General features: G+C 62.8%; 41 protein-coding genes and 1 tRNA gene (1 of these 42 running past the window's edge). 18 read left to right on the top strand and 24 right to left on the bottom strand.

Features of this window, described 5'->3' with window-relative positions; genetic code table 11:
* The 4 genes from AADW18_RS14195 to AADW18_RS14180 all read left to right on the top strand — a co-directional run.
* A protein-coding gene (locus AADW18_RS14195; RefSeq protein WP_337344046.1) for a translocation/assembly module TamB domain-containing protein crosses the window boundary here: on the top strand, window positions 1–3,564 show its 3' portion. Its footprint begins 255 nt before the window's first position; only the last 3,564 of its 3,819 coding nucleotides appear in the window; the start codon falls outside the window, past its left edge; the stop codon is at window positions 3,562–3,564.
* A gap of 36 nt (window positions 3,565–3,600) precedes the next feature.
* Entirely contained in the window at window positions 3,601–4,308 is a 708-nt protein-coding gene (locus AADW18_RS14190; protein ID WP_337344045.1) for an SIMPL domain-containing protein, read from the top strand.
* 106 nt (window positions 4,309–4,414) lie between these two features.
* Window positions 4,415–5,521: a winged helix DNA-binding domain-containing protein gene (locus AADW18_RS14185; protein WP_337344044.1), complete on the top strand. Its 1,107-nt coding sequence runs from the start codon at window positions 4,415–4,417 to the stop codon at window positions 5,519–5,521.
* A gap of 72 nt (window positions 5,522–5,593) precedes the next feature.
* Window positions 5,594–7,738, top strand: a complete 2,145-nt coding sequence (locus AADW18_RS14180) for a S46 family peptidase (RefSeq protein WP_337344043.1) — start codon at window positions 5,594–5,596, stop codon at window positions 7,736–7,738.
* A 791-nt stretch (window positions 7,739–8,529) separates the two neighbouring features.
* Here the strand turns inward: AADW18_RS14180 and mnmG are convergent.
* Both mnmG and AADW18_RS14170 read right to left on the bottom strand, forming a co-directional pair.
* Window positions 8,530–10,419, bottom strand: a complete 1,890-nt coding sequence (gene mnmG, locus AADW18_RS14175) for a tRNA uridine-5-carboxymethylaminomethyl(34) synthesis enzyme MnmG (protein ID WP_337344042.1) — start codon at window positions 10,417–10,419, stop codon at window positions 8,530–8,532.
* A gap of 496 nt (window positions 10,420–10,915) precedes the next feature.
* The gene (locus tag AADW18_RS14170; RefSeq protein WP_337344041.1) at window positions 10,916–11,509 is read right to left on the bottom strand and encodes a hypothetical protein; all 594 of its coding nucleotides are present in this window, start codon (window positions 11,507–11,509) and stop codon (window positions 10,916–10,918) included.
* A 158-nt stretch (window positions 11,510–11,667) separates the two neighbouring features.
* Here AADW18_RS14170 and AADW18_RS14165 point away from each other — a divergent pair, with 158 nt between their 5' ends.
* The 3 genes from AADW18_RS14165 to AADW18_RS14155 all read left to right on the top strand — a co-directional run bounded on the left by AADW18_RS14165 (window position 11,668) and on the right by AADW18_RS14155 (window position 13,897).
* The gene (locus AADW18_RS14165) at window positions 11,668–12,627 is read left to right on the top strand and encodes a pyridoxal-phosphate dependent enzyme (protein WP_337344040.1); all 960 of its coding nucleotides are present in this window, start codon (window positions 11,668–11,670) and stop codon (window positions 12,625–12,627) included.
* Window positions 12,624–13,244 carry a YdcF family protein gene (locus tag AADW18_RS14160; RefSeq protein ID WP_337344039.1) on the top strand — a complete coding sequence of 207 codons (621 nt, stop codon included), beginning with the start codon at window positions 12,624–12,626 and terminating at the stop codon, window positions 13,242–13,244. The genes AADW18_RS14165 and AADW18_RS14160 overlap by 4 nt, the downstream gene beginning before the upstream one ends.
* Window positions 13,245–13,468: 224 nt before the next feature.
* Window positions 13,469–13,897, top strand: coding sequence for a ketosteroid isomerase-related protein (locus tag AADW18_RS14155; protein WP_337344281.1), 429 nt, complete (start codon window positions 13,469–13,471; stop codon window positions 13,895–13,897).
* Window positions 13,898–13,983: 86 nt separating this feature from the next.
* Here AADW18_RS14155 and bioC read toward each other — a convergent pair whose 3' ends face one another.
* The 4 genes from bioC to bioB form a co-directional block, all read right to left on the bottom strand.
* A complete protein-coding gene (gene bioC, locus AADW18_RS14150) occupies window positions 13,984–14,886 on the bottom strand; it encodes a malonyl-ACP O-methyltransferase BioC (protein ID WP_337344038.1) in 903 nt (300 codons plus the stop codon).
* A 166-nt stretch (window positions 14,887–15,052) separates the two neighbouring features.
* Window positions 15,053–15,817: a pimeloyl-ACP methyl ester esterase BioH gene (gene bioH, locus AADW18_RS14145; protein ID WP_337344037.1), complete on the bottom strand. Its 765-nt coding sequence runs from the start codon at window positions 15,815–15,817 to the stop codon at window positions 15,053–15,055.
* 51 nt (window positions 15,818–15,868) lie between these two features.
* The gene (bioF, locus tag AADW18_RS14140; RefSeq protein WP_337344036.1) at window positions 15,869–17,074 is read right to left on the bottom strand and encodes an 8-amino-7-oxononanoate synthase; all 1,206 of its coding nucleotides are present in this window, start codon (window positions 17,072–17,074) and stop codon (window positions 15,869–15,871) included.
* A 189-nt stretch (window positions 17,075–17,263) separates the two neighbouring features.
* Window positions 17,264–18,352 (bottom strand): biotin synthase BioB, encoded by a 1,089-nt coding sequence (gene bioB / locus AADW18_RS14135; RefSeq protein ID WP_337344035.1) that lies wholly within the window; start codon window positions 18,350–18,352, stop codon window positions 17,264–17,266.
* Window positions 18,353–18,461: 109 nt separating this feature from the next.
* Between bioB and AADW18_RS14130 the strand changes: the two genes are divergently transcribed.
* Together AADW18_RS14130 and AADW18_RS14125 are read left to right on the top strand one after the other, a co-directional pair.
* A complete protein-coding gene (locus AADW18_RS14130) occupies window positions 18,462–19,118 on the top strand; it encodes a ComF family protein (protein ID WP_337344280.1) in 657 nt (218 codons plus the stop codon).
* Window positions 19,119–19,152: 34 nt separating this feature from the next.
* Window positions 19,153–19,674: a hypothetical protein gene (locus AADW18_RS14125; protein ID WP_337344034.1), complete on the top strand. Its 522-nt coding sequence runs from the start codon at window positions 19,153–19,155 to the stop codon at window positions 19,672–19,674.
* Between the two features lie 136 nt (window positions 19,675–19,810).
* On the opposite strand, the gene ubiA is transcribed toward AADW18_RS14125, so the two are convergent.
* Window positions 19,811–20,710, bottom strand: a complete 900-nt coding sequence (gene ubiA, locus AADW18_RS14120) for a 4-hydroxybenzoate octaprenyltransferase (RefSeq protein WP_337344033.1) — start codon at window positions 20,708–20,710, stop codon at window positions 19,811–19,813.
* 158 nt (window positions 20,711–20,868) lie between these two features.
* Window positions 20,869–21,495: a class I SAM-dependent methyltransferase gene (locus tag AADW18_RS14115; RefSeq protein WP_337344032.1), complete on the bottom strand. Its 627-nt coding sequence runs from the start codon at window positions 21,493–21,495 to the stop codon at window positions 20,869–20,871.
* A 199-nt stretch (window positions 21,496–21,694) separates the two neighbouring features.
* Between AADW18_RS14115 and AADW18_RS14110 the strand changes: the two genes are divergently transcribed.
* Window positions 21,695–21,771: transfer RNA gene (locus AADW18_RS14110), tRNA-Arg, on the top strand.
* Window positions 21,772–21,866: 95 nt separating this feature from the next.
* On the opposite strand, the gene AADW18_RS14105 is transcribed toward AADW18_RS14110, so the two are convergent.
* Both AADW18_RS14105 and AADW18_RS14100 read right to left on the bottom strand, forming a co-directional pair.
* On the bottom strand, window positions 21,867–22,805 hold the full coding sequence (locus AADW18_RS14105) for an NAD(P)-binding domain-containing protein (protein ID WP_337344031.1): 939 nt from the start codon (window positions 22,803–22,805) through the stop codon (window positions 21,867–21,869).
* Entirely contained in the window at window positions 22,802–23,566 is a 765-nt protein-coding gene (locus AADW18_RS14100) for an SDR family oxidoreductase (protein WP_337344030.1), read from the bottom strand. Before AADW18_RS14100 ends, AADW18_RS14105 begins: the two co-directional genes overlap by 4 nt.
* A gap of 223 nt (window positions 23,567–23,789) precedes the next feature.
* On the opposite strand from AADW18_RS14100, the gene AADW18_RS14095 reads away from it, so the two are divergent.
* On the top strand, window positions 23,790–24,164 hold the full coding sequence (locus AADW18_RS14095) for a helix-turn-helix domain-containing protein (RefSeq protein ID WP_337344029.1): 375 nt from the start codon (window positions 23,790–23,792) through the stop codon (window positions 24,162–24,164).
* A gap of 70 nt (window positions 24,165–24,234) precedes the next feature.
* On the opposite strand, the gene AADW18_RS14090 is transcribed toward AADW18_RS14095, so the two are convergent.
* The 6 genes from AADW18_RS14090 to AADW18_RS14065 form a co-directional block, all read right to left on the bottom strand.
* Complete coding sequence (locus tag AADW18_RS14090; protein ID WP_337344028.1) at window positions 24,235–24,627, bottom strand: GFA family protein; 393 nt, start codon at window positions 24,625–24,627, stop codon at window positions 24,235–24,237.
* A 74-nt stretch (window positions 24,628–24,701) separates the two neighbouring features.
* On the bottom strand, window positions 24,702–25,541 hold the full coding sequence (locus tag AADW18_RS14085) for an alpha/beta hydrolase (protein WP_337344027.1): 840 nt from the start codon (window positions 25,539–25,541) through the stop codon (window positions 24,702–24,704).
* 402 nt (window positions 25,542–25,943) lie between these two features.
* Window positions 25,944–26,816, bottom strand: a complete 873-nt coding sequence (locus tag AADW18_RS14080; protein WP_337344026.1) for an aldose epimerase — start codon at window positions 26,814–26,816, stop codon at window positions 25,944–25,946.
* Window positions 26,773–27,804, bottom strand: a complete 1,032-nt coding sequence (locus AADW18_RS14075; RefSeq protein ID WP_337344025.1) for a glycoside hydrolase family 43 protein — start codon at window positions 27,802–27,804, stop codon at window positions 26,773–26,775. Before AADW18_RS14075 ends, AADW18_RS14080 begins: the two co-directional genes overlap by 44 nt.
* A 36-nt stretch (window positions 27,805–27,840) precedes the next feature.
* The gene (locus AADW18_RS14070; RefSeq protein WP_337344024.1) at window positions 27,841–29,325 is read right to left on the bottom strand and encodes an MFS transporter; all 1,485 of its coding nucleotides are present in this window, start codon (window positions 29,323–29,325) and stop codon (window positions 27,841–27,843) included.
* A gap of 217 nt (window positions 29,326–29,542) precedes the next feature.
* Window positions 29,543–32,557: a TonB-dependent receptor gene (locus AADW18_RS14065; RefSeq protein ID WP_337344023.1), complete on the bottom strand. Its 3,015-nt coding sequence runs from the start codon at window positions 32,555–32,557 to the stop codon at window positions 29,543–29,545.
* A 523-nt stretch (window positions 32,558–33,080) separates the two neighbouring features.
* Between AADW18_RS14065 and AADW18_RS14060 the strand changes: the two genes are divergently transcribed.
* The 5 genes from AADW18_RS14060 (at window position 33,081) to AADW18_RS14040 (ending at window position 41,268) form a co-directional block, all read left to right on the top strand.
* Window positions 33,081–34,379: an MFS transporter gene (locus tag AADW18_RS14060; protein ID WP_337344022.1), complete on the top strand. Its 1,299-nt coding sequence runs from the start codon at window positions 33,081–33,083 to the stop codon at window positions 34,377–34,379.
* 150 nt (window positions 34,380–34,529) lie between these two features.
* The gene (locus AADW18_RS14055; protein ID WP_337344279.1) at window positions 34,530–35,492 is read left to right on the top strand and encodes an endo-1,4-beta-xylanase; all 963 of its coding nucleotides are present in this window, start codon (window positions 34,530–34,532) and stop codon (window positions 35,490–35,492) included.
* Window positions 35,493–35,628: 136 nt separating this feature from the next.
* Window positions 35,629–37,053: a glucuronate isomerase gene (gene uxaC / locus AADW18_RS14050; RefSeq protein ID WP_337344021.1), complete on the top strand. Its 1,425-nt coding sequence runs from the start codon at window positions 35,629–35,631 to the stop codon at window positions 37,051–37,053.
* A gap of 139 nt (window positions 37,054–37,192) precedes the next feature.
* On the top strand, window positions 37,193–39,913 hold the full coding sequence (gene galB, locus AADW18_RS14045; protein ID WP_337344020.1) for a beta-galactosidase GalB: 2,721 nt from the start codon (window positions 37,193–37,195) through the stop codon (window positions 39,911–39,913).
* 242 nt (window positions 39,914–40,155) lie between these two features.
* A complete protein-coding gene (locus AADW18_RS14040; RefSeq protein ID WP_337344278.1) occupies window positions 40,156–41,268 on the top strand; it encodes an endo-1,4-beta-xylanase in 1,113 nt (370 codons plus the stop codon).
* A gap of 162 nt (window positions 41,269–41,430) precedes the next feature.
* On the opposite strand, the gene AADW18_RS14035 is transcribed toward AADW18_RS14040, so the two are convergent.
* The gene (locus AADW18_RS14035; protein ID WP_337344019.1) at window positions 41,431–42,456 is read right to left on the bottom strand and encodes an alpha/beta fold hydrolase; all 1,026 of its coding nucleotides are present in this window, start codon (window positions 42,454–42,456) and stop codon (window positions 41,431–41,433) included.
* 72 nt (window positions 42,457–42,528) lie between these two features.
* Here AADW18_RS14035 and AADW18_RS14030 point away from each other — a divergent pair, with 72 nt between their 5' ends.
* Window positions 42,529–43,209 carry a helix-turn-helix transcriptional regulator gene (locus AADW18_RS14030; RefSeq protein ID WP_337344018.1) on the top strand — a complete coding sequence of 227 codons (681 nt, stop codon included), beginning with the start codon at window positions 42,529–42,531 and terminating at the stop codon, window positions 43,207–43,209.
* Window positions 43,210–43,232: 23 nt separating this feature from the next.
* Here AADW18_RS14030 and AADW18_RS14025 read toward each other — a convergent pair whose 3' ends face one another.
* The 7 genes from AADW18_RS14025 to AADW18_RS13995 form a co-directional block, all read right to left on the bottom strand.
* Window positions 43,233–44,201 (bottom strand): glycoside hydrolase family 43 protein, encoded by a 969-nt coding sequence (locus AADW18_RS14025; RefSeq protein WP_337344017.1) that lies wholly within the window; start codon window positions 44,199–44,201, stop codon window positions 43,233–43,235.
* A 35-nt stretch (window positions 44,202–44,236) separates the two neighbouring features.
* The gene (locus AADW18_RS14020; protein ID WP_337344016.1) at window positions 44,237–45,730 is read right to left on the bottom strand and encodes a mannitol dehydrogenase family protein; all 1,494 of its coding nucleotides are present in this window, start codon (window positions 45,728–45,730) and stop codon (window positions 44,237–44,239) included.
* Window positions 45,731–46,017: 287 nt separating this feature from the next.
* Window positions 46,018–48,738, bottom strand: a complete 2,721-nt coding sequence (locus AADW18_RS14015) for a glycoside hydrolase family 3 C-terminal domain-containing protein (RefSeq protein ID WP_337344015.1) — start codon at window positions 48,736–48,738, stop codon at window positions 46,018–46,020.
* Window positions 48,739–48,830: 92 nt separating this feature from the next.
* Window positions 48,831–50,474, bottom strand: a complete 1,644-nt coding sequence (locus AADW18_RS14010) for a glycoside hydrolase family 43 protein (RefSeq protein ID WP_337344277.1) — start codon at window positions 50,472–50,474, stop codon at window positions 48,831–48,833.
* Between the two features lie 107 nt (window positions 50,475–50,581).
* Complete coding sequence (gene manD, locus AADW18_RS14005) at window positions 50,582–51,841, bottom strand: D-mannonate dehydratase ManD (RefSeq protein ID WP_337344014.1); 1,260 nt, start codon at window positions 51,839–51,841, stop codon at window positions 50,582–50,584.
* 22 nt (window positions 51,842–51,863) lie between these two features.
* Window positions 51,864–53,855, bottom strand: coding sequence for a sialate O-acetylesterase (locus tag AADW18_RS14000; protein WP_337344013.1), 1,992 nt, complete (start codon window positions 53,853–53,855; stop codon window positions 51,864–51,866).
* Window positions 53,855–56,059, bottom strand: a complete 2,205-nt coding sequence (locus AADW18_RS13995) for an alpha-glucuronidase family glycosyl hydrolase (protein ID WP_337344012.1) — start codon at window positions 56,057–56,059, stop codon at window positions 53,855–53,857. The genes AADW18_RS14000 and AADW18_RS13995 overlap by 1 nt, the downstream gene beginning before the upstream one ends.
* Window positions 56,060–56,177: 118 nt before the next feature.
* Between AADW18_RS13995 and AADW18_RS13990 the strand changes: the two genes are divergently transcribed.
* The gene (locus tag AADW18_RS13990; RefSeq protein WP_337344011.1) at window positions 56,178–57,239 is read left to right on the top strand and encodes a LacI family DNA-binding transcriptional regulator; all 1,062 of its coding nucleotides are present in this window, start codon (window positions 56,178–56,180) and stop codon (window positions 57,237–57,239) included.
* The last annotated feature ends 432 nt before the right edge of the window (window positions 57,240–57,671 follow it).

Below are 57,671 nucleotides of genomic sequence, written 5' to 3'. Positions count from 1 at the left end.
TTGGCCGGACCGTTGACCTTGCACGGCGTTGACTTGCGCTGGGACAAAATCCATTTCAGCGCCGAACGTGTCCACCTCGACCCGGACCTGCGTCCACTGCTGGGCAAGCGCCTGCGCTTGGACTCGCTGGAAATCCATAACGCACGTCTGGACGTACCGGAGACCGATGAGCCTTTCGAGCTGCCGAGCTGGCCCGAATCGCTGCCGCAAATAGAAATGCCGCTGGCCATCCAAGCGGATCGTCTGATCATCGACGGTTTCGCGATCAACCAGTCCGGCAAACCGACCATCAATATCGCGCGCGCACGCGGCGGCATCGATATCGGCAATGGCTATTTTCATGCCGAAAAAATATCCATTGCGAGTGATCGCGGCGCTTTTGGTGTGCACGGCAGCTACGCGCCGCGAAACGACTATCGGACCGACCTGACAGCGACTGCCGTTTTCCCCACCAACCTGTCCCCAACTACACTCGGGCGCGCGCCGGCACGGCTGGGATTGGTGGCACGCGGTGACATAGATGCGATGGATGCCGCGATAGTAGGGAATGCCCCGGCTCCCGTCCGTGTGACGGTGACGGTGCGCGGGCAAGAACGTCCCACCTGGCACCTCAAGGGCAATACCGAATCGCTGGATTTGGCGACGCTCGGATTGGCTGAAGAAAGCTCGCCGCTGGCGTTCGATGTAAAGGCCGATGGCGCGGGCGGCAAGGCGAGCCTGCAAGGCCGCATCGAACAGGGCGATATGGTTGTGGTCATCGATCCTTCGCAGATCGCCATTGCCGACGAAGTGCTGACGGTGGAACCGCTGCGGGTACGCGTCTTCGATGGCGTGGCCATCCTGCGTGGTCGCGCGGACTTCAAGGTTCCGGAAAACCCGGACTTCAAGTTCTCGATCAATGCCAACGGCCTGCGTTGGGGTGCCGAAGCCGAAACCGCCGTTGGTGCCAACGCCGATTTTGGATTCGCCGGCAAACTCGAGAATTGGGCCGCCATCGGAAAAGCCGAACTAACCCGCGCCGGTGAAAAAGCCGTGGTCGACTTTGAGGGCCATGGCAACGCCGACCGCGTCTTGTTGAAAAAGCTGCAAGCTCGCATGCCCACCGGCACGCTGCAGGCAACAGGACAGGTCGGCTGGGCGCCGGTCCTGAACTGGAAAGTGGACGCGCAGCTGGCCGGATTCGATCCAGGTTATTTCTTCGCTGGATGGAAAGGCAACGTGTCCGGTCAGCTGGCGACGCAGGGACAGGAGCGCGAAGCCGGCGGCTACCAGGCGACCTTGGACGTGCCCAAGCTGACAGGCCGCCTGCGTGATCGGCCGTTGGATGCTCGCGGGCGCTTCGCGTTGCAGGGCGACAATGGCGAGGGGGAATTGAAACTGTCGCTAGGCGGTAGCCACGTCGATGCGCGTGGCCGCGTCGGCGACACATTGGACCTCGCCGCACAACTGCAGCCGCTGCACTTGAACGATCTTCTGCCGGACAGCAGCGGCAGCCTGGCGGGCACAGTGAAGCTCACCGGCGCGCGCAATGCGCCCAATGTGGAAGCGGATTTGTCCGGTAGCGGATTGCGCTGGAACGACTGGAGCGCCGACAGCATCGGCGTGCGCGGCCGCCTGCCCTGGCGCAACGGCGAAGGTGCCCTGACCGTGCAAGCCTCGGCCATCCAGGCTGGCGTGCTGCTGGACAGCGTGCGTCTGGAAGCGCGCGGTGCGGTGGAAAACCTGCATGTGAATGGCGAGGCTCGCAGCGCGATGGGCGCGGTCGCCTTGGCCGGCAGTGCGCGGCGCGGCGGAACCAACTGGCAAGGCAGCCTGGACACACTGCGACTGACACCTGCCAAGGGCAGCGACTGGCAGTTGCGGGAGCCCGCGCGATTCGCCCAAAAGGGAAATACCTGGACCTTGTCCAACACGTGCCTGGCAGCCAACGTCGGCGGTGCGCTTTGCGCCAGTGCCGACTGGCCGCGCCAGGGCATCACGATACGCGGCGACGCGTTGCCGCTGGCGCTGGTGCAGCCGTGGGTACCTCCCAGCAACGGCCGGCCTTTGATTCTGCGTGGCGACTTCGAACTCGATGCCACGCTGCGACCGGCAGGCCGCGCCTGGCAAGGACAGGCTCGCTTGGCTTCGCTGGATGGCGGCTTGAAGCTAGGCAACAACGCGCGCGGCGAGATCATTCGCTACGACAATTTCACCCTGGACGCGGATTTCAATCCACAACGCATCCAGGCGCGCCTGGGCACCGGCTTCAAGGGCGACGGTTACATCGATGCGCGGGTAACCACCGGCTGGGACGATTTTTCGCCGCTACAAGGCGATCTTTATTTCCACAATTCACGACTGTTCTGGATGGAACTGCTGTCGCCGGATCTGGTGCGTCCTCGTGGTCAGATTGCCGGCCACATCGGCCTGAGAGGCACTCGCGGTCAACCGGCGATGACCGGCGAAGCGCAGCTGGCCAACTTCACCGGCGAGCTACCCTCGCTGGGCATTTCGCTGACCGAAGGCCGCGCCAACCTGGTCGCTCTGGCGGACGGCAGCGCGCGCATCGACGGCAGTGTCACGTCCGGCGAAGGCGTTCTGAACATCGACGGCTCGCTGGGCTGGAACAACGACACCACGCCGCTGTCGTTCACCGTGCGCGGCGACAATGTGCTGGTGTCGGACACCGCCGACCTGCGCGCGGTCGCTTCGCCCAACATCCAGGTGGGTTTTGCCGACAACACCATCCAGGTGCGCGGAGAAGTCAGCGTACCGTCGGCGAACATCGATGTGGAGCGGCTTGACCAAGGCGTATCCGCATCGGAAGACGTCGTGGTGCTGGATCCGGCGGATCCGGAGCGCGAACCCAGTTCGCGCCTCGACCTGGATCTGGGTATCACGCTGACGGATCAAGTGAAGCTGAAAGGCTACGGCCTGGACGGCTCGCTGGCAGGCACATTGCGGGTGCGCTCGCGACCGGGGCGCGAGATGGTGGCCACCGGCCGTCTGGACGTGGACGGCCGGTACGAGGCGTACGGACAGAAGCTGCTGATCACACGCGGCGAGCTGACCTGGAGCAACAACGCGGTTTCCGATCCGCGCATCAATATTCGCGCCGAACGTGAAATCGCCAGCGCGAATGTCACCGCCGGTATCGACGTGACCGGCCGCGCCGGCGCACCGCGTGCCAACGTGTGGTCCGATCCCGCCATGGCTGAATCCGAAGCGCTGGCTTATCTGGTATTGGGCCGTTCCCTCAATACGGCCAGTAGCGATGAAAGCCAGCGGATCAGCGCGGCCTCGTCGGCATTGTCCGCGGGCGCCGGACTGGTGGCCTCCCAGCTGGGTGCCAAGATCGGCCTGGACGACGCCGGCGTGCTGGAATCGCGCACGCTGGGCGGCTCGGTGCTGGGCGTGGGCAAGTACCTGTCGCCGCGCCTGTACGTCAGTTATGGCGTATCGGTGGTCGGCTCGGGTTCCGCGGTCACCCTGAAATATCTCCTGCGCAAAGGCTTCAACGTCGAAGTCGAATCCAGCACGATTGAAAACCGGGCGTCCATCAACTGGCGTAAAGAGAAATAGTTACACTTCGGCGCAACCACCACTGCGAGGATCGCTATGCGTCTTGTTGCCGGAGTTCTGGTTCTGTTATTCCCATGGGCTGTCGTCGCCGGCACTCCGTTGCCGGATGGCCCGCATATCGTGGTTTCGGGCGAAGGGAAGGTTTCGGTCAAGCCGGATAGCGCCAGGATCGTCTTCCATTTCGAGCAGCGCGCGGAGCAGGCATTGCCTGCCAAACAAACGGTCGACAAACACGTCAATGACCTGCTGGACGGTACCTCCCGGTTCGGCATTGCCAGCGATGACGTTCGCGCTTCGGACCTGACCACGAGTGAGGACATCCTGCACGACAAGAATGATCGCCGCATATCCAATGGTTTTGTGGCCACACGCAACGTCACCGTGGTTCTTCAAGACATGGAACGACTGAACGAGTTCCTCGATTTCGGCTTGGCGACAGGCGCTTCGATATTCCAGGTGACGCTTGAGTCCACGCAGGCCGCCAAACTACGCACCGACGCGAAAAAGAAGGCGGTGAACAATCTGCGTGAGAAAGGCAATGAAATGGCCGTCGCCTTCGGTGCGAAGCTCGGCGCCATCTACAGCATCGACAGCATCGGCTCGCGCCAAGGCAATGGCTGGTTTTCTGGACCGCTGGACAGCGTCCTGGTGACCGGCAGCCACCGCCAACAAGGCGGGCGCTACCTGCAACCCACCGTGGAATACAGCGAAACCGTCAGCGCGGTTTTCGAACTAACGCGCTGATTGCGCACAGCGCGGGTCACCGACGGCTGCGATAGTTGTCGCAAGCCCGTCGGTGGCCGCACTTCACTCATGCTCTTTTTGGGCAAGATATCAATCCGGTATTCCCATGGCGCCGAAACCGAAATCTCCCTTCGCCAACGGACTCGCGTCCCAGCGCCTGCTCAATCAACGCATAGCGCTGCCGATACCCGCCGGTGCCAGCGAAGTAGTCAAGCATCTCGGCGCGGTGCAGGCTCAGGACTATCAGTCCGCGTTGTGGGCGATCGGGTTGCGCACCACGGAGGCGACGCAGGCGGACGTCGAACAGGCGATCGCCAATCGCGAGATCATCCGCACTTGGCCCATGCGCGGCACGCTGCATCTGGTCGCGGCAGCGGACGTGCGCTGGATGCTGTCGCTGATGGCGACGCGCGTCATCTCGCTCAACGCGGCGCGGCTCGAACGCGAATTCGGACTCGACACGAAATCACTGACGCAATGCCGCAAGATCATTACTCGCGCGCTGGCGGACGGTCAGCCGCAAACACGTAGCGCGTTGTACGCCATCCTCGAGCAAGCTGGCCAGGGCACATCCGCGCAGCGCAGCCTGCACATCCTGGGGCGACTGGCGCAGGAAGGCACCATCTGCCAAGGTCCGCGCATCGGCAAACAGCCTTCGTTCGTTCTGCTGGATGCGTGGGTGCCGAAATCCGCCGATCTGTCGCGCGAGCAGGCGTTGGGCGAACTCGGACTGCGTTACTTTCGCGGCCATGGCCCGGCGACGGTGCAAGACCTTGCCTGGTGGTCCGGACTGACGTTGAAAGACGTGCAGGCCGCACTGGCACTGGCGAAACCGTTCTTGCAGCAGGAATCCATCGGCGATGCGATCTATTGGTTCGATCCCGGCACTACCACTGCGGCGGGTGTAGATGTGGAAGCCGCGGCCATTCACCTCTTGCCTGCGTTCGACGAATACTTGGTGGGCTACAAGGACCGTAGCGCCGCGCTCGATCCAGCACATACGAAGCAAGTGATCGGCGTCAACGGCATATTCGCTTCCAACATCGTCATCGAGGGACGCGTGAGCGGGCTTTGGAAGCGCAGCATGGACAAGCAAGGCGTCGCAATGAGCGTCACGCCGCTGCGCCCACTGAAGAAGCAGGAGCGCGCGGGGATAGCCGCCGCTTCACAACGCATTGGCCGGTTCCTGGATTCACCGGTACGTATGCTTTAGCGGCCGCGTACTCATTGCCTCACTTCGGGACCGAACGGTATCGTCGCCACTGCCTCAGATCGGAACCAAAGCATGATCAGCAAGCCTTCGCTGTCGCTACTCGCTCTAAGCGTCGCCTTTGCCCTGCCGGCCCACGCCGACGAAGGCATGTGGATGCCTTCGCAACTGCCGGAACTGGCCAAGCCGCTGCGCAGTGCAGGGTTCGAAGGCGATCCTGCATCACTGGCCGATGTCACCCAGCCGCCATTGAGCGCGGTGGTGAGAGCCGGTGGCGGCACAGGTTCATTCGTGTCGGAAGACGGACTGGTGCTAACCAATCATCATGTCGCCTATGGGGTCATCCAGTACAACAGCAAGCCCGACCGCAATCTGATCGATGACGGTTTCATTGCCGCCGACCGCGCCACGGAGCTGCCGGCCAATCCGGATTACCGCGTGCTGGTGACCGTAGGCTTCGACAAAGTCACCGATACGGTGCTGAAGGACGCCGCCGGCAAGCGGGGGCGGGAATATTTCGATGCAGTGGACCGGGCCAGCAAGAACATCGTGGCTGAGTGCGAGCGGGAAGCAGGCATGCGCTGCAGCGTTGCCAACATGTACTACGGCACCGACTTCTACCGCATCAAACAGCTCGAGCTGCGCGATATCCGCCTGGTCTACGCGCCGCCTCGCGCCATAGGCAACTATGGCGATGAGATCGACAACTTCATGTGGCCGCGCCACACCGGCGACTTCACTTTGCTGCGCGCGTATGTGGACAAAGACGGAAAACCTGCCGCATACAGCGCCGACAATGTGCCGTATCGTGCGCCGGCGCATCTGCGCATCGCGAAGGACGGTCCGCAGGCCGGCGACTTCGCGATGCTGGCGGGCTATCCCGGCACCACCTACCGCCATCGCACCGCTGCCGAGTTCGACGAACAAGTCAATTGGAAACTGCCGGCGCAGGTTGAAGTGCTGAATCAACTGATCGATATCGTGGAAGCCGCGGGCAAGAAAAACCCCGCGGACAAGACGCTTTATGCGGCGCAGCTGCAATCCCTCAAGAACGGCGCCAAGCGCTATGCGGGCGAGCTGGAGGGCCTGCGTCGCAGTGACGCGGTCCACGTGCGTGCCGACGACGAGCGCGGGATGTTGGCCGCCACCAAGGACAGCGAACGGCGGGACATCGGTTCGCTTCAGGCATCGCTGGCGGAAGCCTCCGCGGTACGTGAGCGAGAGTTGTTACTCGGCCTTTTCGGTAGCCAGACCCAATTGATGCGTTCGGCGTTGACGTTGGCCCGCTTGCGCATTGAGTCCGCCAAACCGGATGCGCAACGCGAAAGCAACTACCAGGCACGCGATCACGCCATGCTGGAGGGCATGCTGAAACAGGTGCAGCGTCGCTACTCGCCCGCCGTCGAGAAGACGCTGCTCACCGCGCTGTTGACGCGCTATCAGCAGCTCCCGGAGACGCAACGCATACCGGAATTCGACGTTGCTTTCGGCCGCACCCCGGCTGAATTGGCCAAGGTCCTGGAGTCGCTTTACGCGGGGACTTCGTTGGGCGAAGAAAGCCAGCGCCTGTCCCGCTTCCAGGCCGCACGCGAAGGCAAGGCATTTGCCGCCGATCCATTGACCGACCTGGCCGCCAGGTTGATTCCAGCGCAACTGCGCATCGAGCACGAGCGCAAGACGCGCGAAGGCGAACAGCTGCGCCTGCGCCCGGCCTACATGCGTGCGCTGTTCGCCTGGCGCAAGCAGCAGGGCCGTGCACTTTATCCAGACGCCAACGGCACGCTACGAATCAGCTACGGCAAAGTGGATGGCTTCTCGCCACGCGACGGCGTGGTCTACACGCCTGTCACGACCGTCGCGGGCATCGTCGAGAAGAACACCGGCCAAGTGCCCTTCGATGCACCCAAGCCGCTGCTGGATGCGATCGCCAAAGGCGATTTCACCGGAACCGCCGATCCCGCACTGAAAACGCAGACGGTGAACTTCCTGACCAACCTGGATACCACCGGCGGCAACTCCGGCTCACCAGTACTCAATGCGCGCGCGGAACTGATCGGACTCAACTTCGACAGCAACTGGGAATCAGTGAGCGCCAGCTGGATGTTCGACTCGCGCTACAAACGCGCGGTACATGTGGATACCCGCTACATCCGCTGGCTGATGGATAAGGTGTACCCGGCGCCGCACTTGCTGAAGGAAATGGGTGTTGATGCGGAATAGACACCGTAGCTTTCCGTTTCTTGTAGGAGCGGCGTCCCGCCGCGAGCTTTCCCGCCAGGTCGCGGTAGAAGCGAAGAGCTCGCGCCGAGACGGCGCTCCTACAAGAGCAACGGCCCCGCAATCATCCTCACTTTCGTAGGAGCGGCGTCCCGCCGCGAGCTTTCCTGTCCGGTCGCGATAGAAGCGAAGGGCTCGCGCCGAGACGGCGCTCCTACAAGAGCAACCACCACGGCAAACATCCTCGCTTTCGTAGGAGCGGCGTCCCGCCGCGAGCTTTCCGTCAGATCGCGGTAGAAGCGAAGAGCTCGCGCCGGGACGGCGCTCCTACAAGAGCAACCGCCGCCGCAAACATCCTCGCTTTCGTAGGAGCGGCGTCCCGCCGCGAGCTTTCCGTCAGATCGCGGTAGAAGCGAAGAGCTCGCGCCGAGACGGCGCTCCTACAAGAGCAACCGCCGCGGCAAACACCCTCGCTTTTGTAGGAGCGGCGTCCCGCCGCGAGCTTTCCCGCCAGGTCGCGGTAGAAGCGAAGAGCTCGCACCGAGACGGCGCTCCTACAAGAGCAACGGCCCCCGCAAACATCCTCGCTTTTGTAGGAGCGGCGTCCCGCCGCGAGCTTTCCGTCAGATCGCGGTAGAAGCGAAGAGCTCGCGCCGGGACGGCGCTCCTACAAGAGCAACCGCCGCGGCAAAAATCCTCGCTTTTGTAGGAGCGACGTGAGTCGCGATGGGGCGCTACCGGTAAAGCTTCATCGCGAGTCGCGTCGCGACTGCAAAGATTCAACCACTCGGACTCTAAGCCACCTTGCTGCGCCGTGCCCGGGTCAGATGCACCAGCAGCAACGACATAGCGGCTGGTGTCATGCCGGGAATGCGCTGGGCCTGGCCGACGGTTTGCGGGCGCACGCGTTCCAGTTTCTGCTGCACTTCGGCGGACAGGCCGCGCACGGCGGTGTAGTCGAAGTCCTGCGGTATCGCGGTGCTTTCGTGGCGCTGCTGGCGTTCGATTTCATCGCGCTGGCGATCCAGGTACCCGGCGTACTTGACGCCGATCTCGACTTGCTCGGCGACCTTGGCATCCTCGGCACCGGGCCCCAACGTGGGTACCTGCATCAGTTTCTTGTAGTCCAGCTCGGGCCGCTTGATCAGGTCCAGCACGTTGGTTTCGCGGCTGACCGCGATGCCCAACGTGGTTTCCACCTCGCGCCCCAACGCGTTGCCAGGCGTCGCCCACAGGCCACGCAGCCGTTCGGTCTCGCGAGTGATCGCCTCACGCTTGCGTTCGAACTTGCCCCAGCGGTCGTCGTTCACCAGCCCTAGTTCGCGCCCGGTTTCTGTCAAACGAAGATCTGCATTGTCCTCGCGCAACTGCAGCCGGTATTCGGCGCGGCTGGTGAACATGCGGTAAGGCTCGTTGGTGCCGTGGGTGATCAGGTCGTCGATCAGAACACCGATATAGGCTTCATCGCGACGCGGGGACCACGCTTCCTTCTGCTGTGTATAGCGCGCAGCATTGAGCCCTGCGACAAGACCTTGCGCGGCAGCTTCCTCGTAGCCGGTGGTGCCGTTGATCTGCCCTGCGAAGAACAGACCAGCCACGGCCTTGGTTTCCAACGAAGCCTTCAACCCTCGCGGATCGAAGAAGTCGTATTCGATAGCGTAGCCGGGACGGGTGATATGCGCGTTCTCGAAACCGCGAATGCTGCGCACCAGCTCCAACTGCACGTCGAATGGCAGCGAAGTGGAAATGCCGTTGGGATAGATCTCCACCACGTCCAGTCCTTCCGGCTCGACGAAGATCTGATGGCTGGCTTTCTCCGCGAAACGCACCACCTTGTCTTCGATGGAAGGGCAATAGCGCGGGCCGATGCCTTCGATCTGCCCGGTGTACAGCGGCGAGCGGTGCAACGCGCTGCGGATGACTTCGTGCGTGCGCTCGCTGGTGTGAGTGATCCAGCACGACACTTGGCGCGGATGATCCGCCCTATCGCCGATGAACGACATCACAGGCAGCGGGTCGTCGCCCGGCTGCTCTTCCATCACCGAGTAATCCAGCGAACGCCCGTCGATGCGCGGTGGCGTGCCTGTCTTCAAACGATCCACCACGAACAGGCCCTCGCGCAGCTTCTGCGCTAACGCCGTGGCCGGCGGATCGCCCGCGCGGCCGGCGGCGTACTGGGTTTCACCGACGTGTATCTTGCCGGCCAGGAAGGTACCCGCAGTCAGCACGATGGCCGGAGCATCAAAGCGCAAACCCGTCTGGGTAACAACGCCGCATGCCGTGTTGTTTTCGATGATCAGGTCATCCACCGCGGCCTGGAAGATCGTCAGGTTTTCCTGCGATTCCACCGCTCGGCGAATGGCGCTGCGATACAGCGCGCGATCGGCCTGGCAACGCGTGGCGCGTACTGCCGGCCCTTTGGAGGCATTGAGCGTGCGCCACTGAATGCCGGCACGGTCTGCTGCCCAGGCCATGACGCCGCCCAGCGCATCGATTTCCTTGACCAGGTGGCCTTTGCCAATGCCGCCGATGGCGGGATTGCAGCTCATAGCGCCGACGGTTTCCACGTTGTGGGTCAGCAGCAGCGTGCGGGCACCCGCGCGGGCGGAAGCCAGCGCCGCCTCGGTGCCGGCGTGGCCGCCACCGATGATGATCACATCGTGGTGATGGAAGCGGTCTTTCATGATGTTCATAAGAATAGTGAGAACCGGCCTGACGCGCGGTAGTCGTTCAGAGATTCAGAGGGCGATGGTCGTTCACGGCAGCTGCCAAGCCGCTAATCGAGTGGGCAAGGTTGGCACACTTCCTGCGTAATCTTCCGTGCACCCAACGTGGCAAGCGACACCAGGGGCGCCAGGCTGGAATTGGAACAGGGGCCAGCCATTGCGCACGTCGGGGATGCCGGGGCCGGTAGTCGGGGGACTGCCGGCCCCTTTTTTATGCGCGTCAGGATAACCCAGAACAAGAAAAGCCCGGCATGCCGGGCTTTTTATTTGGCGCCGACGTCCGGCAGGGCCGGAACAGGGGGGATCCAGATTTCCCCACCGGACGTCGACATGGAACCTTTATATTGCCTGTTACGTCAGAAAGCGACGCAACCGGTCAATTCGGTTCGCTAGCTTGCGACGATGTCCCGCGCAACGCAATAGCAGGACATGGCGGGACATGCTGGATCCTGTATTACGGTTCCTGTGTCCTTACCCTTGGGGCGCTTCGTACCGCCGGCTGGGAAGGGCGTTCCATCGACCGCGGGCGGCTGCTCTCATTGCGCGGCTCCGGCCGGGGTGTGATCCGTGGCGGGTTGTTGTCGCCACGGATCTGGGAGGAACTCGGGGCCGGCCGCTGGTACTGAGGCTGCGACCGAGGCGGAATCTGGACCTGCCCGGTTTCCCGATACGCGCCGTTGGTCGGGTCGCGCCAAGGCGGCGGACGATTGCCGGGACGAGAGGTCGGTGGTGGCTTGGGCGGACGGGGATTGTGGCCGTGGTACGGAGGACGCGGGTAGTAATGCGGCCGGTAGTACGGATAGCTGGGGCCGTAATGACCGTAGTACGGATAGCCGCCGTAATAACCGCCGCTACCGTAACCGCCGTAGATGCTTACTCCACCCGAATATGGGTAGCCGCCATAGCCGTAAGGACCGTAGTACTCCGTGGTGGGGCGACCATGGTAATAGCCGCCCGGCCCGGCGCCGCGGCCGACGTGGTCGTAAGTGACGCAACCGCTCAGTGTGGCGGCAGCAAAAAGCGCGGCGATGACTAGACGTTTGTTCATGGCGGGTCCCCCCGTAGGGCTATGGCGCAGCATCGGGCTCGAGCATTGAATCCGTGCTTAACCCTGCCAGTAGACGAAATTCGCGCTCAGCTGCGCGCAGGTTGGCGGCACAACCCAGGCCGAGCCGCCACGAGCGGAGGATGCGTTAATCTTTCGCCATGCCGACCCCGCTGCCTACCTTCGACGACGTACTCGCCGCCGCCGCCCGCATCGCCCCATACGCCCATGTCACTCCCGTTTTACGTTCCCGCACGCTGGATGAACTCGCTGGCTGTTCGTTGTTGTTCAAGGCTGAGCCGCTGCAGCGCGCCGGGGCTTTCAAATTCCGGGGCGCCTGCAATGCGGTCTGGTCGCTGGAGGCGGCAGAGGCGGCCAAAGGCGTCGTCACCCACTCTTCCGGCAACCATGGGGCCGCATTGGCGCTGGCCGCGCAAACACGCGGCATCCCTTGCCATGTGGTGGTGCCGGAGGGCGCCATAGCGGCGAAGCGGGAATCGATTGCCCGCTATGGCGCCACCCTGCACGCCTGCGCTCCGACCATTGCCGCGCGCGAAGCCACTTGCGCCCAGGTTCAACGCGATACCGGCGCCACCCTGGTGCACCCTTATACCGACAGGCAAGTGATCGCCGGCCAGGGCACCGCCGCGTTGGAGCTGCTGAACGCCGAAGCTGGCATCGAAGCCGTAGTGACGCCGGTCGGCGGCGGCGGACTGGTATCGGGCACGGCGATCGTGGTCGCGGCCATGGCCCAGGACTGCCGCGTCTATGCCGGCGAGCCGGAAGGCGCCGCCGACACAGCGCGCTCCCTGGCAGCAGGCAAGCACTTGATCGATTTCGTTCCGGAGACTTTTTGCGACGGTTTGCGTGGCACGCTGGGCGAAGCGAATTTCCAGCTGCTGCGGCACTACGGCGTGGAAGTCTTCACCGTCAGCGATGAAGACACGCTCAAGGCCATGCGGCTGTTGTGGCAGTGCTTGAAACTGCTGGTTGAACCTTCATCGGCGATCGCCTTCGCCGCGTTGCTGCAGCAACGCCAGCGCTTCGCCGGTAAGCGCGTGGGCATCGTCCTCTCCGGGGGCAACGTGGATATCGATGCATTGCCTTGGAGCCTGGCATGAGTCCACGTACTGGCCAGCGCAAACGAAAACGCGGCCTGCTGGGCTGGATCGGCCGGCTGTTGTTGCTGGTAGTGATATGGCTGATCGGCGTTGCCGCCTACATTATCTGGACGGGACAACGTGACGATGCCGGGCCGGCCGACGCGATCATCGTGCTGGGAGCGGCGGCCTACGACGCCAAACCCTCGCCGGTCTTCGAAGAACGTATTCGCCATGGCATCGATCTGTTCCACCGCGGATTGGCCCCCAAGCTGATCTTTACCGGCGGCTACGGCGGTGCCGGCGCGCGCTTCTCCGAATCGCAGGTCGCACGACGTTATGCACTGCGCCAGGGCGTTCCGGAGAAAGCGATCCTGATCGAATCGATATCGCGGAATACGCATGAGAACCTGCGCCAGGCGTCGACGCTGATGCAGAACCACAATCTGCATAGCGCCATTATCGTCAGTGATCCGTTGCATATGGCACGCGCGCTTCGTTTGAGCGGCGAACTGGGCATCCGGGCTGTGGGGTCGCCCACGCCAACCACGCGCTTCCGCAGTTTCGCCACGCGCTGGCGCTTCCTGCTGGCGGAGGTTTACTTCTTCCATCGCGATCGTCTGTCGAAGGTTTATTGACCGCTCACTGCCACAGGCGCGGCGTATGATGTCGCGTCATCTCCATCTCTCGCTAGGGCCTGTTAACGCTATTGGGATAGGTCACGCCGCAATCCAGTGCGTGCGGGGCAAGGAAGAATGAGGAAATGTATGCCGATACATGCCCGAATGATGACGCCGCCCCGTGCGCACTGGGTTGCGGCCCCTCGGGTTGCTTCCAATAGCGTTAACAGGCCCTAATGACCATGAAGATCGACGGCAACCGGAAGCAGGATCGCGCCACCGAGTTGGTGCTGACCTACTACGCCGCTTTCAATCGCGGCGATTGGAACGGCATGTTGGCGCTGCTCGCCGACGATGTCGTCCACGACCTGAATCAGGGCGCGCGCGAAACGGGAAAAGAAGCCTTCGCCGCCTTCCTGGCGCGGATGAACGGCAGCTACCGCGAACAGTTGCGCGACGTCGTGGTGCTTGCCACGCTGGACGGCCAACGCGCCGCCGCCGAATACGTGGTGCACGGCGAATACCTGCGTACCGACGAGGGCCTACCGGCCGCCAAAGGGCAACGCTATGTGCTGCCGGGCGGGGCTTTTTTCGACATCCGCGACGACCGCATCGCCCGCGTCACCAACTACTACAACCTGCAGGATTGGATTGCGCAGGTGAGTGTGTAGTGGTGTTTCCTTGTAGGAGCGACGTGAGTCGCGACCGGGAACATCAACGTCGCGACTTATGTCGCTCCCACAAGGAACATACCGATTTACTCGCGCCTACGAATCGGAATCGACGACACCGGCACGGCGGCAATTTCCTCACCCTGTCCGCGGATCGGTGCGCCTGCTGGCGGCGCCCACGAATGCGCGTAGATCACTTCCCAGGTGCTGGGTAGTTTGCCGTCTGGCAGACGCGAGCTTTCGTAGGCGGCGGATGCGGCGGCGAAGCGATGGCGTCCGGTCAGGGTGTGCCGACGCGTGCGTAGCGCATTGGTTGCGCCCATCGCACGCAGTTCACGCATCAGTGCCGGCAAGTCGTTGTAGGTCAGCGTGAAGCGATCACGATCCAGCACCGGATCGCGGAACCCCGCCATCATCAATGCATCGCCGAATTGCGCAATGGAAGCGAACGGGCTGACGTGAGGGACGGCGTCCGCCTGCGAGAACGCATCACGAAGTTCGTGCAGCGTCTCCGGCCCGAACGTGGAGCACAGCAACAACCCGCCTGGCTTGAGCACGCGGCGAAATCCGGCAAACACCGCGGGCAGGTCTTCCACCCATTGCAGACACAGATTGGTGAAAAGTACATCGGCACTGCCATCGGCCAAGGGCAGCGCGCGCGCGTCTGCACAGACGCGCGCGAACGGTTTCCACCAACCCGCTTGCTTCTTGGCCTGGCGCAGCATCGGCAGCGCCAAATCCAATGCCACCACCTGTGCACTCGGCCAGCGTTTGTGCATGGCGGCGGCGGCATGGGCGGGGCCGCTACCTACATCCAGTACCACCTTCGGCGATTGGCGTTCGCCTTTGTTCTGCCGGATCTCCCAATATTCCAGAGACTCCAGCAATCGCTTTTCCACTTCATGCTGCAACGCAGCCGCGGCATCGTAGCTGCCGGCCGAGCGGGAAAACGCACGCCGGATGTGGCGGTGGTCGAAGGTTTGATCCATTGGCAAGTCTAGATTTTCATTGTGGGAGCGACGTAAGTCGCGACCGTGAGTCTAAAGAGTGATTGAAGCCCGCCTGTTCGCCACCCGGGCGCGCTGCGGCGCGTTCTTCATCGCGCGTGCTGGGTGGCTACTGGGGCGCAGTCGCGACTTACGTCGCTCCCACAAATCACTCATCGCTACCTTCCATAAACCCGCGGATTTCCAACGCCACTTCATCCGCCTGGCCCAGGAACGGCGCATGCCCACCGCCGGCAATATCGACGTAGCGACTGTTCGGCGCCCGCGCGGCGGCATCGCGCATGCCGTTCGGCGGCACCAGGCGATCGCGGCGGCCGGAGATCCACAGGTTCGGCACCGACAATGCCGGCAGATCGGCGCGCAGATCGCTGTCTTCCAGCAGCTTCAATCCTTGCTGCAACGCCGTCGATGATGGCTCTCCGCGCGCGTACAGGGTTTCTTTCAAGGTCCTGAGTTCAGCGCGTGCGTGCTCCGAACCGATCGTATCCAGCGCCAGGAAGCGCTCCAATGTGCCGCGATAGTCCTGCTGCAATTCGTTGCCGAACTGCAGGAAGACCGAAGGCTCCACCGCATGCGGCCAGTCCGCGCCACGGACAAAGCGCGGTGTGGCAGCGATCATCACCAGTCCGCGCACGCGGGGCGAACGCGCGGCGGCATGCAAGGCGACCAGGCCGCCCAGCGACCATCCCAGCCACACCGCGGGTGGCGTCTGCGCCAGGATTTCCTGCGCGCAGTCACCCAAAGTCAGTGGCGTTGTGCTCTCACGGCTGTGGCCATGACCAGGCAGGTCGACCAGATGCAACTGAAAAGTGTCGGACAACCGCTCCACGAGCGGTGCGAATACACCGCCATGCAGTGCCCAGCCATGGATCAATACGAGCGGCGCGCCGCTGCCTAGGACTTCGATATGCATACCGATATTGTCGCCGATAACCGGCGATGCCGGCGTCGACGATGCCGAGCGTTACGCCACCGCCGTCGCGCCGTGAACCCGCTGCACCGCGTCCCAGGAACGCGCCATTGCTTCGACCAAGGCGTCGACATCCTGCGGGGAGTGCAACGCCGAGAGCGTCACCCGCAGGCGCGCCTTGCCGTCCGGCACGGTCGGCGGCCGAATCGCGGGTATCAGATAACCGGCGCTTTCCAACGCGGTGGACAACGCCATCGCCGTACTGTCGCTACCGCATAGCACCGGCTGGATAGGCGATTCCGAGGCCATCAGTTGCAGGCCCTTGCGTTGGGCGGCGGTACGGAAGCGATCGATCAGACCTTGCAGCTTCTCCCGGCGCCAATGATCGCGACGCGCCTGCTTGACCGCCACGCGCGTGGCCGCGGCCTGTGCGGCGGGCAACGCAGTAGTGAAGATGTAGGGACGCGCCGTTTCGGCCAGATGCTGGATCAGCGCTTCGTCGCCAAGTACCACCGCGCCGTAGCCGCCTAATGCCTTGCCCAGTGTGACCAGTTGCAGCGGAACATCGCTCACGCCCATGCGTGCTTCGGCCACGCTGCCGCGCCCCTCCGGTCCACGCAAACCGACGCCGTGCGCGTCATCCACATAGAACAGGGCTTGCTGCATGCGCGCCACCAGGCTCAACGCCCGCAGCGGCGCCACGTCGCCATCCATGCTGAAGACGCCGTCGGTCGCCAGCATCGCCGCGCCTTCGGACGCTTGCTTGAGCTGGCGCAACGCGCCTTCCGGATCCAGATGCGGATAGCGGCGCAGCTTGCAGCCCGCCAAGCGCGTGGCATCCAGCAGGCTGGCGTGATTGAGCCGGTCCTGCACGCAGACGTCGCCGTCTTCCAACAGCGCCTGCTGTACAGCGAGATTGGCCATGTAGCCGCTGCCGAACAACAGGCCGCGCGGATAGCCCAGCCACTCAGCGACATCACGCTCCAGCCCCTCATGCACCGCATGATGGCCGGTGATCAGATGGGAGCCGCCAGAACCGACGCCTTCGCGCGCCGCGCTGTCCTGCAAAGCACTGACTACTTCGAATTGCTGGGCCAGGCCGAGATAGTCGTTGCTCGCGAATTCGATCAACCAGCGGCCCGCCACTTCCACCCGCACGCCATCGCGGCGAGTGACCACGCGACGCACGCGCTGGCGACCTTGGGCGATGCGCTGCTGGCGCTGGGCCTGGACACGTTCAAGCAGATCGGGACGGGTCATGATGAATAAGCATCTAGCGAAGTGGGAAGGGTCGGCGCGCACGGTGACGGCAGTGCGACAGGCGACCGGACCGACGACAGCGACCCGCCCTCCGTGAGGGCACGGCGGCGGCTACGTCTTCCAGTCTTTCCCCCTGTGCACAACCCGACTTCGAACCTGTTCACGACCCGTCGGATCGTGGACCGGTCCTTACGCCGCCCGCCCGCATTGCGGGGTAGGTTCGGTGATGTCCGCATGCACCGTACCGCTGCCGGGCACATCGGTTCTGTGATCGGCGTGCACATTTTGAGCCTGCAACGGCATCGGCCGCAGGCCCAGGCGCGCGAACAGCGCCTGATCGCGTTCCGTATCCGGGTTGCCGGTGGTCAGCAGCTTCTCGCCATAGAAAATGGAATTGGCACCGGCGGCGAAACACAGCGCCTGCAGTTCGTCGCTCATGCTTTCGCGGCCAGCGGACAGCCGAACCATCGATTGGGGCATGGTGATACGGGCCACCGCGATCGTGCGGACGAACTCGAACGGATCCAGCTCCGTCGTGCCGTGCAACGGCGTACCGGCCACCTGGACCAGGCGGTTGATCGGTACCGAATCCGGATGCGCCGGCAAGTTGGCCAACGCCTGCAGCAGGCCCGCGCGCTGCTCGCGCGATTCGCCCATGCCGACGATGCCGCCGCAACAGGTCTTCATGCCGGCGTCGCGAACGTTTTCCAGCGTGTCCAGGCGATCCTGGTACTCGCGGGTGTGGATGATCTCGCCGTAGAAATCCGGCGCGGTGTCCAGGTTGTGGTTGTAGTAATCCAGCCCGGCGCTCTTCAGCGCGTGCGCGTGATCGGCGTTCAACATCCCCAGCGTGGCGCAGGTTTCCAGCCCTAGCGCTTTCACTTCGCGGATCATCTCGGCGACCTTGGGAATGTCGCGGTCCTTGGGCGAGCGCCATGCCGCGCCCATGCAGAAGCGGGAGGCGCCGGCCGCCTTGGCCTGCTTCGCTTTCTCCAGCACCTGCTCGGTGTCCATCAGCTTTTGCGCCTGCACGCCGGTGTCGTAGCGCTGCGCCTGCGGACAATAGGCGCAGTCCTCGGGGCAGCCGCCGGTCTTCACCGACAGCAACGTGGAGACTTGCACTTCGGCCGGATCGAAATGCTGGCGGTGGACGCTGGCGGCGCGGTGCAGCAGCTCGGTGAAGGGCAGATCGAACAGCGCCAGCAGTTCGGCGCGCTGCCAGTCGTGGCGCAACGCCGGCGACGGACCGGGTGGAAGAAGTGCGGCTGGGGCGGACATCGCGGCCTCGCGAAGGTAAAGTCGGGCAAGTCTGGAAACCGGAAGCAAGACTGTCAACCGCATGGAAGCTTTTAAAGTTGACAAGTGGCTGCGCGCCGCCAGCCTCGCCATGCTGGTGCCGCGATGTCTCTTGTGTGGCGAACGCGGCGCTAACGGCCGCGATCTGTGCGCCAACTGTCGCGATTCGCTGCCTTGGAACGCCACCGCATGCATCCAATGCGCGATTCCATTGCCGCATCCAGGCACCTGCGGTGCCTGCCTGCAATCGCCTCCTCCGCTGGCTGCGACCCGCGCGGCCTTCGTCTACGGCTTTCCGCTGGACCGGCTGGTGCCACGCTTCAAGTTCCACCACGATCTGGCCGCCGGCCGGTTGCTGGCGGAGCTGATGGCCGAGGGCCTCGCGAATGCTGATCGCCCGGAGGCGCTGGTGCCTGTTCCGCTGCACGCCGCGCGACTACGCCGGCGCGGCTATGACCAGGCGGTGGAGTTGTCGAAAGGGTTGGCGCGGGCGTTGGACATTCCGCTGCTGACCGACGCTTTGAGTCGGACCCGCGACACCGCGCCGCAATCGGAGCTGGACGCGACCGCCCGCCAGCGCAATCTGAAGAACGCCTTCGCCGTACCCGATCCCACTGCCCTGCCCGGCCACGTCGTGTTGATCGACGATGTCATGACCACCGGCGCTACCCTGCACACGGCAGCCAAGACACTGCGCAAGGCGGGCGTGTCCCGCGTCGATGCGTGGGTGTGCGCACGGGTGCAGTGATCCGCCACCTGACCTCCCTGCTACAGGAAAATCCATGCCCGATTCAAATCTTTTTCGCGGATGGGCCGCCGGTTTGCGCATTGCTGGATTGGCAAGCATCGTCTTGCTGGCCAGTTGCGCACCGCAAACCCTGATCGAGCCGCCGGTGCCGCCAAAGCCGGGACTGGAATTCCGCATCGCGTCCGCCGAGCCCTGCCTGGGCTGCGAGGAATTCATGCGCACACCGCCGCAAACGACGCTGTACCTGCAACGTCGTCCGCTGATGACTTCTGCCGACATCGCCGGCATCACCCGGGCGTACGATCCAATTTCCGGCTCCCCCGCGCTCCAGTTCGCGTTTCGCCCCGATGCGCAGGAACGGATCCAGACCATCACCGCGCAACACGTCGGCAAGATCGGCACCTGGGTCAAGGACGGCCAGATCATCTTCGAGGCACATATCGCCGGTGCATTTTCCGAATCGATGCAACTGACAAGCGTCGGGCGCGCCGAACGCGACCGCCTCTACGGCCAGCTGACCGGCATCAAGGAACCCAAGGCGTTGAAGCGGCCGTAGGTCAGTTGCGGGGCTTGGGCGGCGGAATATCCCTGCGCACCTTCGCAGAGCCCGGGAGAGATGTTGGATTCGTCATCCCGGCGCCAGGTCACGACCTGCGCCGGGGCGACGAATCTGGCACCTCGCGTGGAAACGCTTAGGTCCCCAGCGAGAACTCCAGCGCGATCCCCGCAAACACCGCCGCGCCGATCCAATTGTTGTGCAGGAACGCGCGGAAGCATGCCTCTCGCCCGCGATCGCGCGCGATGACGAATTCATAGGCAGCCAGCAGCGCCGCTATTCCGATTCCCGCCCAGTAATACATGCCTAGTCCCGCCTGGCGACCGACCAGATACAACGCCAGGAACACCAGCGCGTACAGCACTCCCTGGATGGGTAAATCCATATCGCCGAACAGGATCGCGGTGGATTTGGAGCCAGCGCGAATGTCGTCTTCGCGGTCCACCATGGCGTACCAGGTGTCGTAAGCCGTGGCCCATAGAATGTTGGCGCAATACAGCACCCACGCCACCGGCGGAACTTCGCCCTGCACCGCGGCGAAAGCCATCGGTATGCCCCAACCAAACGCCAGGCCCAGGTAGACCTGCGGCAGATAGGTGTAGCGCTTCAGGTAGGGATAACTGGCAGCCAGAAACAAGCCAACGACGCTCAGGTAAACCGTCAGCCTGTTCAGCGTCAGCACCAGCGCGAACGCCGCGATCATCAGCACGGCGAACACCAGCAGCGCTTCGCGGCCAGACACCGCGCCGGTCGCCAATGGCCGTCCCTTGGTGCGCTCGACCTGCGGATCAAGCCAGCGGTCGGCGTAGTCGTTGATCACGCAGCCAGCCGAGCGGGTCAGCCACACGCCCGCGGTGAACACGAACAGCGTCCACATCGGCGGCACACCGCTCGAGGCCAGCCACAACGCCCACCAGGTCGGCCATAGCAGCAACAGCACGCCAATCGGCCGGTCGCCGCGCACCAGCTTCCAATAAAGACCCAACCGCTCCCGCCAGCGCGGCACCTGCGGCGTTTCGTAACGTTCGTAGCTCATCCAGAAAGCCTAGCAGGCCGTCACTGGCGCGTGCACGTTCGTAGGTCCGGAAACCGATTCGGAAAATCGAGAAACTGTAGTGCCTCAGTTTCGGCGCTCGAACAGAACCGGAAGTTCGATCGTCTTCCGCTTGCCGCCACTTACGGCTCTGTCGCGCGTCATGCCCGGCCAGCCCGAACGCTCAGCCACCGATCACCGGGCCTTCCCACGCACCGACGTATCTCGCTGACGACCCAGCCGGCCTCCGTGAGTGCGGACCGCAGGGCAGGCTCGCGCCAGTACGTCTCGACGTAGCGCCGAGACGCGGCACCGCCGCCGTGTGTGGATACATCCTCGCCATCGCCCTCTCTGACTGAGGCGTGCAGTCGCCCACCGGTCCGGGTTGCCTCGGCAAGCCGTCCAAGCACCGTGCCGAGATCCTCGCGCGCGACGTGAATAAGACAGGCACAGGCCCATATCCCGTCGTACCGCGTGCCGGGACGCTGCGGGTCATCCAGGTCATCGGTCAGCGGGTCCAACAGGTCGGCCTCGAAACCACTGTCGCGAAGCAATTCGACGAAACCCTGGGCAATATCGGTGCGCCGGACGCTAATCCCCCGCTTCTCAAGCTCAAGTGCATCTCGCCCGCCGCCGCTTCCGATCTCCAGCACCCTGCCAGAGCGACCCAGCTCGGTCACGAACGCATCGATCTCTGTCGCGACCCATTCGGGCATTGCCGCGGCCTCGGCAGCGTATTCCGCCGCGATCGCATCATACGAACGCACGGTATCCCGGTCGGTGCTCATCCTGGCGCTCCTCCTTCGAAGACACGAGAACCGCCCGATGAGCGAGCGGCCCAGCAGTCCGTTGCGCCGTTCACTGGTTCGGCCGGTAACAGCACGGGCGATTCGCTTCCCAACTACAGCAGAAATTTGATCTGAGACACTACCAGCGGAACAGTAAACGAGCCAAGCGACGCAATTCCCGCTAGAATGCGCCTCCCGTGCGCCCGTAGCTCAGCCGGATAGAGTAGTGGCTTCCGAAGCCATTGGTCGGGGGTTCGAATCCCTCCGGGCGCGCCATCTTTCGCTTTTTAGCGACCGCTTTTTGACCTTGGTCGGAAACGACAGCAGTCATGCCTCGCGACGAACGGTTCAGAATTCGCAGCCGGCCACAGCTACGCACGGATCCTGATCATCTCCACCAGGCTCGCCTGGTCGGCATCGCCATAGCCAGATGCGACAGCTTTTTTCAGGAGCTGGAACATCGGCGCGATCAGTTCGGGGCTGACGCCCTGGCCTTCGCTAGCCGTGATGAAATTGTCGAAAGCCGCCGCCTGCATCTCAAGGTTGGAGACGACATCTTTGCGGTAGTCGCCGCTGTCGATGCGCCGTGCCATGTCGGGCAGCCATGTCATGACCGCGCCGAGCCAGTTGGTCAGCATCGGCAAGAATTTCTCCGCCCGCACCTTTTCCGATCCGGTCAGTGCGAAGGCATGCGTGACGCCTGAAAACAAACCGTACATGGCGGTGAGCAGAGCGATGTCGTGCAACGGTGCCAGCCCAGCGTCGCCGCCGAGATATTGAGCCGCCCCTAGCGCGTTGAGCGTTTTCTCGTGCGCCTCGAACGCCGACTGCGCGCCGCTGTAGAGGATCAGCGCCTCGGCTTGGCCGATCATCGGCGGAACCGCCATGATGCCGCCGTCGAGGTATTCGGCGTTCTGGGTGGTGGCCCATTGCGCCATCTCACGCGCCTGCGCCGGCGTGCCGTTGGTCAGGTTGACCAGCACGCGGCCGGCAAGTGCATCCTTTGCCGGCTCGAACGCCTCATACACGGTGTCGTAGACCACCAGACAGGCGATCACCAGCTTGCTGGCCTCAACGGCCTCCTTGACGCTCGCGGCGGCGACCGCGCCTTTGGCTACCAGAGCCTCGGCCTTGGCCGGCGAGCGGTTCCACACGGTGACGCCAAGACCACTTTTCAACAGTGCCTCGGCCAGGGCCGAGCCCATGGCGCCAAGACCAATGACGGATACGTCGGACATTTTGCTTTCCTTTCTTTTTTGATTCGATGGTGATGTTGCGCGGCCAACTGTGTGTGTGGTGTTCCTGCTCATCCCATGGCCGGCGACAGGTCCTGGCCCAGGCCGCCGTCGACCTTGATCCGCTCGCCGGTGGTGAAGGTGGCATCGAAGCCTAGGAACAGCACGGCGCGCGCCACTTCTTCCGGCGTGCCGTGGCGCTTCATCGGCGTCACCTCGTCACCGACCTTCATGAAGGCGGCTCGCTCTTCCGCCGAGGCGCCGGCCACGCCCATGGTCGGCGTGTCGATGAAGCCGGGGCTCACCACGTTGACGCGGATTTTTAGCGGAAGAAGTTCCGATGCCAGCACCCTGCCGAAGGCGCGCAGCGCCGCCTTGCTGGCGGAATACACCGCCATGCCGGCGATGCCGGAATCCTCCGCGATCGACGAGGTGAAGACGATCGCGCCACCTTCCTTGATCAGCGGAACAAGACGCTGGGTGGTGAAAAAAGCGCCCCGGGTGTTGATGTTGAACTGGCGGTCGTAGGACGCTTCAGTGACTTGGTCGAACGGCTCCAGCTCCGACACGCCAGCGTTCACGTGCAGAAAATCGATCTTGCCGAGCTTCTGCTCCACTTCCGCATTGAGCGCGGCGATATCGCCCGTGCTGGCGATATCCGAGCGGACCGCGTGGACGCTGCCGCCAAGCGTCTGACGGGCACCCGCGATGTTCTTTTCATTGCGCCCGGTGATCAGGACTTCGGCGCCACCTTCGACGAGCGCTTGCGCTACCGCCAATCCCATTCCATGCGTGCCGCCGATGACGACCGCCTTCTTGCCTTGATATCTGCTCATGATTTTTCCTGTGCGCCGGCGCGGTGCGCCGTGGTCTGTCTGTTTGAAGTCGCCGAAAGCGATCGCTTTTTTCTGTGCGAAGAACGGTGCCATTGGAAGCTTCACTGTCCTTCGGCTCACTTGCTCCGGCGTCCTGGGCCGCACCTTAGGCAGGCACTTTCGATTGCGCAAGTACAGACAAAAAAGTAAGGTACCCACCAAATCCTCAGAATTGGAGCGTTCCGTGGCCAAGAAACAAAAAGAACTGCCGGACAGCTGCGGATTGGGCCCCGCACTCGCGGTGATCGGCGGCAAATGGAAGGCGCTTTTGCTCTGGCAGATCCATCAGGCGCAACCCTGCCGCTTCGGCGAACTGAAAAGACTGCAGCCGGAGATCAGCGAGAAGATGTTGATCCAGCACCTACGCGAGATGGAGGCCGACGGCATCATCCATCGCGAGGTGTTTCACCAGGTGCCACCGCGCGTGGAATATTCGGTCACACCTGAAGGCGCCGAGCTCGACTTGGCGCTCGCCCCGTTGGGCGAATGGGGCAAGAAGCACCAGGAGCGGAAAGAAAAGGCGATGGTCGGAGCGGTGGAAGAAGCGCCGCTAGGCTAGCTCTGGATGTGGATGGAGTTTCCGCTTCACGCATGAAGCGAAGCGGATTCTCGCGATCGATCCCTACGACCTACTCCTCGAAGCGACCGGGAGCCTCACGATCACGCTCGTATCGCCTCGCGAGCGGAAACGGCGGCAACCAGGACTCGCGACGAAGGGTCCAGAGTTCGTACGTTGGCCTCAGTTGATCAGGCGCATCCAGCGTCCCCAGGTTTATTTCGACTTCGTCCACGCTGATTCCGAAAACGGAAGAGCCACAGCGAGGACAGAAATGCCGCCCAGCGTAGTCGCGTGTTTCGCCCTCGATCGTCACCGCATCCTGCGGGAATATCGCGGAAGCGTGAAACAGCGCCCCGTGATGCTTGCGACAGTCGAGACAGTGGCAGATGCCGACCCGGTACGGGAGCCCCGACGCCACGATTCGAACATCACCGCACAGGCAACCGCCGGTGAATCGTTCCATGCTGCGTCTCCTGTAGATCAAACGGAAAAGTTTCAGCGAACAGCATTGACGATCTCGCCCGCCCCCGGAGGACGCTAGCCGCGCTCATTCAAATCCTGCCAGAAGCCCAGCACCGTCGATACGATGGCCTCTGGTGCGTCCTCCTGCACGAGGTGTTTCGCATTGGGTATCGCATGGAAGGCGGCGTTCGGAATACGGCGCGCGAGCTCACGGCCGTCTTTCAGTGGGATCCACTCGTCGTTCTCTCCCCAAAGAATGGCTACCGGGCAACGAATCTCGTTATAGCGCCACTCGACTTCTTGCGAGTATTTGTCATCCATCTGAGCAACCTGACGCCAGAAGGCTTTCTGGCCATCAGCGCCCAGCCACGGCGCAAGGTAGAGCGCCATCTCGTCCTCGCGTAACGGGTTAATCACGGCGCCGCCAATATAGGCGCGCAGGATCGCTTGGTGGATGTAGGCAGGAAGACTGGCGAAAACACTCTCGTGTTGTTTGGCCGCCTGAACAAGCGGCGATCCTTGCGGGCTGATGGCGACAGGATCGATCAGCACCAACGACCGATAATCGAGTCCGTTGAGAATGTGGCCGCGCAAAGCCGTGGAGCCACCGAAATCATGCGCGACGATATCGGGCTCGCGCAGGTCCCAGAAATCATAGAGCGCGGCAAAAAGCTCATTTTGAATGCCGCGAGACACATCGCCGTCGGGTTTGTCGGACCGCCCATAGCCGAGCATGTCAAAACAATAGACGCGCCGTCGTTGAGCCAGCAACGGCGCGATCCTCCGCCATTCCGATGATGAAAATGGCGTGCCGTGAAGCAACACGGCCGGCGGACCATCGCCCATTGCTCCCCAGGCAATCTCGTTGTCGTGAAACGTGAAGCGCTCGGGAAGAGCCCAGTCTGTTACGGCCATCAGTCTGCCTCAGGTCTTTCGCACAGCCCGGACTGTACTTTGACGCAGGTTTCAAAGAGGTGGTGATGAGCGAAAAAATCCGGCGCGTTATCTTCACGCTTCGGTGTCCTCATTCCGCAGTTTCTGGAACCACTGAAGAAGATCCACCTCCGATACGACACTGGGAAACCCACCATTGTCTGTATCGATCGGCAGCTTACGCCGCTGTAGATTTCCCGCGCTGCCAACAGTTCGCCTGGACAGTTGTCGTCATCCCTGCGAAGGCGGACGCGCTTTTAAACCGCCGTATGGTGGGTCATCCAGTGACTTGAACGCCTTTAAGAACAATGGCGCTGGATTGACCGGCATCCGCCGTTGAAAAGCGCGTCCGCCTTCGCGGAATGACGAGCAAGAATAAGTTGTTCAAATCCACTCCAACAAGAACCAAGCCTCCAGCGTCTCCCCAGGCAGCAGCACCTTGGGCTCAAGATTGAACGCATCCGGTGGGCCGGTCTGGGGTTCTATGCAAGTGGCGTGTTGGGTTTCGTCGTACACGACCCAGTGGTTGCAGTTGGAGGTCAGGCGCAGCTTCTGGCCGGCGCGGTGCGTGATGACTTCGGTTTCGTTGATGAAGCAGTCGTCCCACGGTGCTGGCGGTGGCGGCGCGAGCGGGAGGGTCGAGATACCTTCGTGGTCGCGTGGGTAGTAGGCGCTGGGAGTGAACTCGATGCGGTCCGGTTTGCGGAACCAGGGATGCCAGCCGATGACAGCAGGCATGGCATCTGCTTCCGCCTGAAGAGACAGCTTCATCTCCACGCGCTGCTGGTTCACCTCGATGGCTTGCCTTGCTATGCCACCGAATGGCCAGCGTGCATCTTGCGGCAGCGATAGCGAGAGTTCGGCGCGGTGCTTCGTGTGTGCATCGATACGCCAAGGCGTGCCGAATGCCACGCCGTGGATCGCATGTGTTCCCAGATTCAAGGGAAGCTGGTAGTCGCCACCGCTGAAACCAAAGCGGCCGCGGCGCACGCGGCCTGCCCAGGGCACCATGGGATAGCTGCCCCACGCGATCATGGCCGGCGTGCCGTCGCCAGGGCCGATCAGTTGCTCGACGCCGCGGTAGGTGATCTGCGCGATGCGGCCGCCGGCTTGCGCCGCGATGTCGACCTTGAGGTGTTCGTTCGAAAGGGTGGTCAGCGGTCCCGGCGCCATGGGCGCCGTGGCATCCGCCTGCGGCGCGTCGGCCGAAACCTCACGCGCCATATGGATCGATAGTCTGGATTCTGCCGTGCTCATCGTGGTGCAGCTCGGTGCACTTGACCGAGCGCAGGTGGGTCACGCCGCCGGATAGCAAGGAGTCGTGATAGAAGAGATACCACTTGCCTTCGAATTCGCAGATCGAATGGTGCGTGGTCCACCCCACCACCGGCTTGAGAATCTCGCCCTGGTAGGTGAAGGGGCCGTAGGGGTTGTCGCCCACGGCGTAGCACAGCAGATGCGTGTCGCCGGTGGAGTAAGAGAAGTAGTACTTGCCGAGGTGCTTGTGTATCCAAGGGCCTTCGAAGTAGCGCCGTGCGTGGTCGCCTGCTTTCAACGGCTGGCCGTTCTCGTCCAGCACGACAATTTCCCGCGGTTCTTCGGCGAACTCTTTCATGTCCGGCCGCAGCTTGCCCATGCGCGGTCCTAATGCGGGTTCGTGGTCAGCTGGCTCCTTATGGTTGGCGTCGAAACGGTTGTCGCGATACTTCTGCAGCTGCCCGCCCCAGATGCCGCCGAAGTACAGGTAGTACTCGCCGTCGTCGTCGGCGAATACCGCCGGATCGATCGAATAGCTGCCCCGGATGGCTTCCGGTTCGGCCACGAACGGACCCGCCGGATGATCGCCAATCGCCACGCCAATCTGGAAGATGCCGTCGGCGCGCTTGGCGGGAAAGTACAGGTAGTAGCGGCCGTCCTTGCAGGCCGCGTCCGGCGCCCACAGCTGTCTTTTCGCCCACGGCACATCCTTGACATGCAATGCCACGCCGCAATCCACGGCTTCGCCATCGGGCGAGTCCATGCGCAGCACGTGGTAGTCCTCCATGCCGAAGTGATCGCCGTTGTCGTTGAACGGGATGCCAGCATCGATGTCGTGCGAGGGATAGACGTAGATGCGTCCGTCGAACACGTGCGCCGACGGATCGGCGGTGTAGATGTGCGTCACCAGCGGTTGCGAAATGGCCTTGGCGGCCAGCGCTTCCAGGTCGACGGTTTCCGATTCAACGGTGGCCGATTCAGCGGTCATGGGGGTTCTATCCGGTTCAAGCATTGATTAAAGGAATCAGGACGCGGCGCCAGCCTGCAGCCTGCGTTCGCCCAGTTCGCGCTCGATGCGCGTCTCCATGGGCTTGTTGATCTCGTACAGGAACAGCAAGGCGACCGCCAACAGGAAAGGAGTCGAGCAATACACACTGACGGCCAGGCGGATTCCGCTCACCACTTCGGGCGACTGCGTTGGCGCGCCGGCGTCGTAGCTGTAGTACGCCAGGATGCCCGCCACCAGCGCGCTACCGACGCTCAGGCCGATCTTCAAGCCGCACAACATCGCCGAGAAGATGATCGCGGTGGCGCGGCGGTTGTTCTTCCACTCCGAATAATCGGCCACGTCGGCGATCATCGCCCAGAGTAGCGGAATGGTGATGCCGTAGAAGAACCCATGCAGGATCTGCGAGACGAACACCAGCCAGATGGCATCGGGCGCGTAAACGTAGAACCCCAGCAAGAACAAGGTGGAAACGAACAGCGCGCCACCGAACACATCACGCTTGCCGAAGCGGTCGGCCAATGGCTTGGAGAAGCCAATGCCGATGATCATGCAGATGATGCCGCCAGCATTGAACAGGCTGAAGGCCGAGGTGGCCGGATCGTCGGGCCATTGGAATTCGGTCAGCCCCGCGCCCGTCAGCATCGCATTCAATCCTGCGATGAAGCTATTGAAACCAACGCTCTGCAGGAACTTCGCCAGCTCCGCCTCGTCGAGGTAGTACTGAAAGTAGTAGACGTACATGCCGCCCTTGAGCGCCAGGGTGACGAATACCAGGATGGTGATTGCCAGCACGATCCGCCACGGACGATTGCGCGCCAGGTCGGCCAGGTCCTGCATGACGCCGGCCGATTGCTCAGCGGTGGGAACAATGCGCTCGCGCGTGGTGAAGAAAGTGATCAGGAAAAACACGGTGCCGATGACCGCGAACAGCGTCATCGCATTCTCGAAACCCTTCACCTTGTCGCCGCCGCCCAGGATCAGCACCAGCGGCAGCAGCAGTGCCTGGATGATGAACTGCGCGATCATCACCGCCACGAAACGGTAAGCCGACAGGCTGTTGCGCTGTTCCATGCTGCCGGTCAGCACGCCGCTCAGAGCGGAATAAGGCAGGTTGTTGGCGGCGTACACCAGCACCAGCAGTGTGTAGGTACTCGCCGCATAGATGACCTTGCCGCGCTCACCCAGATCCGGTGTGCTGAAGGCCATCAGCGCGAGCACACCGAATGGAATGGAGGTCCACAGTATCCACGGCCGGAACTTGCCCCAGCGCGAGCGGCTGCGATCGGCGAGGACACCGACCACCGGGGTGAAAACGAAAGCGCCGAGCAAACCGACGATGAAGATGACCGTCGCCGCGGTTCCGGCCGGAATCCGATACACATCGGTGTAGAAGAACGCCAGGAACGTCACCAGCGTCTGGAAGATCAGATTGGCCGCCAGGTCGCCCAGGCTGTAGCCGACCTTTTCCGTGATGGAAAGCTTTTCCGCGGTGCTATGCATGTAGGTCGGTTTCGTAGGGCGGGCGGGATATCGGAAAAGTATTTTGAGCTAAATCGCGAAAACTAAGTACCACCAGCCCTCCATGATCCCAGTTCATTGGTCGGCCCCGGCATCTGGCCACCGCGCGTCACTGATGAGCACGCACCGAAAAAGACGGTCCACCCGACGCCGAAGCGCCGGAGTGGACCGAGGAGGGAGACACAAGATGCCGCTGTGCTCAAAACTTGCCCCGGACCCCCAACATCACCGTGGTACCCGGGTCGTAGTACTCGTATGTAGCGTTGTCCCAATGGAACGCCTGGCGCATCGGTTCACCGGTGATGTTGGTGACGTTAAGCGTGATCTGCGGTTCCGTGGGTAGTGAAGTGAAGGTGTAGCTGGCGGAAAGGTCGAGCTGGCCGCGTGCATCGATCGTGCGGCGCGCGTACGGGATGCCGTTCTCGTTGGTCTGGGAGGCGATCATGTCGTCGGTCCAGGTATAGGACAGCCGAACCGAAGCGACGTCGTTTTCCCAGTAGGCGGTGGCATTCCACAGATCCGGTGCCACGCCAACCGCTACCGCCGGCGCATCGCCTTCGGCCGACTGCTTGATCTTGGTGTAGTTGGCCATGAAGCCCAGGCCATTCACCCACTTGTCGAGCGGTTGCACCCAGATGGCTTCCCAGCCACGGATGTTGAGCGTCCCGTCGGCATTGACCTGCCGCTGTTCGGTCACCGTAGCCACATCAGGGCCACCGCGCGCGTTGATCGCGCCGCGCTGTCCGTCGGTCAGATCCTCGAACGCAATGCCCAGCTCGCGGAACGGAATGGTTTGTGTGCCCAGCACGGTGAAGCCGTCGATGCGTTTATCGAACAGGGTCAGGCCGATAAAGCCTTCGTCGCCGGTATACCACTCGCCACCGATATCGAAGTTGGTGGACAGGTACGGCGTGAGATCGGGATTGCCTCGCGTGGCCTGCTGCGCCACCGGATCGCTGAAGTTGATGTTCGGCAGCATCGAGCTGGGATTCGGGCGGGTCATTGTGCGCGAGCCCGACATACGCAACACCACGTCTTCGGCCACGTCCCACGCGGCGCTGAAGGACGGCAATACTTCCTTATAGTCCGACTTCAGCGTGACGTAGTTGCGCGATGTTGCTGTTTGCACTGGACCACGCGTCTCTTGATCGGTGGTGACATAACGTACGCCGGCGTTGAAGCGCAACGGGCGGTCCAGGATGTCCGCTTCACCATTGAGTTCGACATAGAAGCCCATGTTCTTCTCATGGATGCCGCCCGTGGATGCCGCCGTGTTGGCAGAGCCGGACTCGGGTGCGTTGTCACGCAGCTCGTAATAGTTCGTGTCGCGCTTGAAGCGTTCGAAATCCACGGTGACGAAGCCGTACGGACCGGGTTTCAGATAGGACGCCAGGCTGGCATCCGGTATGGCTGCCAGCGGGCCACCGGCACAGGGCAGCCGCGGGTTGGGCACGCTGCCGTCGGGATTCAGTCCACGGCAGGCGACATCTTCCCAAGCCGCGCTATTGTCGAAACCCTGGATGCGGCGTTCGGCCTCATCGTAGGCGAAGCCCACGGTGATGTTGTTCTTGTCTTCGCCGAACTGCAGGTCGGCGCGTGCGCCCTGGGTTTCGGTGACTCGTTTTTCGTTCTGGATGTTGACGCGCCCGCCTGCCCAGGTCCATCCGAGGTTCGGGTCGTTGAGATTCAGGTCCGTCTGCCAAGCGGGGAAGTCACCGCCCTGGTTGGAATACTGGATAGTGGTGAACGGAGTGTTGACCAGGACGGTGGGGGACTCGCGGAACATCCAGCTGCGGCCCAGGTTGGCCTGTACGTCCAGCTTGATGTTGTCGTTGTCGCCGAAGAATATCTGCGCGCCTGGATTGATGTTCCAGAACTGCACGTCTTCGAAGTAGGGCCTCGCTTCCAGGAAGAACTGCGCATTGGCGAACGTCGCTTCGGTGACCACCCCATTGCCGTCGAGCTGCATGCCGATCGGAATGGCGCCATTGGCGGCGAAGTTGCGCATGACCAGGTTGATGGCGAGGCGTTCATTGGTGCGACGCGCCTTCGAATACATCGTGTCCAGGTAGAAGCTCATGTCCTCGTTCGGCTTCCATTCGAACGAAGCCACCACGCTGTCGCGGTCTCGGTCGCCGGACATGTGCACCGGCCGGCCCAGGCGTGGAACCAATGCTTCGCCAATTTGTTCGATGGTCAATCCGGGATTCAATGCGAGCAACATGTCCCGGGTAATGGGATCGTTTGGCGTCAAGCCAGCGCCAATGGCGGAAGCGTTGTTTGGCACCCTGGATGGAATCAACCAGTTGCCGCCGCCACCGGTATTGCACGATGCAGGACGGTTGTTGTACGGGGCTTGGTTCGGATCATTCAGTGCCGGCGGCGGCGTAATGCCGCACTGGACTTCGTTCAAACCCGGATTCGTCCAGCCGACGCTTTCGAAGCCTTCCACACCGATCTTTCCACGTACCGACGAAAGCCCGACCAGCGCGCCGAACGTGCCGGCCTCATTCGTCCAGCTGCCCATGAACGAGCCGCGCGGGCTGGTCTTTTCGCTGATGTCGTTGTATTCGGCCTGTAACTGGTATGTGAAGTGCGTGCCCGGGTTGTCGAACGGCCGTGCGCTGCGCATGTCCACAACGCCCGACACGCCGCCTTCCAACAGGCCGGCCATCGGCGTCTTATGAACCGTCAGCTGGGTGAAGAACTCGGTCGGCAACAGATTCAGATCGACTTCGCGATTCTGATTCTGAGCGTTGAGGCCGATGGATGCGGTGGCAATCGAACTTCCGTTGAGCGTCGTCTTGGTGAAGCTGGTGCCCAGGCCGCGAATGGCCACATTGACGCCTTCGCCGTTGACGTCGCGCGAGAGCTGGATACCAGGAACGCGGCTCAAGGATTCGGCGATGTTCTGGTCCGGAAACTTGCCGATGTCCTCGGCGAAGATCGAATCAGTGAAACCTGTCGATTCACGCTTGGCATCAGTGGAGAACTGCAGGCTCCGGCGATAGCCGGTGACGGATACGGCGTCCAGCTGGGTGACATTCGGCGATTCGCTGGCGGCGGCCGGCGGTTGTGCCGGTGCCGGCTCCTGCGCGGTTGGTTGTGCTTGCGGCTCGGCTTGTGTCTGGGCGAAAGCGGAACCGCTGGCGATGCCAAGCAGGGCCACACTCAACGCCCGCGACAATGTCGTTCTTGCGATATGGATTTGCACCGTACTCCCCTCTCGTTTCTGGTGACCCGGCCGCCCGCGAACACCTCGCAACGCACGCCGACTTCGATGGATTTGTGCTCGACGCGCTAGAGCTTGTTGCTGCCTCGTTTTCGGTTCGGCCGGATGGTAGCGCTACCATTTTGGCTCCGCACGCTGCATAGCAGCATTCCTGGTTTTTGTCCCCTAAATGTCCTCGATGCACTGCAACATAAGGCTTTCAGCGGATCTCTGATTCACTAATCGGTAACAAAAAGCAGCGGGTGGCGTCTCGCGGCGTGCTTGTGTTACTGATAGCGCTACCACTTATGCGAGCCCTGCGGCTTTGCGCGGGGAAATCAGCGATGAAGCGAAACGGAACATGCGCACTGGGTGCGCTGCAACGCAGCAACTTTCTTCGCCACAAGCACGCCGCAAGAAGCTTGAGGCCTTTCCATGATGCGGTGACGAGCGATTCCCCGGCCGATGACGTTTTCATCGATAACGCGTTGGCGGGGACATTGGCTAAACATTCGGCAGGCCGGGCATGAACGGGACTCCCTCCCCCGCGGACGTTTCGGCGGCGAAGGTCGGCATGTACCGCTGGCGTATTTGCGCCATGCTGCTGGCGGCCACGACGATCAACTACATCGACCGTCAAGTATTGGGCGTGCTGGCGCCGTTCCTGCAGAAGGAGATCGGCTGGAACGAAATCCAGTACGGCTACATCGTCACCGCATTCCAGGCCGCCTATGCGATCGGCTTGCTTTGCACCGGTGCGATCATCGACAAGCTCGGCACGCGCATTGGCTATGCCATCGCCATCGCCATCTGGAGTATCGCTGCGATGAGCCATGCGCTGGCGGCCAGTGTGGTCGGCTTCATGCTGGCGCGTTTCATGTTGGGGCTTGGGGAAGCAGGTAACTTCCCCGCCGCGATCAAGACCGTTGCCGAATGGTTTCCCCGGCGCGAGCGCGCGCTTGCCACCGGCATCTTCAATTCCGGTTCCAACATCGGCGCGATTGTTGCCCCGTTGATGGTGCCGATTGTCGCTGTGACCTGGGGCTGGCAAGCGGCGTTTCTTTTCACCGGCGTGTTGAGCCTGACCTGGCTGGCGGTATGGCTATCGACCTATCGCCCACCCGAAAGCCAGCCCAACCTGACCGCTGCGGAACTGGCGCACATCCGCAGTGATCCGCCGGAACCGACCGTGCGCGTGCCATGGGCGCACATCCTGCGGCACCGGCAGGCGTGGGCGTTCGTCGCCGCCAAATTCATTACTGATCCGGTCTGGTGGTTCTTCCTGTTCTGGCTGCCGAAATTCCTGCACGCGGAGTACGGCCTCACCTTGTTGGGCCTGGGCTTGCCGCTGATCGTGATCTTTTTGCTGGCCGATGTCGGCAGCATTGCCGGGGGTTGGATCGCAGGGCGCTTCATCAAGCGCGGCTGGAGCGTCAATCGCGCACGCAAGAGCGCGATGCTGATCTGCGCGCTGTGCGTGGTGCCGATCATCTTCGCGGTACAGGCGGACAACCTGTGGCTGGCGGTCGGATTGATCGGCTTGGCGACGGCAGGACACCAGGGCTGGTCGGCCAACGTATTCACGCTGACCTCGGACATGTTTCCGCGCCATGCGGTCGCTTCGGTCGTCGGCATGGGCGGCTTCGCCGGCGCGGTCGGCGGCATGCTGATCGCCACCTTCACTGGCTTCCTGCTGGAAGCCACCGGCAGCTATGTACCGCTGTTCCTGATGGCCGGATCGGCGTACCTGATCGCGCTCACCATCGTCCACGTGCTAGTGCCGCGATTGGAGCCAGCTCAGCTGGAAAACAAACCGATAGCGTAATCACGGCGGTGCCACGCTCGATTGCTCACACTCAACCGCCGGAGGGGAAGGCCTATGAAGAAAACTCGCATCATCATCCTGCTCGCTGCGCTGGCCGCGTTTCCATTTGCGCTAGACGCGCAAGAAGCGCAAGACGCGCCCAAACAGAGCATGCCTAATCGGAGCATGCCTAATCGGAGCATGCCCATCGCGGCCGGACAAGCGAAGTTTCTTGGCAGCGCGTACAGCCGCCTGCAAACCAAGGATTTCGCTGCGTACTGGAACAAGGTCACCCCGGAAAACGCAGGTAAATGGGGCGTGGTGGAAGCCAAGCGCGACCGCATGAAGTGGAGCGGGCTGGACGAAGCGTACCGGTTCGCCAAAGCGAATGGTTTCCCATTCCAGATGCATGTGATGGTCTGGGGCAACCAGCAGCCTGAGTGGATGGAGACGCTTCCGCGCGACGAACAGCGCGCGGAGATCGAAGAATGGTTCGCCGCCGTCGCGGAACGCTACCCGGATCTTGATTTTGTCGAGGTGGTCAACGAACCGCTGAACGATCCGCCGAGCAAGAATGACGAAGGCGGCGGCAACTATATCGAAGCGCTCGGCGGCGCAGGTGCCAGCGGCTGGGACTGGATCCTGGAGTCCTTCCGGCTCGCGCGCAAGCACTTCCCGCGTTCCACGTTGATGATCAACGACTACAGCATCACCAACAATGTGGACGCCACTCGCCGCTATCGCGAGATTGTCGAGCTGCTGCAGAAGGAGAAGCTGGTCGATGCCATCGGCGTGCAAGGGCACGCATTCGCGACCACGACCGAAACACCGATGCAGGTGCATCGCGCCAACCTGGACAGCCTGGCGGCTACGGGCCTTCCGATCTATGTCACCGAAATGGATATCGATGGATCAACCGACGAGCAGCAATTGCGCGACTACCAGCGTATTTTCCCGGTTTTCTGGGAGCATCCTGGCGTACGCGGCATCACGTTGTGGGGTTTTCGACGTTGGCTTTGGCGTGATAAGGAAGGGGCATATCTGGTGCGTAACGATGGTTCGGAACGTCCCGCGTTGAAATGGTTGCGGGGTTATATTCGCGGTGAAGTCGCGTCGGGCGCATCGCCAGAGTAGTGAAGGCTGCTCTGGCCTTGTTGTCTCAGTGCGAAAAGCAGTCGAGCAAGCTCGCCTCTACGATGAAAGCACGGCCTCCAATATCCGTCGATCCGTTTTGACCCGCGTCACCGCCTATTAAAGGCACCGGAAAATCATGAACGTTGAATCCAAAACCTTGTCCCTGCACGAAGACCGGCTTTTTCCGCCAGATCCTCTACAGCGCGCGATCGCAAAGCGCCTGTATGCACTCGTCGCACATTTGCCGATCGTCAGCCCGCACGGCCACACTGATCCGGCCTGGTTCGCCGGCAACGCACCGTTTGCCAACGCGACGGAGCTGCTGCTGATCCCCGACCACTACGTGTTCCGCATGCTCTACAGCCAGGGCATCTCGCTTGATGCGCTGGGCATTCCGCGGAGCGATGGCTCGCGTGCCGCGGCCGACCCGCGAGCGGCGTGGCGGTTGTTCGCGGAGAACTTCCATCTGTTCCGCGGTACGCCGTCATCGATGTGGCTGAACCATGTGTTCCACGACATATTCGGGCTGCGCGTACGGCTGGACGCCAGTAGCGCCGATCAGTACTACGACCACATCACCGATGCCTTGCAGACACCCGGCTTTCGCCCGCGCGCGCTTTTCGAGCGTTTCAACATCGAAGTGATCGCGACGACGGAATCGCCGCTGGACCCATTGCAACATCACGCCACCATTCGCGACAGCGGTTGGGGCGGACGCGTCATCACCGCCTATCGTCCTGATCCCGTGGTCGATCCGGAGCACGAGCAATTCCCCGATGCTCTGAAGCATTTCGGCGAGCTCACTGGCGAGGACGTGTACAGCTGGGACGGCTATCTGCGCGCGCACCGCCAGCGTCGCGCTTTCTTCGCATCGATGGGTGCCACGTCGACCGACCACGGCCATCCCAGCGCGGCGACCGCGAATCTTTCCGAGGCCGAAGCGCGCAAGCTGTTCGACACAGCCGTGCGGGGCACGGCGACATCGACGGAAGCGGAACTGTTCCGCGCGCAGGTGCTGACCGAGATGGCAGCGATGAGCCTGGATGATGGATTGGTGATGCAGATCCATCCAGGCTGCTTCCGTAACCATAACCATGGCTTGTTCGAACACTACGGCCGCGACAAGGGCGCCGACATTCCGCTGCGCACCGATTACGTCCATGCGCTGAAGCCGCTGCTCGACCGGTTCGGCAACGAACCGCGCCTGACCCTGATCCTGTTTACACTGGACGAAAGTACTTACTCGCGCGAACTGGCGCCGCTGGCGGGTCACTACCCGTCGCTGTTCCTCGGTCCCGCGTGGTGGTTCCACGACGCGCCGGAAGGCATGTGGCGCTTCCGCGAGCAGACGCTCGCCAGCGGTGGCTTCTACAACACGGTTGGCTTCAACGACGACACCCGCGCGTTCCTGTCGATTCCGGCGCGCCACGATGTCGCCCGTCGCATCGATTGCGCGTTCCTGGCCAAGCTGGTCGCGGAGCATCGTATCGATGAGGACGAAGCCGCGGAGGTTGCGGTCGATCTGGCTTATCGGCTGCCGAAGCGGGCGTACAAGCTTTGATATCGACTCCGGCTCCATACAACCTCGTAGGAGCGCCGTCCCGCCGCGAGCTCTTCCCCTCAGATCGCGATAGAAGCGAAGAGCTCGCGCCGAGACGGCGCTCCTACAGGTTCTGCATGTACATGGATCTTTTCTACGAATGAGCATTAACCGTTTCGCTGTCCTATTGCTCCTGCTGTTCGCGCCGCTCGGCCTGCATGCGGCACAGGACGCACCTCGTGAACGGCTGTCGATCAATACCGGTTGGCGTTTCCATCAGGGCGATCCGGAAGGCATGACGACCGTGCTCGACTACGACGTGCGGCCCAAGGTCGTCCGCAGCGAGGATGGCAAGGATGCGGATGCGCGGCCGGAAGAAGCCGAGAAGCTCGCCGCCCACCCGGAAGCGGTGCTGAAGCCATGGATTCTCCCCAGCGGAAACGCCTTCATCAAGGATCCGGCGCACCGGCACGCACGACCCGCAGGCGACCCCGGCAGCGATGTTGCGTTCGTCAACCCCGATTTCGATGACAGCGACTGGCAAGCAGTTACTTTGCCGCATGACTGGGCAATCGCAGGACCGTTCCTGACCGAGGGTCCGCATGGCGGCGTGGGCCGGCTGCCGAGCGGGGGCATTGGCTGGTATCGCAAGCGGCTCGACATTCCGGCAAGCGACCGCGGTCGATCCCTCTTCCTGGATATCGATGGTGCGATGTCCTACGCAACGGTGTGGCTCAACGGACGATTGGTTGGCGGCTGGCCTTACGGTTACAACTCGTGGCGGTTGGATCTGACGCCGTACGTCGTACCCGGTGGCGTCAACCAGCTCGCCATCCGGCTCGACAATCCGCCGGATTCCGCACGCTGGTATCCGGGTGGCGGGCTCTATCGCAACGTCTGGCTGACCAAGACCGATCCGGTGCACGTCGCGCAATGGGGCACGTACGTGACCACGCCGCAGGTGTCGAAGGAGCAGGCCACCATCAAGCTGGAAGTCGCGATCGACAACCATGGCAAGACGCCCGTCGAGGTGGAAGTGGCCACCACTATCCACGCGCTCGATGCGAACGGCTCGAAGATCGATGCCGCCGTCGCGCGCATCGCACCAGCGCGCGCCACCGTGACATCGCAAAATACTGCGCGCGTCGCCGGCACCGCCACGCTGATCAATCCGCAGCTGTGGGGTCCGCCGCCAACCCAGCGCCCGAATCGCTATGTCGCGCTCACCACGGTCTCACGCGGCGGCAAGCTGATCGACCGCTATGAAACCCGGTTCGGCATCCGCTCGCTGCGCTTCGATCCGAACACCGGTCTCCACGTGAATGGCGAACGCATCGTCATCCAAGGTGTCAACAATCACCATGACCTGGGCGCATTGGGTGCGGCATTCAACCTGCGCGCGGCGGAACGCCAGCTGGAGATGCTGAAGGAGATGGGCGCCAACGCGATCCGCATGGCTCATAACCCACCGGATCCGCAACTGCTGGAGTTGACGGATCGGATGGGCTTCCTGGTGATCGATGAGATCTTCGACGTGTGGGAACGCAAGAAGACACCGCTCGATTTCCATCTGATCTTTCCCGACTGGCATGAGCCGGATCTGCGCGCGATGCTGCGGCGCGACCGCAACCATCCTTCCATCGTCATGTGGAGCGTCGGCAACGAAGTCGGCGAGCAGTACACCGGCGAAGAAGGTGCCGCCATCGGACGGCGCCTGCACGGCATCGTCCGCGAAGAAGACCCGACCCGGCCCACCACCGCATCGATGAACTGGGCCAAGCCGGACATGCCGTTCGCCACCGCCTTCGATGTCATCAACCTCAACTATCAAGGCGAAGGCATCCGCCAGTCGGCGGAGTTCGAAGGCACCGACCGCATCCGCACGCCGCCGCAGTATCCGGGCTTCCACCGCGCCTTTCCGGACAAGGCCATCATCAGCAGCGAGACGGCGTCGGCGCTCAGCAGCCGCGGCGTGTATTTGTTCCCGGTGTCCAAGGAAGTCAGCGCGCCGGTGCGCGATGGCCGCGGTGGCGATTCGACGATTCGCCAGGTAAGCGCGTACGAACTGCACGCGGTCGACTTCGGATCCAGCGCCGACAAGGTATTCGCATCGCTGGACCAACATCCCTATGTGGCGGGCGAATTTGTGTGGACCGGCTGGGATTACCTGGGCGAGCCCACGCCGTACTACAGTTCCCGCAGTTCCTATTCCGGCATCATCGATCTGGCCGGATTCAAGAAGGATCGCTTCTACCTGTATCAAGCGCGGTGGCGACCCGATCTTGCGATGGCGCACATTCTTCCGCACTGGACCTGGCCCGGGCGCGAAGGCCAAGTGACACCCGTGCACGTCTTCACCTCCGGCGATGAAGCGGAGTTGTTCATCAACGAAAAATCGCAGGGGCGCAAGAAGAGGGGCCCGTTCGAATATCGCCTGCGTTGGGACGACGTGGTCTACCAGCCGGGCGCGCTGCGCGTGGAGGCGTACAAGCATGGCAAGCCCTGGGCCAGCGCCACGACCTATACCTCGGACACGCCCGCGAAGTTGGAAGCGATCGCGGATCGCCGCGATATCCGCGGCGATGGCTTGGACCTGTCGTTCGTGACGGTGCGTATCGTCGATGCAGAGGGGCGGCCTGCGCCGACCGCGAACAATCGCATCCGTTTTCGCGTGGAAGGCCCTGGCGAGATCGTCGCCACCGACAACGGCGACCCGACCGACATGACCTCGTTCGCCTCGCCCGAACGCAATGCGTTCAATGGGCTTGTGCTAGCCATCGTGCGCAGCCTGCCTGGCAACTCCGGCGCCATCACGCTGCACGCGGAATCCGACACATTGCAAGGCGCCAGCACCACGTTGCGTGTTGTCGACAGCCGCTAGAGCTTTTTCGAGCCAGATGTTCATAACCCACGATTATTTCGTCACTCCCGCGCAGGCGGGGATGACGGTCCTGTAGACATTTCGCCAACAATGCTCTAGTCCACCGCAATGGAGATCACCAATTGGAGAACCAGCAAGTGACTGCACGCTATCGCAAGACATTTTTCCTGGCTTTGGCGCTGTTGAACGGTGCGCTGTTGAGCGGTGTCGCGCTTGCCGACGGCAGCAAGCCCACCTCGAACATGGGGCCTACTACGATGCAATCACGTGCTCCAGCCACGCTCAAAGATGCCTATGCAGATGCGTTTCTGCTGGGTGTCGCCGTCAACGACGACATCGTGTCCGGCAAGGACGCGCTATCCCAGGCGCTGGTGCCGGTCCACTTCAACGCCATCACCGCCGAGAACGTGATGAAGAACGAGGTGATCAATCCGAAGCCGGGCATCTATGACTTCGGTCCAGCCGATGCCTTCGTCGAGTTCGGCGAACGGCACGGCATGTTCGTCATCGGCCACACACTGGTCTGGCATAACCAGACGCCGGAGTGGTTCTTCCAGGACGAGCACGGCAAGCCGAATACCCGCGAAGCCCAGATCGAACGTATGCGCCGCCACATCGAAGTCGTGGCCGGGCGCTACGCCGGCCGGGTGGATGCCTGGGACGTGGTGAATGAAGTGATCGACGACGATGGCTCCTATCGTCCGACGACCTGGGTCAAGAGCATCGGCGATGGCGACGAGCTGGTGCGGCTGGCTTTCAAGTTTGCCAGCCAGTACGCGCCGAACACCGAGCTCTACTACAACGACTTCAACGCCTGGCGGCCAGAAAAGCGCGACGGCATCGTGCGCATGGTGAAGATGCTGCAGAAGGCCGGCATCCGCATCGACGGCATCGGCATCCAGGGTCATTGGGGACTGAACTATCCGCGCACCGAATACATCGAAGCCGCCATCGATGCCTATGCGGCCTTGGGCCTGAAAGTGATGATCACGGAGCTGGACGTGGATGTGCTTCCGCTGACGAAGGAAGGACAGATCATCGGCACCGGCATGGCGCACCCGCAGTTTCAGCTGGAGGAGTTCAAGCGGTTTCTCGACCCTTACCCGAACGGTTTACCCGCCGACGTGCAACGGCAGTTGAGCGAGCGCTATGCCGAACTGTTCCGTATCTTCCATCGCAAGCGCGACGCGATCTCGCGCGTCAGCCTGTGGGGCATGCACGACGGCATGTCGTGGAAGAACGACTATCCGATTCCGCACCGGACCAACTACCCACTCTTGTTCGACCGTGCACGCAAGCCCAAGCCTGCGCTGGAGGCGGTACTGAAAGTGCCTGCGGAATTCGCCAAACCGTAGGGTGGACCCCGGCCCACCGCGCGGTAAATCATGCATCGTTCGTCGGCGGACCGGGGCCCGCCCTATGGGTGGCGTGATGACCGGCTTTCGTAGGAGCGACGTGAGTCGCGATGAAGTTTACCGGTAAAGCTCCATCGCGACTCACGTCGCTCCTGCAAGGATCTACAGGGGCGTCCGCCCACCTTCGCGCAGGAACGACAGCGTCTCCGTCCACAAGGCTTTGCGTCGTGGTTGCAGATGCAGCCAGTGGTTGCCGCCGGATATCTTGATGTCGCGCTTGTCGCGGGTTCCCGACAAAGCATCGAACAGGCGCTTTGCGTCAGCGTCGGTCGTGACGTGGTCCCATTCGCCACGCACGATCAATGTGGGCTGCCGGATACCGCCGCTGTCGACGATCGACTTTCCGGACCACAGCAGACCGATGTCGGCACTGGGGCCGTCGGGCACCTTGGCCGAACGAGGCTCGCGCTGTAACGAGGTCGGATCGCTGTCGAGATAGGCGGCGCACCAGCGATCCAATTCCTCATCACTGACGGGCGTGGCCGCATGATCCGGCAAGCCGGAACGTTGGCGCGGCCGTTGCTGTTCGGCGGTAACCAATGTCCAAGCCGGACGCGGTGTGGTGTCAGCAGGGCCATCGCGCGTGACCACCGGCCCGAACAGCACCAGCCGCGATACCAGTTCGGGATGATCGATCGCTACCTGCTGCGCGGGCAGCGTGCCCCAGGAATGCGCGACCACATGGATCGGCACGCCGGGACGTTCGCGACGGATGTGCTGCAGTACAGCGACGATTTGCTCCGCCGCCGCCATGCATTGTCCGAACGGCGCGGCAGCCATGGCATTCCGTTCGAAGACCCGCGGCCGGTCCGAGCCGCCGTAGCCCGCGAAATCAAACGCCCACGCGTCCAAGCCCGCCGCCTGCAGTTGATCCATCCACGAGATGCCTTCCATCTTCCAGGCTACCGCCAGTGCCGCCGGAAACGTCGCGCCATGTACGTACAACACGGCATCGCCTGCCGCCGGTCGCCGCGTCACCGCCAGGTCGAGCGATTCACCTGCGTGTCGCCAAGGCAACCGCACGCGCTGGGGTTCAGCCGCCTGCGTGGCGGATGCAAACGAATACGAAGGCAGAGCCTGCGCTGCCAAGCCGAGTGCTGACCACTTCATCGCATCGCGTCGGTTCATGCCGGCCTGACCATTGAAAGTACGGCTATGTTGCACTTGCGAGGGCGGCGATGCTTCGTTCAACATCGAACTATGGATGCAGGCCCCTCATTGGCACGTATCGCCGCGCTGATCGGCGACCCCGCGCGCGCGCTGATGCTCGCTGCGTTGATGGATGGGCGCAGCCGCACTGCCGGTGAGCTGGCGCAGGCGGCAGGGGTCACACCGCAGACCGCGAGTGCGCACCTGACCAAATTGTCGGAAGCCGGATTGCTGGCCATCGAGAAGCAGGGCAGGCACCGTTATCACCGGCTTGGCAGCACGGAGGTCGCGCAAGCACTTGAGGCGCTGATGGCGGTTTCCGCGGCGCCACTGAGAACACCCGCACTCGGCCCGAGGGACCTTGCCTTGCGGCGCGCACGCACCTGTTATGACCACATGGCCGGCGAGCTCGCGGTGGCTCTGGCGGATCGCTGGTTGGCGAACGGATGGATCGGGAAAGCGGACGATCAGTGGCTGCTGACGCCTTCCGGAAGCCGCGGCTTCGCTTCGCTAGGCATTCCGCTGCCAGATCCCGAGCTGCGGCGCCCGCCGTTGCGGCCATGCCTGGACTGGAGCGAACGGCGCCCGCACATCGGCGGGCAGCTCGGAGCTTGCATGCTCGAGTTGTTGCTGTCGCAAGACTGGGTACGCCGCCACCGTGGATCGCGCGTGTTGCTGGTGACCGATGAAGGCGAGCGCGCCTTGTCGAAGTGGAGGGGAGCGCGTCGGTAGCGATATTCCGCGCAGCGCTTTGCTCATTGTGAGCGTGGCGGACCGGACACGCCCTCGGCCGTCTGCTGGATCGGCCGTATCGTCCCGTCCTGGTTGTATTGGAGATGTTCCACCGCAACCGCTCGGCGACCCAGCGTGCCCGCCTGGTCGCCAATCGTCAGTCCCGCGTGATGGTAGAAGAAGTACCAGCGATCCTTGAACTCAATGATCGCCGGATGGATGGTGAAGCTGTTCTCGCCGGATCCTGTCAGCTGCCCGCGATACGTCCACGGGCCCGTGATGGCAGGCGCGGTCGCATAGGAGATCGTTTCATTTGGGTTCTGCGAGCGGTCGAGCGATGCGTAGGTGAGGTAATAGAGGTCGCCTCGCTTGTGCAACCACGGGCCCTCCTCGAAATGCGGAATTTCGATTTCACGGACCGGGCCGTCAAGCTCGATCATGTTGGGCTTGAGTTTTGCCAGATAGCAGGTGCCGTTGCCCCACATCAGCCAGGTGGTACCGTCGCCGTCGGTGAAGACGGTGGGATCGATGTCGTCCCAGCTGTGCTTTCCCTGGGGCGTCATGTCGTTGCTGATCAGCGCCGATCCACGCGCATCGATAAATGGCCCGGTTGGCCTGTCGGCGACAGCGACGCCAATCGCCTTGCCCGGATGCGTCTTGTCGTGTTCGACCGCCGCGTAGAAATAGAACTTCCCATCTTTCTCGATCGCCTCCGCGGCCCAGGCGTCCTTGGCTGCCCAGGCGAAGTCCGTGGCTTTCATGATCGGTCCATGCGGTGTCCAGTGCTTCATGTCGGTGGACGAGAAGACCAGCCAGTCGCGCATGGTGAACATCTCGTCCCCGCGCGCCTCGTCATGACCGACATAGAGATAGACGCGGCCGTCATGGACCAGCGGTGCGGGATCCGCGGTGAAGACGGTCCTGATGATCGGGTTCGTCCCGGGCCTCGGGTTCTGACAGATGCCCGGCGCGGCAACGCCGATGGTGAGCATGAGGAGCCAGGCAGCGCAGCGTGCGTATCGCCGTTTCATGTCCGTGCTTCCTTGGATTGCTTGAGAGCATTTGCCACCGCTGCGGGTGTCGCATCGCCGAGCGCCGCGTAGGCGTCGCTCAGTGCTTCGACGAAGCGCGCGTCGTCGGATACCGACGCAAACACGGCATCGAGTGCGAGAAACGCCACGACATCGTCCAGTGCATTTCCGGTCGCGGTACGCCCGATCGCCCGCAATGCTTCGTCCAGTGGATCGGTCAGCGCAACGCCGTTGTGCGCCTGCCGTCGCACGAAATGCAGCCACGCGGCCACGGGCAGGCACAAGCGATCTATACGGCGGCCAGCGGCGAGCGCATCGGCAATGGTCCCGAGTATGCGTACGGGCAGTTTCTGCGAACCGTCCCAGGCGATCTGCGAGAGCAGGTGGCGGATATGGGGGTTGCGGAAACGTTCGAGAATGGCGTCGATGTAGGCATGAGGGTCAAAACCGTCAAGGGCATCGAGCGTCGGGGCGATGTCTTCGCGCATCAGGCGCTCGACGAAACCTGCCAGCGATGGCTGTCGCATGGCATCGGCGACCGTCTCGATGCCCATCAACGAACCGAGATAAGCCAGCGTGGAATGCGGGGCATTGAGCAGACGCAGCTTGGCGCGGTCGTAGCCGGCGATGTCGTCGCTCATCGTCACGCCCGCGCGTTCGAAAGCGGGACGGCCATTGCAGAAGCGATCCTCGACCACCCATTGCGTATACGGCTCCCGCTGGATCGGCCAGGCATCCGTGCAGCCGAGTTGCGCGGCGACGCGTTCGCGCAGTGCATCGTTGGTAGCGGGTGTAATGCTGTCGACCATCGACCGCGGGAATGCAACTTCGGCGTCGATCCATGCCGCCAATCCGGCGTCGACTCGTTTTGCGTACTGCAATACCGCGCGGCGAAGCTTGCCGCCGTTGTCGGCCAGGTTGTCGCAGCTGAGTACGGTGAATGGCGCGGTTCCGTGCTGCTTGCGCAGACTCAATCCGGCGACGATGTAGCCGATGGCACCTTTCGGTGCATCGGGCGCTGCCAGGTCATGGATGATTTCCGGGTGCGCGAAGTCAAGTTCGCCGTTGCTGAGGCAGTAGCCTTTTTCGGTAATGGTCAGCGTGACCAGCCGTACCGCCGGGTCCGCCAGCCGCGCCAGTACCGCCGCCTGTTCGTCGCGTGCGCACAGCAGTTCGCGGATGGACCCGATGACACGCAGGCTGGATTGTTCTCCGAGCAAAGCCAAGGTGTACAGGCCATCCTGTGGACGCAGCGTGTCGCGCACTTCGCTGCTGTGCAGGGAAACGCCGCTGATCGCCCAGTCTGGCTCGTCGGCCAGCAGATCATCGATGTAGACCGCTTGATGCGCGCGGTGGAATGCACCGGCGCCGATGTGGACGATGCCGATGCGAGTCGCACTGCGGTTGTAGGTAGGCCGGGCGATGTTGGGCGGCAGCGCGGGCAAGGCGGCTTGGTTCAAGCGTGGCGTGGCGGAGGTGGAATGGGTCATCGTTGGCTTTATCTCTACGGCGAGCTTAGCTTCTTTCCCTTCTCCCTCCGGGAGAAGGTGCCCGAAGGGCGGATGAGGGAATGGCGGTGACTCGCCAACAGAGCTCGTTACAAGCGGATGCTTCATTCCCTCATCCGTCGCTGCGCGCCACCTTCTCCCGGAGGGAGAAGGGAAGTTTGCCTACCAATTTTACCCATGCCACTTCGCCGTGCCCTCACCCCACCCCCGCTTCGCGCCCCGGCGCGCCATGGCGCGCAAGCCCCAGAGGGAGAGGGGCTACAACGTCCTTATTCTTTTACGGTAACCCGCTTCTTCAACCGAATATCCGCACTCGAAGCACCCAACTGCACCTCATACGCACCCGCGTCGACCGCATACGCTTTACGTTCTTCATCGTAGTGACGCAGATCGGTCTCCGGCGTAAACGTGAACGACACCTCGCGTTCCTCGCCTGGCTGCAAATGCACGCGCTGGAAGCCACGCAGTTCCCTGCGTGCGCGCTCGCGTTGTGGTTTGAGCGGATGCAGATAGAGCTGCACCACTTCATCGCCAGCGCGCTGGCCGGTGTTCTTCACTTTCAACGCGACCCGCACCTGCTCCTTCGGCCCGACTTTGTCGCGGTCCACGCGCAAGCCGGAATAACCGAAGCGGGTATACGACAATCCGTGCCCGAACGCATACAACGGCTCGCCATCGAAGTAGCGGTAGGTGCGTCCCTTCATGGCGTAGTCGTCGAATGCGGGCAGCTTCTCGTCGAACTTGTAGAACGTCACCGGCAGGCGCCCGGCTGGATTGGCGTCGCCGAACAGCACGTCGGCCACCGCATTACCTCCACGCTGGCCCGGATACCAAGCCACCAGGATCGCCGGCAAGTTCTCCTTTGCCCAGTCGACGGCCAGCGCCGAACCGGTCGTCAGCACCAGCGCCACCGGCTTGCCCGTCGCATGCAGCGCTTCGAGGAGTTTGCGCTGGGTCTCTGGCAGGCGTATGTCGGTGCGATCGCCACCGGCAAAACCCGGATAGTTCACGTCCATTTCCTCGCCTTCGACATCGCCGGTCAGGCCGCCGACGAACACCACGACTTCCGCCGCACGTGCTGCATCCAGCGCTTCGTCGGATAGCGATTTCGCTCCGGGCGTGCGCCAGGCCAGGCGCACGCCGGCATCGCGTTCGCGTTCGTAGTACTCGAGCTTGAGATCGTAGGCGCGGCCGGCTTCCAGATCGACCGCGACGGACTTGCTGCGCAGGCGCTCGGCATCGTTCCACTCTTCCAGCAACGGCTTGCCGTCCAACCAAAGGCGCAGGCCGTCGTTGGCGGCGACTTCGATCTCGTACTTCCCCGACACCGGCGGCACCAACTGCCCGGTCCAGCGCACGCTGAAATCTTCGCCGCCGACGCTCTTGGCGGCGGACATCTCGCCACGCGCGACCATGTCGTCGGTAGGTCCGCCACGGTCCCAGCGGAAACCGACTTCCGGATCGACGCGGGTCAACACGGGTTTGCCCTTGAACTCGCGGTCGCGGAAGTACTCGCCCTTTAGCCCGCGCTGGGTTGCATCGGCGGAAGGTCGCAGATAGCGTGCTTCAATCAATGGCGCTGCCATGGGATCGTTTCGGCCTTCAACCAGATCGGTACCGCGCGCGTAGATCACTTCGGCATTCGGCAGCGCTTCGCGAATCCCCTGCAACACCGTCACCGGCGCGGCCGGCGTGCCGTAGTAATTGCCCAGTAGCGACATCGTGTCGTCGGCGGTCGGGCCGATCACGGCAATGCGCTTGAGGTCTTTCGACAGCGGCAGCAGGCCATCGTTCTTCAGCAGCACCATCGATTCCTGCGCAGCTTTTTGCGCCAGCGCGTCATGCGCCGGTGCCTGGTTGACCGAGTAGGGAATCTGCGCCCAGCGCACCATCTCCGGCGGATCGAACATGCCCAGCCGCATCCGCGTGGTCACCAGGCGGGTGAGCGACACGTCGAGTTCGGCTTCGCTGATCAGGCCTTTCTTCACCGCCACCGGCAATGCCTTGGCGTAGCTGTGTCCGCAGTTGAGGTCGTCACCGTTCTTCACCGCGAGCGCGGAAGCTTCCTCGACCGTGGCAACGATCTTGTGGTTCTTCCAGATATCCTCGATCGCCCAGCAGTCGGAAAGCACGTAACCCTTGAAGCCCCAATCGCGCCGCAAGATGTCCTGCAGCAGGTACTTGCTGCCACTGGCCGATTCACCGTAGACGCGGTTGTAGGCGCCCATCACCGCGGCGACGTCGGCTTCCTTCACCAGCGCTTCGAACGCCGGCAGGTAGGTTTCGTAGAGGTCGCGCTTGCTGGGATGCACATCGAAATGATGGCGGTCGGCCTCCGGGCCGCTGTGCACGGCGAAGTGCTTGGCGGTGGCGTCCAGCTTGTGGTACTTGGGGTCGTCGCCTTGCAGGCCACGCACGAAGCTGATGCCCAGGCGCGAGGTCAGGTAAGGATCTTCGCCATAGGTTTCTTGCCCGCGACCCCAACGCGGATCGCGGAAGATGTTGATGTTCGGCGACCAGTACGTGAGGCCCTTGTAGCGGTCGTGCTCGCCGCGTTTAAGGAAATCGTGGTGCTTGGCGCGCGCTTCATCGCTGATGGTTTTCGAGACTTCGTCCATCAGCGGAACATCGAACGTAGCCGCCAAACCAATCGCCTGCGGGAACACGGTTGCCGCGCCGGCGCGGGCCACACCATGCAGGCCCTCATTCCACCAGTCATAGGCCGGGAGGTTCAGACGTGGAATCGCCGGGTTGTCGTGCTGCATCAGCGCGGCCTTTTCTTCCAGCGTCAGCCGCGAGATCAGATCGGCCGCGCGCTCTTCGAAGCTGCGGCTGGTGTCGAGATAACCCGGCTTCTCTGCGTCGGGTTTCTTTGCGTCGGCTGCCAGGCCGGTAACGGATGCCGACGCGAGCAGTATGGATACCGCGATGCCGTTGGCAAGCCGCTTCCCGAGAAGACTGCGTACTTTGTCGCTTGTTGTCGATTGCATTCCCATTTTCTCCTGACCGCGTGATTCTTTGCTTGTGGGAGCGGCACCGGCATACCGGTGCCACTCCCACAACCCGAAAGCCCCTCGCCGGATTACTTGGCGGCTTGTACCGCATACGGCCCCACCACCGCGCCGACGAAACCGCCGGCGGTCTCGGTGCTGAGGATGGTCCCGTCATCGTTCTGTTTCAGCCACTTCCAACCTTTGCCGTCCGCATCGAAGGCGAACGAGTAGGCGCGGCCGTCTCCGGTGATTTTCAGTTTCAGATCTTTCGCCGGTGCTACAACTGTGCTGGCAATCGTCTCGGTTTCGCCGCCGCCTTTCTTGCGCAGGAACAGTTCCATGCCCTTGTCGGTGCGGCGCACGCCGAAGAAGTACCAGTGCTTCTCGTTCTGGAACGCCGCAAGCCCCGCCTCGGTGTCTCGGCTTGTCGGTACCGTGAACGCGGTGCTCGCCTCGAAGGCGATGTGCTGCTGACGGCGCCCAAGAAACGATGGGTTGCGCAATGTATCCAGGCTCTCGGCGAGTGGCTGGATTGCCAGGCGCCCTGGCTGCACGTCCAGTTTCGCCCACGCCTGCTTGGGCACGCGCACGAACATCCACGCACGATCCAGTGCCGACGCATCGAACTCGTCGCGCCAGGTGAAATTGCCTGTCGATGGTGTTTGCGTGGCGGCACGCGACATGAAGCTGGGTCCCGGAGCGACATAGGGAATCTCGCGCCCGGCTTCAAGGATCACCGGCCAGCCATCCTTCCATTCCACGGGCAACAGAAAGGTCTCGCGCCCGGTGTTGTAGTGCACGCCATCGTAGTTGCGACTGGCCAGGAAGGTCGCCCACCAGCGGCCATCCGGTCCTTCCACCAGATCTGCGTGGCCGGCATTGGTGATCGGGTGCTTGCGGTCGGCGGGCAGGTCGCGCTGGGTCAGGATAGGGTTCTTTTCATAGGGTTTGTAAGGCCCCCACACCTTGCGGCTGCGCAGTACCACCTGCGAATGCTGCGGGCCTGTGCCGCCTTCGGCAGCGCTGAGGTAATACCAACCGTCGCGTTTGTAGATGTGCGGACCCTCGATCCAGATGGGATTTGTCGAGGGATCGACGCCGCCATCGATCAGCACCTTGCGCGGACCGAATGGCGCCAGCTTGGCGACATCGAATCCCTGCAACCAGATCGCACGATGTCCGTCGTACCGCGGCTTACCGACCGGCGCGTCGTTGTTGAGAATGTAGGTGCGGCCGTCGTCATCGAAGAACAACGAGGGATCGATGCCGCCGATGGTCGGCAGCCAGGTGAGGTCGGACCAGGGGCCCGCGGGATTCTTCGCCGTGGCGATGAAGTTGCCGCCACTGTCCACCGCGGTGTTGACGACATAGAACGTGCCGTCGTGGTATTCGATAGTTGGCGCGAACACGCCGCGCGACATGCCCAATCCATCGAAGTCCAGCTGCGACGGGCGGTCGATGACATTGCCGATCTGCCGCCAGTGCACCAGGTCCGTACTCTCGAACACAGGAATACCCGGATAGAACGCGAAGCTCGAGTTCACCAGGTAGAAGCGATCGCCCGCCCGCGTGATGCTGGGGTCGGGATGGAAGCCGGCCAGTACCGGGTTGCGGTAGCTGCCTGCGGGGACCGGCGTTTCGAATGCAGCGTCTCGGCCCTGGTATTCGAACCAGTCGAAGAATACGGGCTTCGGTTCTGCGGCTTGGGCTTGTGCGGATAGTGCTATGACGATCAACAGCGCTACTAAGCAATCGCGAAAAACCGAAGAGCGAATCCCCCTCGATCCCCCTTTACTAAAGGGGGAGGAAAAGCGGTATTGGCGAAGAAGGTTCATGGCGCTCACCAATCCCACATCGTGCCGTCTTCCAGACGCGCAATTGGAAGCTGTTTGGGTACGTACGGATATTTCGCGGCGAGCTGTTCGTCGATGTCCACACCATGGCCCGGCGTATCGCCGACATGCAGTCGGCCGGCGCGGAACACGTAATCGTGCGGAAAAACTTCGTTGGCTTCGTCGGTATGGAACATGTATTCCTGGATACCGAAGTTCGGAACCCAGGTATCGAAATGCAGCGCCGCGCCCATGCATACCGGCGACAGGTCGGTGGCGCCGTGGAAGCCGGTACGCACCTGATGCAAGGCGGCGAAGTCGGCCAGGCGGCGGACGTGAGTGATGCCGCCGGTGTGCACGATGGTCGCGCGGATGTAGTCGATCAACTGGTTCTCGATCAGGTGCTTGCAGTCCCAGATCGAGTTGAATACTTCGCCCACGGCCAGCGGCGTGACCGAGTGCTTGCGGATCAGTCCGAACGATTTCTGGTTTTCCGCCGGGGTGGCGTCTTCCAGCCAGAACAATCGGTAAGGCTCCACGTCGCGCGCCAAGCGCGCGGCTTCGATCGGAGTGAGGCGGTGATGTACATCGTGCAGCAGCTCGATGTCATTGCCGTGATCCTTGCGCAGCTGCTCGAACAACTTCGGCGCGGCTTCCAGATAGCGCGGCGTGTTCCAGACCGTCTCGGCGGGTAGTTCGCTCTCAGCCGGTTCGTACGGCTTGGTGCCGGTGGAAATGCCGTAGGCCTTCTTCACGCCGGGTACGCCGCATTGCGCGCGAATCGCGAGGAAGCCCTTCTCCCGGTACATGCCGACCTGATCGCTGGCTTCGGCGATATCGCGGCCGTTGGCGTGGGCATAGACCAGCGCGCCTTCGCGCGAGCGTCCGCCCAGCAGTTGATAGACGGGTAGGCCAGCCATCTTGCCCAGGATGTCCCATAACGCGACGTCGACGGCGGCGATCGCGCTCATCGTGACCGGGCCACGGCGCCAGTACGCGCCACGATATAGAAACTGCCAGAGGTCCTCGATGCGACCGGCGTCGCGGCCGATGAGGTTGGGCACGACGTGTTCCTGGAGATAAGCGGCGACGGCGAGTTCACGTCCGTTGAGCGTGGCGTCGCCCAAGCCGTAGACGCCTGACCGCGTCTGGATTTTCAACGTGACGAAATTGCGTCCGGGACAGGTGACGATGACTTTCGCGCTGACGATCTCGCGGTCACGCGAGGAACCATGCGTCGTAGTTTCAGTATCAGGTGTGGTGCTCATCGGAATCTCGTCGTGAATGGAATTATGGAACGGGAATTTCAAATGGCCCGGCAGGTAGCCCGGCGCCATCAAACAGCGTGACGACCGGGCTATCCGCCCAGCCGTAACGCACGCGGGTGGCGGGCGTTGTCAACGATGCACGCAGGATCACTTCTTTTCCGCGGATCTGCGCATTGGCATATCGGCAGGTGCCAGGACCCGCACCGCACAGTTCGAAACCGATCGGGTTCTCGGCACCGTAAGCGACCAAACCGTCGCTGACATCGCCGAAACTCACCACGACCGCGTCGCCCTCGCGTTTTGCCGATCGCGGCACCGGGACCGGGCCGGATGGCGGCAGCTTTTCGCCGTAGACCACGTGGCGCGCCGCCCGTGCGAGACGGCGTCCGAGTTCCTGCTTGTTCGGTGGATGCAGGTCATAGCGGTCGCCGATATCGATCGTGACCGCCAGTCCCCTGCGCGGGTCCTCGGCGGCAACCAGCCGTTGCGACTCGCGAAACGCCGCCCAATCGCTTTCGCCAGGTTGCGTTGGTGCTTTCCCATAGCCGGCCAGCTGCACGATCAGCATCGGCAAGCCGGCGCCAAAACGCGCCTGCCAACCGCCATGAAGACCACGCAGCAGATCGCGATAACGTTCGGGCTCGGTGGTGTTCGATTCGCCCTGGTACCAGAGGAATCCACGCACGCCATACGTACCTAGCGGCGCGATCATGCCGTTGTACAGCGTCGACAGACCGGTGGCCCCTTGCCACGGCGCGTGCGGTGGCTCGTCCGGCCCCGGCACCACCCTGTACTTCCATACGCCGTCGAGCGGGACGCGAGTGCCGTCCTTGAGACTCAAAGCGTTCGCGGACGCTGGCCCGGTGAGGCCGCCATCGCGGTAGGTGTCGAGCACGTTGATCGCGATGACGTTTTCGCCTTCGCGCAACAAGCCGCTCGGCAACCGGTATTCGCGCCCCGACCAGCCGTAGGTGCTGCCAACGGCGCGGCCGTTGACCCATGTCATGTCCATTTCGTCGACCGGACCCAGCACGAGCGTCGCATCCTGTGCCGCCTGCTGTGCCGTCAACCTCACTGTCGTGCGAAGCCAGATCGTGCCGTTGAAGTCGCTCAGTTCCGGCACGCCCCAGCGTTCCCAGGGCCCGAGCTCGCGTGGTGCATTGCTCCAACCGGTACCGGGCTTGTAACCGGGGCTCCACGGCTCATCATCCGCCGCTACATCGGAACGCCCATGCCACCACTTCGTCCAGATATCGTCCCAGCGCTCGACCGCGGCTGCGGGATCGTCGCTGTACAGCTTCAACACTTCCAACTCATCGTTGTATTGACCGGTCGCGCTGAGTGCTTCGCCGCTTATCCATGCCTGTATGGCGGCACCACCCCATGCGGCGCTGATCAGGCCCATCGGCACATCGACGGTCTTCTGCAGCTCGCGGGCGAAGTAGAAGCACGTCGCGGAAAAATCGCGCAAGGTGTCCGGCGTGGTGGTCTGCCATTGCACAGGAGCGGAGAAATTTTCCTGCGGGACCACGCTGCCGCTCTGCGGAACGGTCAGTAGGCGGATCCGGTCGTTGTCGGCCCCGGCAATTTCGGAGCGCGCGTCCAGCGAACGCCAGACCGGCAGTTCCATGTTCGATTGCCCAGAGCACAACCACACGTCGCCCACCAGCACATCGTTAATGGTTTGCGTCGCGCCGCCTGAGGAGCTCACGGTCAGCCTATGGGGACCACTCGCTTTCAGTGCCGGCAGTTCTACTTCCCAACGTCCGGCTTCATCGGCGCGGCCGCGCGCGCGTTTTCCGGCGAAGGTGATGCTCACCGTCTCGCCCGCTTTTGCGTGGCCCCAGATGCGCAGCGGCCGGTCGCGCTGCAGTACGGCGCGGTCCTGGAAAAGGGTGTGCAGCAATGGTGCGTCGCCTTTCTCCTGTGCCCGCGCGGGGACCGCCGCGGACACGAAGAGTGCCAGAGATGTAGCCACGGTCACGCGCAACAGCAACGACATCGCCGCATTCATCATCCATTCCCCGGCGCGTAGGGGAATTCCAGCGACTCGTAGTACTCCAGCGAATGCGCGGGTGGCGCATAGCCTTCAGGCAGCGGACGTTTGGAGAAGGTCTGGAAGTACGCGATGCTGGCGTCGCGCCACCACTGCGCTTCTTTTTCCTGGATCGCGAGGAAGTTGGCTACTTGCGCATGGCGTTCGGGATCGATGCTGCCTTCCAGGCCATCCCAGGTCTTGCGCATGCCGCGCACGTAGCCCACGCCACGCGTGTAGCGATGCACCAGCTCGTCCCATAGCGGGCGGCCGGAGCGCGTCCGGTAATCCCAAGGTACATGGTGGAACCAGAGCAGGAATTCTTCCGGCACGCGCCGCACGTCGCCGAACTCGCGCGCCACGGCGGGCGCGTATTGCGCCACTGCATTGCTGCCGCTGGCGGTGCGGTCGAAACCGATACCGTCCGCGCTCGCGCGATGGTAGTAGACCGATGTCCAGTCCGCGCGTGGCCCGCCTGATATCCACGGGCCAGGGCCGTAGTGATGGCCGCGCCCCATGACGTGGTGCAAACCCAACGGCGTCATGTAATCGACCGCCGCTTCGCGCGAGCCCATCATCATCTCGACGACGGGCGCGACCACCGAAGCGTCGTTGGAAAAGGTCATCCGCGCCCATTCTTCGGCGATCGCCTGCGAAGACAGATCCGGGTTCCACGCCAAACGACCGTAGACGTACCAGTTGGCCTGGTCGAAATGCGAACCGCTCCAGTTGCGATCGGCACCGATATTGGCCACCCCCGCCATTCCGGTTATTGCGTAGCCATGCAACGAGCCATCGATCACCTTCGCGACGGTCGAGCCCTTGCCGCGCCTGCGCGTATCGGCCTTCAGCGTTTCTTCGAACAGTAGTCCCAGATAGACAAGATGCGTGGCGAATCCCAGATATTCCTTGGTGATCTGGAATTCCATCATCAACGGTGTCTTCGGCATGGCGCCGAACAGCGGATGGAACGGCTCGCGCGGCTGGAAATCGATGGCGCCGTTCTTGACCTGCACCATCACGTTGTCGCGGAATTTGCCGTCCAGCGGTACGAATTCGCTATAGGCCTGTTTCGCGCGGTCATCCGGTTGTTCGTGCGAGTAGACGAACGCCCGCCACATGACGGTGCCACCGTGCGGGGCAAGCGCGTCGGCCAGCATGTTGGCGCCGTCGGCGTGCGAGCGGCCGTAATCCTGCGGTCCAGGCTGGCCTTCGGAGTTCGCCTTGACCAGGAAACCGCCGAAATCCGGAATGATCTTGTATATCTCGTCGGTCTTCTCGCGCCACCAACGTTGCACTGCCGGGTCGAGCGGATCGGCAGTCTTCAATCCACCGATCTCGATGGGCGCACTGAAACGCGCACTGAGAAAGACGCGGATGCCATAGGGCCGGAACACGCCCGCCAGCGCGGCGGTCTTCTCCAGGTACATCGGCGTCAGACTCAGCGCGTTGGAGTTGACGTTGTTGAGGACGGTGCCATTGATGCCCAACGAAGCATTGGCGCGCGCATAGTCGGCGTAGCGTGGATCGAGGTAGTCCGGCAGCTTGTGCCAATCCCAGATCGAAGCCCCGGCATAGCCACGCTCCACATGGCCGTCCAGGTCGTCCCAATGATTCAGCACGCGCAGCTTGACCCGCGGTGCTTCGCGAATGTCCAAGCGCTCCAGCGGCTGTCCGGTTTGCAGCAGGCGCAGGAAATGGAATGCGCCGTACAACGCCCCGATGTCCTGGTTGGCCGCGATCACGGTGACCGCATGCCCGTCCACGGTCGTACTGCGGATCAGATAGCCTTCCGGGCCGAGGCGGCGGGTGTCCAACGCCAGGCGTGCGATCAATGATGAAGACTCAGGCGTTCCCACGACCACCGCACCGTCCTGGGTGACCTTGTCCGTCATGGCAGGTGTGGCGCCGAGCAAGCCTTCCAGACCGCGCATCAACTCGGTGCGGGCAGCGGCTTGGGTGGGCGTGGCGGTTCCGGCCACCAGTTGGGTGGCGTGAGACCGGTAGGTCTGCGCACGTCCCGCTTCCAGTGCCCGGTAGCGTAGCCACAGGTCGTAACCATCTTCGGCCAGTACGGCGGGTGCGTAGGCCATGCCCGCCCAGAACAGGACGGATAGCCGGAAGATCCAGCCCAGAAGCGCTGCGCGGCGGCTATCGCCTGCCTGAGGGGTTAGCGGTAACATTCCGGGCATCTGGATTATGGGCTCCCGATCGAGTTTTTCATGGGCATTCCTGTGGCGTATAAAGCCGGGGGCCTCGACGGCGAAGCCTGCGTCCACCAGCCGAGTGAAGGAATGAGTGTTGGAGAAGCCTAAGAAATCCGTACGGCGCAAGAGCCGCGGCGTCACCATCGATGAGGTGGCAGCGCTGGCGGGGGTGTCGCCGATGACGGTATCGCGCGTCATGAACGGACAGGGAAAAGTCCGCGACGCCACCCGTGAAAGGGTGATGCAGGCCGTCCGCGAGCTGGATTACACGCCTAACCTGGCGGCCAGTTCGCTGGCCGCCGCCCAGCACACGCGCATCGCGCTGATCTACACCAATCCCAGCGGCGCGTATTTGCGCGAGCTGCTGGTCGGTCTGCTGCGCGTGGCGTCGCGCACCGCCATCCAGCTGGTCATTGATTACTGGGACGACCTGGATGCCGAATCCGAACGCAAGGCAGCGCGTGCGCTGACCAAGAAAGTCGACGGCGTGATCCTGCCGCCGCCGTTGTGCGAATCGCGTGCCGCGGTGACCGAGCTCGTCCGCGCTCACATTCCGGTGGTTGCGATCGCTTCGGGCCGTTTCAGCGAAGACATCTCCTGCGTGCGCATCGACGACTTTCGCGCCGGCAAGGAAATCGCCGAGTACCTGATCGAACAGGGCCACACGCGTATCGGCTGCATCAAGGGCCGGCCCGACCTCAGCGCCAGTGCGCGCCGTTTCCAAGGCTTCCAGGCGGCATTGGAAGAAGCTGGCATTGCGCTGGACACCACGCTGGTGCAGCAAGGCGACTACACCTATCGGTCCGGACTGAAGGCGGCGGAAAAAATGCTGGCGCACCGCCGGCCGCCGAGTGCGATCTTCGCCAGCAACGACGACATGGCGGCCGCAGCGGTTTCGGTGGCGCATCGTCGTGGGTTGGACGTGCCACGCGATCTGTCGGTGGTGGGATTCGACGATACGTCGGCAGCTACCACGGTGTGGCCGGAGTTGACCACCATCCACCAGCCCATCGCTTCGATGGCCAATACCGCGATCGATGTCCTGCTGCGCAGCATTCGCCGGAAGGATCGCAGCACGCGCGTGCTGGTGGACCATGTCGTGCCGCATCGATTGATCGTGCGCGATTCCGTTGCTCCGCCGCCCAAGCGGAAATAACAACCGCGCGTTAGCGACGTAAAGCGGTTCTTGCTCCGCTGCTCTTTGTGTATCGGCTCCGGAGACGGCCAACCGAGTCCGCTGCTCTTGGCTCTCCGTGCACCGATCGAAGAGCAGCCGAGCAAGCTCGGCTCTACGTGAAGCGCAACGCCGAACAGGTTCCAGCCGAGGCAAGCCGGGGGGATCCGCGCGCCGGATAGCACGCGGATCAGGAGCGCATTGCAAGGTGCTGCTCATTTCGCTTCCGCTCCCTCCCAAGCTTCAGACCAACCGATGCACTTCGATACGCTGCCCACTTAGGTGTACAGCGATGCACTCCTCCGCCCAAGCGTGAGCGGAGGAATGCGGCTACGCCTCAACGCAGCAGATATTGATTCAACAGATTCTCGTACGCTTCCTGGCGGCCGCTGATCTGTTTCGGTTCGCCTTGCT

It is taken from the genome of Pseudoxanthomonas sp. CCNWLY206-1 (assembly GCF_039710385.1).
In the GTDB taxonomy this organism is placed as follows: Bacteria; Pseudomonadota; Gammaproteobacteria; order Xanthomonadales; family Xanthomonadaceae; genus Pseudoxanthomonas_A.
Note: the sequence above shows the minus strand (reverse complement) of the source record. Positions and strands in the feature narration are given on the sequence as shown.

Bases quoted from the DNA above. Each gene is read 5' to 3' on its own strand.
- AADW18_RS14190 (WP_337344045.1), top strand. From the start codon at position 3,601: ATGCGTCTTGTTGCCGGAGTTCTGGTTCTGTTATTCCCATGGGCTGTC.
- AADW18_RS14185 (WP_337344044.1), top strand. From the start codon at position 4,415: ATGGCGCCGAAACCGAAATCTCCCTTCGCCAACGGACTCGCGTCCCAG.
- AADW18_RS14180 (WP_337344043.1), top strand. From the start codon at position 5,594: ATGATCAGCAAGCCTTCGCTGTCGCTACTCGCTCTAAGCGTCGCCTTT.
- mnmG (WP_337344042.1), bottom strand. From the start codon at position 10,419: ATGAAAGACCGCTTCCATCACCACGATGTGATCATCATCGGTGGCGGC.
- AADW18_RS14170 (WP_337344041.1), bottom strand. From the start codon at position 11,509: ATGAACAAACGTCTAGTCATCGCCGCGCTTTTTGCTGCCGCCACACTG.
- AADW18_RS14165 (WP_337344040.1), top strand. From the start codon at position 11,668: ATGCCGACCCCGCTGCCTACCTTCGACGACGTACTCGCCGCCGCCGCC.
- AADW18_RS14160 (WP_337344039.1), top strand. From the start codon at position 12,624: ATGAGTCCACGTACTGGCCAGCGCAAACGAAAACGCGGCCTGCTGGGC.
- AADW18_RS14155 (WP_337344281.1), top strand. From the start codon at position 13,469: ATGAAGATCGACGGCAACCGGAAGCAGGATCGCGCCACCGAGTTGGTG.
- bioC (WP_337344038.1), bottom strand. From the start codon at position 14,886: ATGGATCAAACCTTCGACCACCGCCACATCCGGCGTGCGTTTTCCCGC.
- bioH (WP_337344037.1), bottom strand. From the start codon at position 15,817: ATGCATATCGAAGTCCTAGGCAGCGGCGCGCCGCTCGTATTGATCCAT.
- bioF (WP_337344036.1), bottom strand. From the start codon at position 17,074: ATGACCCGTCCCGATCTGCTTGAACGTGTCCAGGCCCAGCGCCAGCAG.
- bioB (WP_337344035.1), bottom strand. From the start codon at position 18,352: ATGTCCGCCCCAGCCGCACTTCTTCCACCCGGTCCGTCGCCGGCGTTG.
- AADW18_RS14130 (WP_337344280.1), top strand. From the start codon at position 18,462: ATGCTGGTGCCGCGATGTCTCTTGTGTGGCGAACGCGGCGCTAACGGC.
- AADW18_RS14125 (WP_337344034.1), top strand. From the start codon at position 19,153: ATGCCCGATTCAAATCTTTTTCGCGGATGGGCCGCCGGTTTGCGCATT.
- ubiA (WP_337344033.1), bottom strand. From the start codon at position 20,710: ATGAGCTACGAACGTTACGAAACGCCGCAGGTGCCGCGCTGGCGGGAG.
- AADW18_RS14115 (WP_337344032.1), bottom strand. From the start codon at position 21,495: ATGAGCACCGACCGGGATACCGTGCGTTCGTATGATGCGATCGCGGCG.
- AADW18_RS14105 (WP_337344031.1), bottom strand. From the start codon at position 22,805: ATGAGCAGGAACACCACACACACAGTTGGCCGCGCAACATCACCATCG.
- AADW18_RS14100 (WP_337344030.1), bottom strand. From the start codon at position 23,566: ATGAGCAGATATCAAGGCAAGAAGGCGGTCGTCATCGGCGGCACGCAT.
- AADW18_RS14090 (WP_337344028.1), bottom strand. From the start codon at position 24,627: ATGGAACGATTCACCGGCGGTTGCCTGTGCGGTGATGTTCGAATCGTG.
- AADW18_RS14085 (WP_337344027.1), bottom strand. From the start codon at position 25,541: ATGGCCGTAACAGACTGGGCTCTTCCCGAGCGCTTCACGTTTCACGAC.
- AADW18_RS14080 (WP_337344026.1), bottom strand. From the start codon at position 26,816: ATGAGCACGGCAGAATCCAGACTATCGATCCATATGGCGCGTGAGGTT.
- AADW18_RS14075 (WP_337344025.1), bottom strand. From the start codon at position 27,804: ATGACCGCTGAATCGGCCACCGTTGAATCGGAAACCGTCGACCTGGAA.
- AADW18_RS14070 (WP_337344024.1), bottom strand. From the start codon at position 29,325: ATGCATAGCACCGCGGAAAAGCTTTCCATCACGGAAAAGGTCGGCTAC.
- AADW18_RS14060 (WP_337344022.1), top strand. From the start codon at position 33,081: ATGAACGGGACTCCCTCCCCCGCGGACGTTTCGGCGGCGAAGGTCGGC.
- AADW18_RS14055 (WP_337344279.1), top strand. From the start codon at position 34,530: ATGCCTAATCGGAGCATGCCTAATCGGAGCATGCCCATCGCGGCCGGA.
- uxaC (WP_337344021.1), top strand. From the start codon at position 35,629: ATGAACGTTGAATCCAAAACCTTGTCCCTGCACGAAGACCGGCTTTTT.
- galB (WP_337344020.1), top strand. From the start codon at position 37,193: ATGAGCATTAACCGTTTCGCTGTCCTATTGCTCCTGCTGTTCGCGCCG.
- AADW18_RS14040 (WP_337344278.1), top strand. From the start codon at position 40,156: ATGGGGCCTACTACGATGCAATCACGTGCTCCAGCCACGCTCAAAGAT.
- AADW18_RS14035 (WP_337344019.1), bottom strand. From the start codon at position 42,456: ATGAACCGACGCGATGCGATGAAGTGGTCAGCACTCGGCTTGGCAGCG.
- AADW18_RS14030 (WP_337344018.1), top strand. From the start codon at position 42,529: ATGGATGCAGGCCCCTCATTGGCACGTATCGCCGCGCTGATCGGCGAC.
- AADW18_RS14025 (WP_337344017.1), bottom strand. From the start codon at position 44,201: ATGCTCACCATCGGCGTTGCCGCGCCGGGCATCTGTCAGAACCCGAGG.
- AADW18_RS14020 (WP_337344016.1), bottom strand. From the start codon at position 45,730: ATGACCCATTCCACCTCCGCCACGCCACGCTTGAACCAAGCCGCCTTG.
- AADW18_RS14015 (WP_337344015.1), bottom strand. From the start codon at position 48,738: ATGCAATCGACAACAAGCGACAAAGTACGCAGTCTTCTCGGGAAGCGG.
- manD (WP_337344014.1), bottom strand. From the start codon at position 51,841: ATGAGCACCACACCTGATACTGAAACTACGACGCATGGTTCCTCGCGT.
- AADW18_RS14000 (WP_337344013.1), bottom strand. From the start codon at position 53,855: ATGAATGCGGCGATGTCGTTGCTGTTGCGCGTGACCGTGGCTACATCT.
- AADW18_RS13995 (WP_337344012.1), bottom strand. From the start codon at position 56,059: ATGTTACCGCTAACCCCTCAGGCAGGCGATAGCCGCCGCGCAGCGCTT.